Here is a 57,671-nt window from a genome sequence, read left to right as displayed (position 1 = left end):
AGGTGTAAGCAATCAAGCGTTTGATGTCGTACTGGCTGAAGGCCATCCACGCGCCGTAGAAAATACCGATGACGCCCAGCCACATAGCGATAGGAGCAAACTCGGCGGAGGCGTTCGGGAACAGCGGCAGCGCGAAGCGCAGCAGACCGTAGGCCGCGGTTTTCAGCAAGATCCCCGCAAGGTCAACGGAACCCGCGGTCGGCGCCTGCGAGTGCGCATCCGGCAGCCAGCCGTGCAGCGGAACCACCGGCATTTTTACCGCAAAGGCGATAAAGAAGCCCAGCATCAGCATGTATTCCACACCGTGGGACATCGGCGTCTTCAGCAGCTCTTCATAGTTGAAGGTCCACACGCCGGTGGCGTTGAAGTGGACAAACGCCAGCGCCAGGATGGCAATCAACATCACCAGGCCGCTCGCCTGGGTATAAATGAAGAACTTGGTTGCCGCCGTGATGCGTGTTTTCCCGTCGGAAGCCTTATGACCCCAGAGCGCGATCAGGAAGTACATCGGCACCAGCATCATTTCCCAGAAGAAGAAGAACAGGAACAGGTCGATAGCCAGGAACACGCCAATCACGCCGCCCAGGATCCACATCAGGTTAAGATGGAAAAAGCCCTGATACTTCTCGATTTCACGCCAGGAACAGAGCACCGCCAGCACCCCGAGCAGCCCGGTCAGCACCACCATCAGCAGCGACAATCCGTCGATAGCCAAATGGATGCTAATACCGAAACGCGGGATCCACGGCATGACGAACTCCGACTGCCACTGCGGAATACCGGTAGATTGCGTGAGAGAGTAGCCGCCCTGCATCCACAACTGCAGGCCAAGCAGAAACGTCAATCCCATAGTGATCAGCGCGATCCAGCGCGGCATCTTCACGCCAAAGCGTTCAGTCTGCCAGCACAGGAAGCCGCCGATAAAGGGAATTAATATTAGCCAGGGTAATAACATGGCGATTTTTATTCCTTGTTAAAGTCCCGTTCAGGACCGATTTTCAACGAATTCGACTACATTCACGTTTGAGTGCGGTTTGTTGTGTCGGGTGGCGCTTCGCTTACCCGACCTACGGTTTCGTAGGCCCGGTAAGCGTTAGCGCCACCGGGCAAAACCGCGCACTCAAATCAACGCAGCACCATCAGCAGCGCCAGCACTACGACCGCACCGATGCTCATTGAGGCCACATACCAGCGCAGATAGCCATTCTCGCTCACCACCAGGCCTTTGCCTGCGAAGCGGGAAAGGATCGCCGGAATGTTCATCAGCGCATTCAGCGGATCGCTCTTCAGCAGCCACGCTACGCCGAGGAACGGCTTCACGAACACTTTGTCGTACAGCCAGTCAAAGCCCCAGGCGTTATACCACCAGGTCCCGAGCAGACGGCCCGGCGCGCTGTTGGCAATCGATGTGACTAGCGTGCGTTTACCCAGCCACAGCCAGGCGGCAATCAGGATGCCCGCGATGGCAATAACTCCGGAAGCGATTTCCAGCGTCATAACGCGTCCATGTTCAAGCTCGGTAGTCTGCGGCAGCACGCCTTCCAGCGGCGGCACAATCAGCGCGCCAACGAAGGTCGAAAGCACCAGCAGCACAATCAGCGGCAGATGATGGGTAATCCCCTTCCCTGCGTGAGCGTGAATCTGCTCTTTGCCGTGGAATACGATGAAAATCATACGGAAGGTGTACAGCGAGGTCATAAACGCACCGACCAGACCGGCAACCATCAGATTCAGATGACCGTTCGCCATCGCGCCCGCCAGAATCTCATCCTTACTGAAGAAGCCTGCGGTAATCAGCGGCAGCGCGGACAGCGCCGCGCCCCCCACCAGGAAGCAGACGTACACCAGCGGAATAGACTTACGCAGGCCGCCCATCTTAAAGATGTTCTGTTCGTGGTGGCAGGCCAGAATGACCGAGCCGGACGACAGGAACAGCAGCGCTTTAAAGAAAGCGTGGGTCATCAGATGGAAAATCGCCGCATCCCATGCCTGCACACCGAGCGCAAGGAACATGTAGCCAATCTGGCTCATGGTGGAATACGCAAGTACGCGTTTGATATCGGTCTGCACCAGCGCAGCGAAACCGGCCAGCACCAGCGTTACCGCCCCGACAATCCCCACCAGATGCAGCACTTCCGGGGTCATCAGGAACAGGCCATGGGTGCGCGCAATCAGGTAGACACCTGCAGTCACCATGGTCGCGGCGTGGATCAGCGCGGAGACCGGCGTCGGGCCCGCCATCGCGTCCGCAAGCCAGGTCTGCAACGGCAACTGCGCAGATTTACCCACCGCACCACCCAATAGCATCAGGGTTGCCCACATCAGCATATTGTTGCCAGCTTCAAAGTGCTGCGGCGCCAGTTCGACCATTTCGCGGAAGTTCAGGGTGCCCAGCTCGTTGTAGAGAATGAACAGGGCAAACGCGAGGAACACATCGCCGACGCGAGTCACCACAAACGCTTTCATCGCCGCCGCGCCGTTCTTCGGATCGGTATAGTAGAAGCCGATCAGCAGATAGGAGCACAGGCCCACGCCTTCCCAGCCGAGGTACATCAGCAGCAGGTTATCAGCAAGAACCAGAACCACCATGCTGGCGATAAACAGGTTGGTGTAGGCGAAGAAGCGGGAGTAACCCTCTTCACCGCGCATGTACCAGGAGGCGAACATGTGGATCAGGAAGCCCACGCCGGTGACCACCGAAAGCATCGTCAGCGACAGGCCGTCCAGTACCAGGTTGAAGCCAATGTTGAAATCACCCACCGACATCCAGGTCCACAGCGGAACGCTGACCGCCTGTCTGCCGTTAGCAAAGAAGTCGACGCCAACAAACGCCGTCACCAGCGCAGCCAGACCAACCGAGCCCATCCCGATGGTAGCGGACAGATTCTCCGACCAGCGCCCGCGAGAGAAGGCCAGCAAAACAAAGCCAATCAATGGCAAAAGAATGGTTAAGGTAAGCATGTTCATCCGCGCAACTCACTTACTGAATCGATGTTCAGGTTCTGGCGACGACGATGGAGCTGCAACAGCAGCGCCAGGCCGATACTCGCTTCCGCGGCGGCAAGGGTGATGGCGAGGATATACATTATCTGACCATCAGTCTGGCCCCAGTAGCTCCCTGCAACCACGAAAGCCAGCGCCGCGGCATTGATCATTATCTCCAGGCTAATCAGCATAAACAGCAGATTGCGGCGGATAACCAGCCCCGTCAGGCCGAGGACAAACAGGACAGCGGCGAGGATCAGTCCATGTGTTAAGGGGATCATGCGTGCTCCTCCGTTTTTCTTTTATCGCTGTCGTTCTGACGGTTGCTCAGCACTTCCCCGACGCGCTCTTCGCGGCCGATATGGAAGGCAACAACCAGGCCCGCCAGCAGCAGCATGGAGGCCAGCTCCACCGCCAGAACGTACGGGCCAAACAGCGCAATACCGACCTCTTTGGCGTTAATTGCCGCGCCGTCGATCCCCTGATCGTTAAGACCGAGGATGGCGTAAACAATAACCACCAGCAGCACCGCAGAGAGGATGGCCGGACCAATCCAGATCCCCGGTTTCAGCCACTGACGTTCCTGCTCGATTTCGCTACCGCCCAAGTTGAGCATCATCACCACGAACACGAACAGCACCATAATGGCCCCGGCGTAGACGATGATTTCCAGCGCACCGGCGAAGTAGGCCCCCAGCGAGAAGAACACCCCGGCAATGGCCAACAGCGAAATGATCAGGTACAGCAGCGCATGCACCGGATTGGTGTGGGTGATCACCCGCAAGGTTGCGAGGATGGCTATCAGGCCACAGATATAAAAAGCGAATTCCATTGCCCTCTCCTTACGGTAACAGGCTCTTGACGTCGATAGGCTTAGCTTCGTTCTCTGCTTCGCCCTTATCTTTGCCGTCGATTGCCATACCCGCCATCCGGTAGAAGTTATATTCCGGGTATTTGCCCGGACCGGAAATCAGCAGATCCTCTTTTTCGTACACCAGATCCTGACGTTTGTATTCACCCAGTTCAAAATCCGGGGTCAACTGAATCGCCGTGGTCGGGCACGCTTCTTCACACAGGCCGCAGAAAATACAGCGTGAAAAGTTGATGCGGAAAAACTCCGGGTACCAGCGACCGTCTTTGGTCTCCGCTTTTTGCAGAGAGATACAGCCTACTGGACACGCTACCGCACACAGGTTACAGGCAACGCAGCGCTCATCGCCGTCCGGATCGCGCGTCAGCACGATGCGGCCACGGTAGCGCGGCGGCAGATATACCGGCTCTTCCGGGTACATCTGAGTTTCACGTTTGGCAAAGGCGTGCATCCCGATCATGCAGATACTGCGGACCTGGGTGCCAAACCCTACCAATAATTCTTTTAAGGTCATGGTCAATTCACCCCTTATTGCGCCTGCCAGAGAATGACAGCCGCCGTTACCAACAAGTTGACGAGCGTCAGCGGCAGGCACACTTTCCAGCCGAAGGACATTACCTGGTCATAGCGCGGACGCGGTAAAGACGCACGAATCAAAATGAACATCATCATAAAGAACGCGGTTTTCAACGCGAACCAGATGAAAGGAGGTAACCATGGGCCATTCCAGCCGCCGAAGAACAGCGTCACAATCAGCGCCGACACGGTAACAATCCCGATATATTCACCGACGAAGAACAGGCCGAACTTCATGCCGGAATATTCAATGTGGTAACCATCGGCCAGTTCCTGCTCCGCTTCCGGCTGGTCAAACGGGTGGCGGTGACACACCGCTACGCCCGCAATCGCAAAGGTCACGAAGCCAAAGAACTGCGGGATGACGTTCCACAGATGCGCCTGATTGTTGACGATATCGGTCATGTTGAATGAACCGGCCTGCGCCACCACGCCCATCAGGGAAAGTCCGAGGAACACTTCATAGCTCAGGGTCTGGGCGGAAGCACGCATCGCGCCGAGCAGCGAGTATTTGTTGTTGCTCGACCAACCGGCAAACAGCACCGCATAAACCGCCAGGCCTGCCATCATCAGGAAGAACAGGATACCGATGTTCAGGTCGGCGACTACCCACGTCGGGCTGACCGGCACAATGGCGAAAGCCAGCAGCAGCGAGGTAAAGGCAATAACCGGCGCCAGAGTAAAGATCACGCGATCCGAGAAACGCGGGACCCAATCCTCTTTAAAGAACATCTTGATCATGTCGGCGACGAGCTGCAGCGAACCGCCCCAGCCCACGCGGTTAGGTCCGTAACGGTTCTGGAACAGACCCAGCAGACGACGTTCGCCAAAGCTCATAAACGCGCCGCAGGTGACCACAACCAGCAGAATCACTACCGCTTTGAGGATGCCTAACAGAATGTCGATGAGATCGGGAGTTAACCAACTCATGCTTTCGCCTCCTGCAGAGTATCAATACGCGCTCCGGTCAGTACCGGCGCAATCCCAGGCATGCCCATCGGTAAGCCAACCTGCCCTGCTGTCAGACCCGCCGAAATCACCAGCGGCAGGCTGAGAGTCTGGCCATCAACGCTGAAGGAGACCGTTGCGCCGTCATTTACGCCGAGCTTCGCGGCATCCGCCGGGTTCAGCTTAACGTACGGCTGCGGCATGCGGCTCTGGAATACCGGAGAACGCTGTGACATTTCGTCGCTGCCGAACAGATGGTAGTAAGGCGCAATACGCCATTTACCTTCTTCAGCCTGGAAGCTGGCCGGTACCGCAGTAAAGTACCCCAGGCCGCTGGCGGAGGCTTCAATCAGACGCACGCCCGGATCGCCGTGGCGCAGTTTACCGCCCACTTCATCCTGGAACTTGTTCCATGCCTGCGGGGAGTTCCAGCCCGGAGCCCAGGCAAACGGAATTTGCGAGCGCGGCGCGGACGGCTGGTTGTTCCCTTCCATGGAGAAGGCGAACATGGTGTCTTTATCCTGCGGTTGGCGCGGTTCGTGCACGCTGATGTTAGCGCGCATCGCCGTACGGCCGCTGTAACGGTGCGGTTCACGGGCCAGCTTCTGACCGCGAATACGGAAGGTCGCATCCGGCGCGGCGTCTTTGATACCGGCCAGTTGTGGCAGTGCGGCAATAGCGGCGTCGATCACGTGGTCCAGTTGCGTCCAGTCAACCTGACGGTTGTTAACGGTACTGTGCAACGAATGCAGCCAGCGCCAGCTTTCCAGCATGATGGTTTTCGCATCGTAGTAGGCCGGGTCGTAAACCTGGAAGAAGCGCTGAGCGCGACCTTCGTTATTCACCACCGTGCCGTCACTTTCCGCAAAGCTTGCCGCAGAGAGCACCAGGTGCGCTTTTTCCATAATCGCCGTACGCTGATGGTCAACCACCATCACCAGCGGCGCTTTAGAGAGCGCCGCATCAACGCGGGCGGCTGAAGCGTGGCGGTGCAGGTCGTTTTCCAGCACGATAACCGCATCGGCGGCACCGGTTTCCAGTTCGCTCAGCGCCTCTTCAAGAGAGCCGCCGCCTATCATGCCGAGACCCACGCTGTTCACCGCGCGGGCAACCATCGTTACGCCAACGTCAGCACCACGGCCTTTAAGGGCTTTCGCCACGTTGGCCGCAGCCTGAATGACCTCAATGCTGCCAGCATTGGTTCCAGAAACAATCAGCGGTTTTTTCGCTCCGGCTAATGCCTGAACGATCACGTCGATTTTGCCTTTCAACTCGCTGCTCAGACCTTCCACCGCCGGCGCGCTGTCATCCAGCGCGTGGGCGATAGCGAAACCGAGGCGCGCCTGATCTTCTACCGGCGCGCGGTAGGTCCACGCGGCGATATCGTCAAGGCGAGTATCATCAATATTGGTCACAAACAGCGGATGCTTCGCGCGTTGGCCGATGTTAAGGATCGCGGCGATCTGCCAGTCGGCGACTTTCTGCGCCGCCGCCATTTCACGCGCTTTGCCTTTTACCGCCTGACGCACCGCCAGCGCAATACGCGCGCCGGTCTGGGTGATGTCCTCACCGAGGATCAATACCGCATCGTAGGATTCGATTTCGCGCAGCGCCGGAGTATGAATACCGCCTTCGCGCAGCACTTTCAGCATCATCTGCAGGCGTTCTTGTTCGCCCTTCGCGATGCCGGTATAGAAGTTATCGGCGCCGACCAGATCGCGCAGCGCGAAGTTGCTTTCGATGCTGGCGCGCGGGGAGCCGATACCAATGACTTTCTTCGACTGGCGCAAAATATCCGCCGCGCCCTGCATCGCCTGTTCGGCGTTGAGGGTGATGAAGTCGTCGCCACGGCGCTGAACCGGCTGACGCGGACGGTCTTTCAGGTTCACATAGCCATAGCCGAAACGACCGCGGTCGCAGAGGAAGTAGCGGTTAACGGTACCGTTATAACGGTTTTCGATACGGCGCAGTTCACCGTAGCGCTCACCGGGGCTGATGTTGCAGCCAATGGAACACTGCTGGCAGATGCTTGGCGCAAACTGCATGTCCCATTTACGGTTATAGCGCTCAGAGTGCGTTTTATCAGTGAAGACGCCGGTCGGGCAGACTTCAACCAGGTTGCCGGAGAACTCGCTTTCCAGTACGCCGTCTTCCGGGCGACCGAAGTAGACGTTGTCGTGCGCGCCATAAACGCCCAGGTCGGTACCGTCAGCATAATCTTTATAGTAACGAACGCAGCGGTAGCAGGCGATGCAGCGGTTCATTTCATGCGAGATGAACGGCCCCAGATCCTGATTACGGTGGGTACGTTTGGTGAAACGATAGCGACGGAAGCTATGACCGGTCATTACGGTCATATCCTGTAAGTGGCAGTTACCACCTTCTTCGCAGACCGGGCAGTCGTGCGGGTGGTTGGTCATCAACCACTCAACGACGCTCTCGCGGAACTGTTTCGCTTCGGTGTCGTCGATAGAAATAAAAGTGCCGTCGGATGCCGGTGTCATACAGGACATCACCAGGCGGCCACGCGTGTCTTCCGCGTTTTGATATTGCTTCACCGCACACTGGCGGCAAGCACCAACGCTTCCCAGCGCCGGATGCCAGCAAAAGTATGGAATATCAAGACCAAGAGAGAGACAAGCCTCTAGCAGGTTGTCCGCTCCATCGACCTCGTATTCTTTGCCGTCTACATGAATCGTAGCCATTAGCGTGCTTCCAAAATAAATAATTCTTTAGATTACCAGCGCGTCTTAAGCAGGTTCGGCTGAATACCGTTGATTGCATGGGTATTGCTGAACTGCTGCTTGATGCCTGCCTCGAATTCTTCGCGGAAATATTTAATCGCGCTCTGCAGCGGCTCAACCGCGCCCGGCGCGTGCGCGCAGAAGGTTTTCCCCGGCCCGAGGAATCGACACAGTTGCTCAAGTGTTTCGATATCCCCCGGCTGACCTTCGCCGCGCTCCAGAGCGCGCAGAATTTTCACGCTCCACGGCAGCCCGTCGCGGCACGGCGTACACCAGCCGCAGGACTCGCGGGCGAAAAACTCTTCCAGGTTGCGCACCAGCGATACCATGTTGATCTCGTGGTCAACGGCCATCGCCAGCGACGTCCCCAGGCGGCTCCCCGCTTTACCGATGCTTTCGAATTCCATCGGCAGGTCAAGATGCGCTTCGGTCAGGAAGTCGGTTCCCGCACCGCCCGGCTGCCAGGCTTTGAACTTCAGGCCATCACGCATGCCACCAGCGTAGTCTTCGAGGATCTCGCGCGCGGTGGTGCCGAAAGGCAGCTCCCAGACGCCAGGATTTTTCACCCGACCGGAGAAGCCCATCAGCTTGGTGCCAGCATCTTTACTGGTCGAAATGTTCTGATACCACTCAACGCCGTTAGCCAGAATCGCCGGGACGTTGCACAGGGTTTCGACGTTGTTAACGCAGGTCGGTTTACCCCACACGCCAGAACTTGCCGGGAACGGCGGCTTGGAACGCGGGTTCGCGCGGCGGCCTTCGAGGGAGTTAATCAGCGCGGTCTCTTCACCGCAGATGTAGCGCCCTGCCCCGGTGTGCACGAACAGTTCGAAGTCAAAACCGGTGCCGAGGATATTTTTCCCCAACAGGCCCGCCTCGGTGGCTTCGGCAATCGCGCGACGCAAATGCTGCGCTGCTTCGATATATTCTCCGCGCAGGAAGATGTAGCCGCGATACGCTTTCAGCGCAAACGCGGAGATCAGCATGCCTTCCACCAGCAGGTGCGGCAGCTGTTCCATCAACAGACGGTCTTTATAGGTGCCCGGTTCCATTTCATCGGCGTTACACAGTAGATAACGGATGTTCATGGACTCGTCTTTCGGCATCAGGCTCCACTTCAAACCGGTGGAGAAGCCCGCACCGCCGCGCCCTTTCAGGCCGGCGTCTTTTACCGCAGTGACGATTTCATCCGGTGCCATTCCAGAGAGCGCTTTACGTGCCCCGGCGTAGCCGTTTTTACTCTGGTATTCATCCAGCCATACCGGCTGTTTATCGTCGCGCAGACGCCAGGTTAACGGATGGGTTTCGGCAGTACGAATAATGGTTTTCATTTATACCGCTCCAGGAGGTCAGGAATCGCTTCCGGCGTCAGATAACTGTGAGTGTCCTCATCAATCATCATGGTCGGCCCCTTGTCGCAGTTGCCCAGGCAACAGGTCGGCAGCAGAGTGAAGCGGCCATCAAACGTGGTTTGACCTGGTTTGATGTCCAGCTTCTTCTCGATAGCCGACTGAATGCCCTGGAACCCGGTGATATGGCACACCACGCTGTCGCAGTAGCGGATCACGTGACGGCCAACCGGCTGGCGGAAAATCTGGCTATAGAACGTCGCTACGCCTTCTACGTCGCTGGCCGGGATCCCCAGCACATCGGCGATGGCGTAGATTGCGCCGTCCGGCACCCAGCCGCGCTGCTTCTGAACGATCTTCAGCGCTTCAATGGACGCCGCACGCGGGTCTTCGTAGTGGTGCTTCTCGTGCTCAATCGCCTCACGCTCTGCCGCACTCAGCTCAAAAGCCTCGGTTTGTGGTTGTTGATTCTCGTGCATAATTAGCGGTCCACGTCTGACATAACAAAATCGATACTACCCAGATAGACAATCAGGTCCGATACCAGGCTGCCGCGAATCGCCGCCGGGATCTGCTGCAGGTGCGCATAGCTCGGCGTACGGATACGGGTGCGATAGCTCATGGTGCTGCCGTCGCTGGTCAGGTAGTAACTGTTTATACCCTTCGTCGCTTCAACCATCTGGAAGGATTCGTTGGCCGGCATGACCGGGCCCCAGGAAACCTGCAGGAAGTGCGTAATCAGGGTTTCGATATGCTGCAGCGTGCGCTCTTTCGGCGGCGGCGTGGTCAGCGGATGATCCGCCTTGAACGGGCCTTCCGGCATGTTATCGAGGCACTGCTGAAGAATGCGCAGGCTCTGGCGCAGCTCTTCCACTTTCAACATCACACGGGTATAGCAGTCAGAAACGCCACCACCGGTCGGGATTTCGAAGTCGAAGTTTTCATAGCCAGAATAAGGACGCCATTTACGTACGTCGAAACCAATACCGGTCGCGCGCAGGCCCGCGCCAGTGGTACCCCACTCCAGCGCTTCTTTCGCGGTATAGGCGGCAACGCCTTTTGAACGGCCAATCAGGATGGTGTTGCGCAGCGCGGCTTTCTCATACGAGTCCAGACGCTTCGGCATCCACTCAAGGAATTCACGCAGCAGGCGATCCCAGCCGCGCGGCAGGTCGTGGGCGACGCCGCCGATACGGAACCAGGCCGGGTGCATACGGAAGCCGGTAATCGCTTCCACCAGATCGTAGATTTTCTGACGGTCGGTAAAGGCGAAGAAGACCGGCGTCATCGCGCCGACGTCCTGAATAAAGGTCGAGATGTACAGCAGGTGGCTGTTAATACGGAACAGCTCGGAGAGCATCACGCGGATCACGTTGACGCGATCCGGCACGGTGATCCCGGCTAGTTTTTCCACTGCCAGCACGTACGGCATCTCGTTAACGCAGCCGCCGAGGTATTCGATACGGTCAGTGTATGGGATGTAGCTGTGCCAGGACTGGCGCTCGCCCATCTTTTCAGCGCCGCGGTGGTGATAACCGATGTCCGGCACGCAGTCGATGATCTCTTCGCCATCCAGCTGCAGAATAATGCGGAATGCACCGTGGGCGGACGGGTGGTTCGGGCCGAGGTTGAGGAACATGAAGTCCTCGTTTTCAGTGCCGCGCTTCATGCCCCACTCTTCCGGTTTGAAAGTCAACGCTTCCATTTCCAGATCCTGTTTAGCTTTGGTCAGCTCAAACGGGTCGAATTCGGTGGCGCGCGCCGGGTAGTCTTTGCGCAGCGGGTGGCCTTCCCAGGTTGACGGCATCATGATGCGACGCAGATTCGGGTGACCATCAAAGGTCACGCCAAACATCTCCCAGGTTTCACGCTCGTACCAGTTGGCGTTAGGGTACAGTTTGGTAAAGGTCGGCAGATGCAGATCGTTTTCAGACAACGCCACCTTGAGCATAATGTCGCGATTGCGGTCTACTGAGATCAGGTGATAGAAAACGGAGAAATCCGCAGCGGGCAGGCCGTCACGATGCGTGCGCAGACGTTCGTCCATGCCGTGCAGGTCAAACAGCATCACGTAAGGTTTCGGCAATTTCTTCAGGAAATCACCCACCTCAAGCAGCTGTTCACGCTTCACCCAAACCACCGGAACGCCGGTGCGGGTAGGCTGAACGGTAAAGGCATCCGGCCCAAAACGGTTGCGCAGTTCGCCAATCACCGGATCATCAAGATGATCGCGGGTTTGCCAGGCTGGTGCGGCGTCATGCGCGGTTAAATCGGTCATATTGTTCACCATTGCAAAAGGTCCGTGGTGACTGCTGGCGAGGCTTCGCTGCTTTAGTAGATTAATTTGCGAAGTTTCTATCCCACCCGCAGGCGCAAGTTAAATCTCGTCCGGAGTCCGCAGATTGGTCACTGCAATACGTTCGCCGCGTTTACGCTCGCGCTCCGACTGCATATTGGCGCGATAAACGCCCTGATCGCCAACCACCCACGAGAGCGGACGGCGCTCTTTACCAATGGACTCCTGCAGCAGCATTAACGCCTGCATATAGGCTTCCGGGCGCGGCGGGCAGCCCGGGATGTAAACATCAACCGGGATAAACTTGTCCACACCCTGTACGACAGAATAAATATCGTACATACCGCCGGAGTTGGCGCATGCGCCCATCGAGATAACCCACTTCGGCTCCAGCATCTGGTCATAAAGACGCTGAATGACCGGTGCCATCTTGGTAAAACAGGTACCAGCAACCACCATCAGGTCAGCCTGACGCGGGGAAGCACGCAATACTTCGGCACCAAAACGCGCAACGTCATGCACCGCAGTGAATGACGTCACCATTTCCACGTAGCAGCAAGAAAGGCCGAAGTTGTAAGGCCAGATTGAGTTCTTACGGCCCCAGTTCACCATGTCATGCAACGCGTGTTCGAGCTTCCCCATATACACGCTTTTGTTGACTTCTTGCTCCAGGGGGTCGGTTACGATCTCCTGTTTTTGCAGGGGGTAACGGTCGTTCTCACCGTTAGGATCGATGCGGGTGAGCGTATAATCCATCTTATTGCCTCGCTTTTACTGCGTATGACGGTTAGTGGGACTGTCTGTATCCGGGTTAACCAGCGTGCGACGGGAGCGCGTAGGCGTCCAGTCCAGTGCGCCGATACGAACGAGGTAAACCAGACCAGCCAGTAGCACTAAAATGAAAATTGCGGCTTCCACAAAGCCGACCCAACCGCTTTCGCGGATAGAAGTCGACCATGCGTAGAGATACAGGGCTTCCACGTCGAAAATAACGAAGAACATGGCAACCAGATAAAACTTCGCAGAAAGACGTAAGCGAGCCGAACCAACAGAGTCGATCCCGGATTCAAACGGCGTGTTCTTGCTACGCGCGCGCGCGCGACCGCCGAGGTACCAGCCGCCGACAAGCATCAGGCAGCACAGGCCGATAGCGATGATGAGAAATACAGCGAATGCCCAATGATGAGCGATGACTTCAGTGGATGTTGACATACGCATTGCTTAACCAAAAAAGTGTAGCGCTAAAACCCTCTGCTCTTACTGGCAGATGAACGCCACAGCGTTTCACGGGGAGGAATAAAAAAATAGCCGTGCAAAAAAGCGTCCCTGGTAGATGTGGAAGGCCAGTTGCGGTGGCTTTTTACTCCTTTCATTAACCTTTTGTCAACTTTAACAAAAGTTTTTACAACATTAATTTACATTGGATTTTTTTCATTAACATTAAATGCCCTTTTATGCGGAATAACCTTGCATACCATTCGGATTTAGTGCTGTTGAATCGTGTCCGTTTCCGCCGTAAATCAAAATTACCCGTCTATTTTGACAGGATTTAGCCACGATTCCTCCCCCTAAGGAGGGGTATTTTCTTGATCTGTGACACGCTTTTGTTAATTCAATCAAGAAAACAGCAACAAACCATCCGGTTTTTTAACATTAGCAGGAAGTATTGAAAGTGCAGAGAAAAGTAGAGAAGTGAGAGAAAGAGCAGGTCTAACTTACTGATTTAAATAAAAACAACTCAACAAAACATTCAATTCATCAATAAAATTTGAAAAAAAAGAACCACAGCGTCCATTTTTGACCTCTGTGGTTCTTTTTTGCACTTACATTTTGTTACCAGTTTTTGTGATGTTTGTTAGCCTTTTCCCCTCACAAAACGAAGGAATTATCTCCCCCTTCAGGGGTACAAACTTGCTGCTCCGACCACGATTCACGGTCTGCACTAAGTGACTGGAAAATAGCCTGAGCTAATTCGCTGGCTTTCTGGGGATTACAGCTCAACAGGTAGCGTGTATCCGGTAATCCCGGCAAGCCATCGCTTCTGCCAGGCACACGCAGCACCGGACTCATCATTTCGACCGGCTGCGCCGTGACGCCGAGACCAGCCATCACCGCTGCCTTTACGCCCGCCAGAGAGGAAGCCTCATGGGCCAAATGCCAGGACACCTGAGCGGTATTGAGTACTTTGATAATATCTTCACGGAGCGGGCCTGGCGCATCCAGCAGGATAAGCGGAACGGATTCTCCCTGCGGGACAACGTAATCGGCGGCGCAGTACCACAACGTTGGCGAAGTGCGTAATGTCAGCATCTCGACGTTTTTCATCTGCCGCGTAGTCAAAGCAAGATCGATTGCCCCACTCGTCAGCATCGCTTCGACATCAACATGATTGAGAACTTTGATTTCGAGGGAAAGTTTAGGGTAAAAGCTGCCGATCCGGTTCAGCAAGAACGGTAAAATGGTATCCGCAGTCTCATCAGATGCGCCAATAGTCAACGTTCCCTGCAAGCTACCGAACATAAGCGACATGCAGGCTTCATCATTAAAACGCAGAATTTTCCGCGCGTATCCCAGTAGCTGAATACCTTGCTCAGTCAGGAGCTTATTGCGCCCGTGACGGGCAAAAAGTTCTTTTCCGACCAGTTGCTCCAGCCTCTGCATTTGCTGGCTTACCGCTGACTGAGTGCGCTGCACCGCAGCTGCAGCGGCGGCAAACGTGCTGAGATCGGCGACAGCAACGAAGGTTCTCAGGAGATCGAGGTCTAAATTTAGTATCGGACGATTTTCATTTATCATATTTGCTTCACTTAAAAGCGGCTAATGCTTGCCTGCCTTATTGATGCTGTGCTCCAGGCTTCCGGCTATTCCTTAAGCCTCGTGTTCCCCACCCAAAACCGATGGATGAACAACTGGACGAACGTTATTGCATTTGAAAGCGCTCATCCGCAGCAAATGTGCGAAATTTCTGAGTAATATTTTGTTCGTACTTCTAAGCGCTATTAATTACGACCTTCCCGCTTTCTGTGATGCAACGCAAAAAATAACGTTCGATGGACGCAGCCTGCGCTTCACAAGCGACAAAAGCTTGCCACGGCCCTCAACAAGACGAACAAAAACCTGCAATAACAATGTATTAATAAAGAATAGCAACTACCTGGCATAGCCATATGTCAATATTAACGGTGATATTCTAACCGAAAACCACAATATTTATAAGAGTTATTCAGTATTATCTCAGGTAATTTTAAACACTTTTCAGCGCTTTAATTAAATTAACAAATCTAAGAATATTCTCTGAGTAAATTAGAAAACATTAATCAATTAAATGTTTTCATTAAAAGTATCCAGCAAACTTGTTACAAATTTCTGTGCATTGTGAATTAAAAGTTCATCAAAAGAGTTGCTCGTTTCATGCGTGAAAAACAAGCGATCAGTAGCCCTTAGGCAACAAACCAGATAAACGTTCACAAAAAGACCACAACACGCAACATAAAACCATATCACAAACAATAAAAGGCATAATGAATAAATTAAATCGCCAATCACCAGGTATATTGATTAATCCAAAAAAACAAGAATGGCAAAATCTTCTCCTGTTAACCCTTCAAAACAGCGGGGATGCGGAGTACATTATTCCGTGCTGACTTCCACGGCAGGGAGTGGCGATAACAGCTAAAAGGTCAAAGGTTCATGTCCCCCATCGAAAAATCCAGCAAGTTAGATAACGTCTGTTACGACATCCGCGGCCCGGTACTCAAAGAGGCAAAACGCCTTGAAGAGGAAGGCAACAAAGTCCTGAAGCTGAACATCGGCAACCCGGCGCCGTTCGGCTTTGATGCGCCTGACGAAATCCTCGTTGATGTCATCCGCAATCTGCCTACCGCCCAGGGCTACAGTGATTCAAAAGGCCTTTATTCCGCACGTAAAGCCATCATGCAGCACTATCAGGCCCGCGGCATGCGTGATGTGACGGTCGAAGATATTTATATCGGCAACGGCGTTTCCGAGCTTATTGTCCAGGCCATGCAGGCGCTGCTGAATAGCGGCGATGAAATGCTGGTGCCCGCGCCGGATTATCCGCTGTGGACTGCAGCAGTAGCGCTCTCCAGCGGTAAAGCGGTGCACTATCTTTGTGATGAGTCGTCCGACTGGTTCCCGGACCTGGACGATATCCGCGCAAAAATCACCCCGCGTACTCGCGGTATCGTGATTATCAACCCGAATAACCCGACCGGCGCAGTGTATTCGAAGGAATTGCTGATGGAGATCGTTGAGATCGCCCGCCAGAATAACCTGATCATTTTCGCCGATGAGATCTACGATAAGATCCTCTACGATGACGCGCAGCACCACTCGATTGCCCCTCTGGCGCCGGATCTGCTGACCATTACTTTTAACGGGCTGTCGAAGACCTACCGCGTTGCCGGTTTCCGTCAGGGCTGGATGGTGCTTAACGGACCGAAGAAACACGCAAAAGGTTATATCGAAGGCCTGGAGATGCTGGCCTCTATGCGCCTGTGCGCCAACGTCCCGGCCCAGCACGCGATTCAAACGGCGCTCGGCGGCTATCAGAGCATCAGCGAATTTATTATCCCCGGCGGCCGTTTATACGAACAGCGTAACCGCGCCTGGGAGTTAATTAACGAAATACCTGGCGTATCGTGCACCAAGCCGAAAGGCGCGCTGTATATGTTCCCGAAAATCGACGCCAAACGCTTCAATATTCATGATGATCAGAAGATGGTTCTCGATTTTCTACTGCAGGAAAAGGTCCTGCTGGTTCAGGGCACTGCCTTTAACTGGCCGTGGCCGGATCACGTGCGTATCGTGACCCTTCCGCGCGAGGACGATCTGGAAATGGCCATTACCCGCTTTGGGCGCTTCCTTTCCGGTTATCACCAGCTCTGATTTAACGCCTCCTGCCGCCGGAATTTGCATCCGGCGGCAATCCCTGCGCACAATGACACCCGACGTCGTAACTGATTAAGGGTCCCTAATGAGTCAGAGTCACTTCTTTGCCCATCTCTCCCGTTTGAAACTGATCAACCGCTGGCCGCTGATGCGCAATGTCCGCACCGAAAACGTCTCCGAACACAGTTTGCAGGTCGCGATGGTTGCTCATGCCCTGGCAGCGATTAAAAATCGTAAATTTGGCGGCCAGGTTAACGCCGAACGAATCGCGCTACTGGCGATGTACCACGATGCTTCGGAAGTCCTGACCGGCGACCTCCCGACTCCGGTTAAATATTTCAACTCGCAGATTGCGCAAGAATACAAAGCCATCGAAAAAATAGCCCAGCAGAAGCTGGTCGATATGGTTCCTGACGAGCTGCGCGACATTTTTGAGCCGCTCATCGACGAGCACCACTATAGCGAAGAGGAGAAATCCCTCGTCAAGCAGGCCGACGCGCTTTGCGCCTATCTGAAGTGCCTGGAAGAACTATCGGCCGGGAATAACGAATTTCTGCTGGCCAAAGGCCGTCTTGAGAAAACGCTGGAATCACGTCGCAGCGAGGAGATGGACTACTTTATGCAGGTATTTGTGCCGAGCTTCCATCTTTCGCTGGATGAAATCAGCCAGGATTCGCCTTTATAAACGGCTCCCCGGCCAGCATGAACCTGACCGGGGAATTTAACTGCTTACTCAGAACGGGAACAACACCGGGATCAGCAGTACGCACACCACCATAACCAGCACGGTAAACGGTACGCCGATTTTGACAAAATCGCTGAAAGAGTACTTGCCTGGCCCCAGTACCAGCGTGTTCACCGGCGACGATACGGGCGTCATAAACGCTGCCGAAGCCGCCATTGCCACCACCATCGCGAAGGGATAAGGCGATACCCCCATCGACTTCGCCGCAGCCAGCGCAATGGGCGCCATCAGCACCGCAGTGGCGGTATTTGAAATAAACAAGCCGATTGCCGCGCACATCACGAACAGGCAGCCGAGCATCAGATAAGGCCCTTTGCTTCCAGCCACATCCATCAGACCTTTAACAACCAGATCCACGCCGCCGGTTTTCTGCAGCGCCAGGGCAAAAGGCATCATCCCGACAATCAAAATAATGCTCGGCCAATGAATGGCTTTATAGGCGCTTTCGGCGTTGATACAGCGGAATTTCCCCATCAGCAGGCAGGCGATGATAGCCGCTATTGGGTTAGGAATTTCGTCAGTCAGCATCAAAGCGACCATCAGCACCAGGCAGAAAATCGCATGCGGTGCCTGGCTGTGCGCAGGCGAGGCGTCATTAACCTCAATGGGCATATTCAGCACCACAAAGTCGCGGCCCCGCTTGGCCAACAGAGCTATCTGCCGCCAGTTGCCCACCACCAGCATGATATCGCCAAGCTGCAGAGCTTCGTCGGTCACCGCGCCATCAAGGGCTTTACCATCACGCTTTAGCCCCACGATATTTAGATCGAAACGGGTACGGAAAGCAATTTCACGCACCGTCTTGCCAATCAGTTCGGAATCCGGGATCAGGGAGACTTCCGCCATCCCCACATCCAGCGCCTGATCGGAAAAATATTCGCCGCGCAGGACCATCGGCTCCAGCATTTGCTCGCCGCAGAACTGGCGTAAATCAACATCCGAGGCCGACATATCGATCAGCAAAACGTCACGGGCGCGGAATTCGGATACCCCGTTGACGTTAACAATAACCCGCCGAAAGCGCCTCCAGCGCTCAACGCCGATGACGTTGGCTCCGTAGCGCTCGCGAAGTTTTAGATCGTCCAGGCGCTGGCCAATCATCGGCGAACCGGGACGAATTGCCAGGCGGCGCGCCCTGCCCGTCAGGTGATAATCTTTAATTAAATCACGGAAAGTGCTTCTTTTGCGCCCATCGCGCACCAGCTCACCTTCCTCACCCTTAAGCATAAAGCGCATCACCAGCATATAAAAAACGCCCAGCACCAGTACAACGAGACCTATTGGCGTAACGCTAAAAAAGCTGAATCCCTGCAACCCCTCTCGCAAAAGCTCACTATTGACGACCAGGTTGGGCGGCGTGGCCACCAGGGTCATCATCCCGCTGATAAGCCCAGCAAAACTAAGCGGCATCATTAACCGTGAAGGGGACGTGTTCATGCGCATTGAAACGCTGAGCACCACCGGAATAAAAATGGCGACCACGCCCGTCGAGCTCATAAAAGCGCCCAGACCGGCAACGGTCAGCATTAAAAAGACCAGCATTTTGGTTTCGCTGTTACCGGCAACCTTCACCAGCCAGGAGCCCATTTTGGTCGCGACCCCGGTGCGCACCAGCCCATCGCCAATAATGAAAAGAGCGGCGATAAGGATAACGTTGGGATCGCTAAATCCTGAGAAAGCCTCGCTGAGGGTTAAGGTATCGCTCAGAACAAAAGCGACAATCACCAGCAAAGCGATAGCGTCCATGCGCACTTTTCCGGTGGCAAAGAGCACGACGGCTACGGCAAGAAGAGATAACACCCAAATCAATTCACCGTTCACAACTTATCCTTGTCAGAAGATGGAGTTGGAAGTTTGGCATAAAAAAGCCCCGCCAGTGCGGGGCTAAATCATGAGATTAGTCTTTAAGGCTAACATTCACATTGCCGTCGGACAGACGCTCAACCTGCAGGCTCTCAAGCGTCGTTAACACAAAATCTGCTTCATCAAGCCGCGGCGCATCCGCAGGCACATTTACCGCGATAGTGCGGCAGCCAGCAGTCAGCCCGGAGAGCAGCCCAGCTGGGGCATCCTCCACGACAGCGCAATCTTTCGGCTCCAGACCCAACAGTTCAGCCCCCAGCAGATATGCGTCCGGAGCGGGCTTTCCGTGCTTCACGCGCTCGGCGGTGACGAAAATTTTAGCGTCAGGCAAACCCGCCGCACGATGACGCGCGTGGGCGACAGGTATTGAGCCCGACGTCACAATCGCCCAGGGAATTCCGGCGTCGTCGAGAGTGTTGAGTAACGCAACAGCCCCAGGCAGCGCCGTTACGCCATCCGTATCCGTCGCCTCTACCGTTTCCAGCCGGGTGAACTCGGCCTGAATCTCTTCTTCGCTGCGGCCGGGTAGAAAATGACGCAACGAGGTTATCGCCTGTTTGCCATGAATGAAGTTCAATACTTCATCGTGCGGGATACCGAACCGATCCGCCCATTTGCACCACGAACGCTCCACGACCGGCAACGAATCGACTAATGTCCCGTCAAGATCAAACAGGAAACCTTTACACTGCACGGGAACCTCCATCAGGCGTTGATAATTTGATTAATTTCGTTGCTGCTTAAATGATACTGACGTGGGCAAGAGTGCCAGGTGCTCAGCATACGCTGGTATTTTTCCCACATCGGGGTCTGGGAGTTAAAGCCATGGGTTCCGGCATCGAAGTGGCTGTAGCGCCCTTCAATGTTCACCATAAAGCGAACATATCCGAGATAGCGTGCTTCGGTCGCCACGTCAAAACCAAGGAAAGTCACCCGACGCTCGTCGATTCCGCTGGCATCCTTCAGGTTCGTCCAGGAGACATGCAGCGCGTGATACATCTCCATGATATCAATGACGGTACGGCACGTTTCCTCGGTGAGCTGGCCAAATTCACGGTCCAGCTCGCGCATCTGTAGCCCATATCCACGCTCAATGATAGTCTGCAGACGGCGGTAGCGTTCAGCGTTGTCCGGGTCGAGCATCGTCATCATCTTGTACTGATTCGACAGAATCAGACGCTGCGCATTGGTCATTTCCATTTTTGACTCCTGTAGCACTTTACGACGTGAAAAAAGAAGGCGCATGAATCATGCGCCTTCTTTTATATGCGTTTTCCTGATGCAATTACAAATCATCCAGGAAAGTTTTATCCAGTTGTTTGAAGGCGCGCTTAAGCGTGTCAGCTAAAGCTTGATAATCGGGCTTACCGTTAAGCGGCGTCAGCGCCTGTCCAGCCTCCTGCAACTTACCGCGAACTTCATAAAACCAGTTCAGCGTGGACGGCGGCAGCGGGGTCACCGAACGCTTACCCAGCCACCATAAACCTTGCATTGGCAAGCTCAGCGCGAACAGCGCGGTGGCAACCGCGGGCCCTAACTGACCGCCGAGGGCGATTTGCCAGCATAACGTGAAAATCGCGACCGGCGGCATGATGCGAATCGCATAGCGCGTGGCGCGAATAATGCGGTTTTCAATAAACACCGGGGCAAGACGTTTATCCAGAGGCCAGGTCTTTGCATAGTGTTGCCCACGGCGAAACAAGCCAAAAAAACTGAAAGGGCGATTCTCGGGACCAGACATGACTTACCTCAACTTTACATATAAAACTTAAAATATTTGTGCAAAACACCAACTGTGCATGACAACGTTCAAAAGATTTTGGCAATGGGTGCGGCAATCAGGTATTCTGTGCGCACCTGAGGGGCGGTTAGACCCTTTTACCAGGTTAGTCAAATTATCGCACATTCTGCCATTGGCTGAAAATTATGCAAAATGGCATAAAATCAAATGTACTTATCTCATCGTGCCCGAAAACAGTACAAGGCATGATGTTAATCATAAATGTCGATGTCATCCTGCGCTACGCTTTGTGACACACTGACGTTTTTTTAGCCACGTATCATAAAAAGGTACTTCCATGTCGAGTAAGTTAGTACTGGTTCTGAACTGCGGTAGCTCCTCACTGAAATTTGCTATCCTTGATGCCGTCAACGGTGACGAATATCTGTCCGGTTTAGCCGAATGTTTCCATCTTCCTGAAGCACGTATCAAATGGAAAATGGACGGCAGCAAACAAGAAGCCGATTTAGGCGCAGGCGCTGCTCACAGTGAAGCTCTTAACTTTATCGTTAACACTATTCTGGCACAAAAACCAGAACTGTCTGCTCAGTTGACCGCAATCGGCCATCGCATCGTTCACGGTGGTGAAAAATACACCAGCTCCGTAGTGATCGATGACTCTGTCATTCAGGGAATCAAAGACTCCGCGTCTTTCGCTCCGCTGCACAACCCGGCTCACCTGATCGGTATCGCAGAAGCGCTGAAATCCTTCCCGCATCTGAAAGACAAGAACGTTGCCGTGTTCGACACCGCGTTCCATCAGACCATGCCAGAAGAGTCTTACCTCTATGCCCTGCCGTACAGCCTGTACAAAGAACACGGCGTACGTCGCTATGGCGCACACGGCACCAGCCACTTCTATGTGACTCAGGAAGCCGCAAAAGTTCTGAACAAACCGGTTGAAGAACTGAACATCATCACCTGCCATCTGGGCAACGGTGGTTCTGTTTCTGCCATCCGCAACGGTAAATGCGTTGACACCTCCATGGGTCTGACCCCGCTGGAAGGCCTGGTTATGGGTACTCGTTCTGGCGATATCGACCCGGCAATCATTTTCCATCTGCACGATGCCCTGGGCATGAGCGTAGACGCTATCAACAAAATGCTGACCAAAGAGTCCGGTCTGCTCGGCCTGACCGAAGTGACCAGCGACTGCCGCTATGTTGAAGACAACTACAAAGAAAAAGCAGATGCTAAACGTGCAATGGACGTTTACTGCCACCGCCTGGCGAAATACATCGGTTCCTATACCGCGCTGATGGACGGTCGTCTGGACGCAGTGGTGTTCACCGGTGGTATCGGTGAGAACGCTGCAATGGTCCGCGAACTGTCCCTGGGCAAACTGGGCGTACTGGGCTTCGAAGTTGATCACGAACGTAACCTGGCTGCCCGTTTTGGCAAGTCCGGCTTCATCAACAAAGAAGGCACCCGCCCGGCTGTCGTCATTCCGACCAACGAAGAGCTGGTCATCGCGCAAGACGCCAACCGTCTGACCGCCTGATTCCACACCGCCAGCGATAACCCTAAATAATTCGAGTTGCAGGAAGGCGGCGACGCAGCGAATCCCCAGGAGCGTACGAGGAGTACGTGACTGGGGTGAGTAAGTAAAGCCAACGCACATGCAACTTGAAGTATGACGGGAAGCTGGTGGTGCAGTTTTGTATCCCGCCCGATACTGGCGGTAACGAAAGAGGATATATCGTGTCCCGTACAATCATGTTGATCCCTACCGGAACCAGCGTAGGCCTGACCAGCGTCAGCCTCGGCGTTATCCGTGCTATGGAACGTAAAGGCGTTCGTCTGAGCGTTTTTAAACCTATCGCCCAGCCGCGTGCTGGTGGCGATGCGCCAGACCAGACGACCACCATCATTCGTGCGAACTCCGACCTTCCGGCCGCAGAACCGTTGAAAATGAGCCACGTCGAGTCGCTGCTCTCCAGCAACCAGAAAGACGTGCTGATGGAAGAGATCATCGCCAACTACCACGCCAACGCTCAGGATGCTGAAGTCGTGCTGGTTGAAGGTCTGGTTCCGACCCGCAAACACCAGTTTGCCCAATCCCTGAACTATGAAATCGCGAAAACGCTGAACGCGGAAATCGTCTTTGTGATGTCCCAGGGCACAGATACCCCGGAACAGCTGAAAGAGCGTTTTGAGCTGACTCGCAGCAGCTTCGGCGGCGCGAAAAACACCAACATCACCGGTGTTATCGTCAACAAGCTGAACGCTCCGGTTGATGAACAGGGTCGTACTCGCCCTGATCTGTCCGAAATCTTCGATGACTCTTCCAAAGCGAAAGTCGTGAAGATCGACCCGGCTCAGCTGCAGAACGGCAGTTCATTACCGGTTCTGGGCGCGGTACCGTGGAGCTTCGATCTGATTGCTACTCGTGCGATTGATATGGCGCATCACCTGAACGCCACCATCATCAACGAAGGCGACATCAAAACTCGTCGCGTGAAGTCAGTCACCTTCTGTGCCCGTAGCATCCCGCACATGCTGGAACACTTCCGTGCAGGTTCTCTGCTGGTCACTTCCGCAGACCGTCCCGACGTGCTGGTCGCCGCCTGCCTGGCAGCGATGAACGGCGTAGAAATCGGTGCTATTTTGCTGACCGGGGCCTACGAAATGGACCCGCGCGTAAGCAAACTGTGCGAACGCGCGTTTGCGACCGGCCTGCCGGTATTCATGGTTAACACCAACACCTGGCAGACCTCTCTGAGCCTGCAGAGCTTCAACCTGGAAGTTCCGGTTGACGATCACGAGCGCATCGAGAAAGTTCAGGAATACGTTGCTAACTATATCAACGCCGACTGGATTGAATCCCTGACCGCAACTTCCGAGCGCAGCCGCCGTCTCTCTCCGCCAGCCTTCCGCTATCAGCTCACCGAGCTGGCGCGTAAAGCAGGCAAGCGCGTTGTTCTGCCGGAAGGTAACGAACCGCGTACCGTTAAAGCAGCGGCTATCTGCGCCGAACGCGGTATCGCGACCTGCGTACTGCTGGGTAACCCGGATGAAATCACCCGCGTTGCCGCCTCTCAGGGCGTAGAGCTGGGTGCTGGTATCGAAATCGTTGACCCGGAAGTGGTTCGCGAAAGCTACGTTGCTCGCCTGGTTGAGCTGCGTAAGAGCAAGGGCATGACCGAAGCCGTTGCGCGTGAGCAACTGGAAGACAACGTGGTTCTCGGCACGCTGATGCTGGAACAAGACGAAGTCGACGGTCTGGTTTCCGGCGCAGTTCATACCACCGCCAACACCATCCGTCCGCCGCTGCAGCTGATCAAAACTGCGCCGGGTAGCTCCCTGGTCTCCTCCGTCTTCTTCATGCTGCTGCCGGAACAGGTTTATGTTTACGGTGACTGCGCGATCAACCCGGATCCGACCGCTGAACAGCTGGCTGAAATCGCTATCCAGTCTGCAGACTCCGCGATTGCCTTCGGCATTGAGCCGCGCGTAGCGATGCTCTCCTACTCCACCGGCACCTCCGGCGCAGGCAGCGATGTAGAGAAAGTACGCGAAGCGACTCGTCTGGCGCAGGAAAAACGTCCTGACCTGATGATCGATGGCCCGCTGCAGTACGACGCCGCGGTCATGGCTGACGTTGCGAAATCCAAAGCGCCGAACTCTCCGGTTGCCGGTCGTGCTACCGTGTTCATCTTCCCGGATCTGAACACCGGTAACACCACCTACAAAGCCGTACAGCGTTCTGCCGACCTGATCTCCATCGGGCCGATGCTGCAGGGTATGCGTAAGCCGGTGAACGACCTGTCCCGTGGCGCGCTGGTAGACGATATCGTCTACACCATCGCTCTGACCGCGATTCAGTCGTCTCAGCAGCAAGCATAATTTGTTTCCGGCATGAAAAAAGGCGACCGTTTGGTCGCCTTTTTATTTACAGCAGCTCCCGCGCCGCTGAGACAATATCGTGCGCCGTCAGGCCATACTCCTTCTGCAAAAAATCCTGCGTCCCAACCTGACCGTAGCGCTCTTTCACCCCCACGCGGCGCATCGGCACCGGGCAGGTCTCCACCAGCACTTCCGCCACCGCAGAGCCCAACCCGTTGTGGATACTGTGGTTTTCGCAGGTCACAATGCGCCCGGTTTTTTCAGCATAGTTTTTTACCAGCATACGGTCGATAGGTTTCAGGGTAAACATATCAATGACCGCCGCGCTGACGCCTTCTTGTTCAAGCTGACGCGCCGCCTCCAGCGCTTCCGCCACCATAATACCGTTAGCAATCAGCGTAATGTCATCACCCTCGCGCAGGACGTTACCTTTGCCGATGGTAAACGTTGAACCCGGCGCATACACACTTGGTGCCTGCTTGCGAATCGTGCGTACCCAATAGAACCCCTCAAGGTCTATAAGCTGGCGCAGTACATCATCAAACATCACCGCATCGGTCACTTCCAGCACCACCGAGTGCGCCAGACCGCGGACAATCCCCATATCCTCAAACGACATATGGGTACCGCCGTTATGGCAGGCGGTCACGCCCGCATCCGAAGCAATGACTTTGACATTATTGCGCTGATAATCCAGCGACATAAACAGCTGGTCAAAGCAGCGGCGGCTGGCAAAAGCGGTAAAGGTGTGCACGAACGGCTTGCGCCCGGTTAACGATAGTCCGGCGGCAGTGCCAATCACGTTGGCTTCCATAATGCCGCAGTTGATAACGTGTTGAGGGTATTCCCGCGCTACGCCGTCCATCGCCATGGAGCTCATCAGATCCGCTTCCAGCGCGATAATCGGGCTACCGGATTCAATCTGCTGCGTGACGAATCCGGCATAGACTTTGCGCATCTCCATGGCGTCTTTTTGTCCTGCGGGTGCAACCTTAATCATGTTCGGCCTCCAGTTGGCGAATCGTCTCGTTCAGCGCCTCTTTCATCTCATCCGTCAGACGCAGGTGATGGTTATTACTGAGCTTTTCGAGATACGGAACCCCCTGCCCCTTAACGCTATCAAGGATCACCACGCGTGGACGCGCATCGGCGGGCAGAACAGGCTGTACCGCCGCCAGCAGCCCGGGGATATCATCACCTTTGACGGTAACGACATCAAAACCAAAGGCGCGGAATTTATCTTCCAGATTAAAAGCGCGGATAATTTCGTCCAGCTTGCCGTCAAGCTGGAGCTTGTTCCAGTCAACAAACACCGTCAGGTTATTCAGACGGTGGTGGGCAATAAACTGGAATGCTTCCCAGCACTGGCCCTCGTTCAGCTCACCGTCGCCAACAATGCAAAATACGCGATTCGCCCGCCCCGCGAGCTTATGCGACAGCGCCATCCCCCCGGCGATTGAGATTCCCTGCCCCAGTGACCCCGTCGTGGCATCCACACCGCGCGTTTTTAATCGATCGGGATGACTTGGCAGCCGCGTACCGTTCTGGTTGAGCGTGCTGAGTTCTTCCATGGGGAAGTACCCCTTAATCGCTAATGTACTGTAGAGCGCCGGGCCAGCATGACCTTTCGATAACACAAAGTAGTCGCGCTCGGGCCAGTCAGGGTCAGCGGGGTCGATTTTCATCACCGCGCCGTACAACACTGCCAGCGTTTCCACCACCGACATGCTGCCGCCGTAATGGCCAAAACCAAGATCCGTCAGCGATTTAAGGGTTGCCACGCGAATATCACGCGCCAGTTTGGTCACTTCTTGCACATTCATGATTTAGCTCCGCTGTTCTCCTGCGCGCCGCCGCCCGCAGATTTCTTTTTCGCAAACACGTTGTACACCACCAGCAGCGCGAACAACGCCACAACAAGACCGGTGATAGCAAACGGTGACAGATAGCGCGCCAGGTTGCCCAGCACGATACCAACGGCGCCGAAATCAGCATCCGAGAAGGTGGTGTTGGCAAAACCAATCGCCCCCAGCACTGGCAGCAACAGCACCGGCAGGAAGGTAATCAGCAGGCCGTTAGCGAACGCACCAATCATCGCTCCGCGCCGCCCGCCGGTTGCATTGCCGAACACGCCAGCAGTCGCGCCAGTAAAGAAATGCGGCACTACGCCCGGCAGAATCAGCACCCACTTAAACTGGCCACAGAGGAACAGCCCGACCAGGCCACCGAGGAAACTAAACAGAAAGCCGATCAACACGGCATTAGGGGCATAGGGATAAACCACCGGGCAGTCCAGTGCCGGACGGGCGTTTGGCACCAGCTTTTCCGAAAAACCGGTAAACGCCGGGACGATTTCCGCCAAGATCAGGCGTACGCCTTGCAGGATGATGAACACCCCAGCCGCGAAGGTAATCGCCATAATGATGGCGTATACCAGATAGTTCTGCCCGCCGCTGAAGGTGCTTTCTACATATTCACGCCCTGCGCTTACCGCCATAATCAGATAGATAATCATCATGGTCAGCGAAATGGAGATCGAGCTATCGCGGAGGAAGCTCAGGTTCTTCGGCAGGTTCATCTCTTCGGTCGAACGCGAGCCTTTACCGCAGACGCTACCAATCCAGCCCGAAAGTACATAGCCCAGCGTGCCAAAATGGCCGAAAGCGATGTCATCAGTGCCAGTAATACGCTTCATATAGCGCTGCGCCAACGCCGGGAAGAAGGCCATCACCAGGCCGAGGATCAGCGAGCCGGTAAAGACCAACCCAACGCCTTCGAAACCCGCTACGGTGAGAATCACGCCGATCATGCAGGCCATATAGAAGGTGTGATGCCCGGTGAGGAAGATATATTTCAGGCGCGTAAAGCGGGCAACCAGAATATTCGCTACCATACCAAATGCCATAATAAGGGCTGTTGATGCACCATATTTTTCCAGCGCAATAGAAACAATCGCCTCGTTATTGGGAATAATCCCCTGAATATTAAATGCATGTTCAAACATGCCCCCCAACGGGTTCAGCGACCCAACTAATACCGTCGCACCTCCGCCGAGAACAATAAAGCCAAGAATGGTTTTAATGGTTCCCTTGACGACATCGGAGAAAGATTTCTTTTGCGCTACCAGACCAATTAACGCAATTAAACCGACCAACACCGAGGGTACTTTTAGAATATCAACAACAAAATTCAGCGTTTCAAGGATAAACATATCCGCCTCGCTATAAAGAGTTATTGTTTGGCAAACCACGCGCGCAGCTGCGCTTCGAGTTCATTAATATCGATAATATTAGTAATCACCACCAGCTGGCTCTCTGGTACGCTGGCGCTGGCCGCAATGTCTTTTGCCATCACGAATAAATCCGCCGCGCCCGGCGTAGCCGAGGACAGATCGGAGTGCTCCACCTCAGCCTCTATTTCGAGCTTTTTGAGCACTTTTTTAATATTCATCTCAACCATAAAACTACTGCCCAGGCCAGAGCCGCAAATTGCCATAATTTTCATTGTTATCACCTTTTTTGGGTAGAGTACGTCCGCATCACGCTGGCGCGTAATGTGTTATTAGTCGGATAATAAAATTGAATCAGAAACGTGCGATGATTTTTTTAATCTCCTCCAGGCTTGTGGCTTGATGTAATTTATCCAGATCGTCATCGCTGGCAAATAATTCCGCCAGCGCAGAAATCATTTCGATATGACTATGCTTATCCGGCGCCGCAAGCATAATAATAATATCAACCGGGTCGAACTCTTCTGAGCCAAACGATACGCCCTGTTCCAGTTTCAGCAGCGATAGTCCTAAACCTTTGGCCCCCTCTTCCGGCCGCGCATGCGGCATTGCCAGACCCGGAGCCAGCACATAATACGGCCCCAGCTTGTGGTGCTGTTCAACGATGGCCGCTACGTATTCAGGTTCTATCACCCCAGCCTCAAGCAGCGGTTTGGCGCAGATATCCAGCGCCCGTTGCCAGGTTTCTACGCTCTCTAGCTGCGTGATGGTGGCATCAGAGATCCATGTCTGGAGCATTTTGTCCCTCGTCTTTTAGCAAAAGATGGGCAAACTTTATGCAAGCGGGCAATAGTTATCTGCGAGAACGATCACAAAGATAGCGCTACCAATAGATAACATTCAGATTTGTGATAGCGCTATCAATTCGCCATCATCACATGAAAACGCAGCAAAAAAGCCCGTTTAAGGCGTATACTCCCTGACACGTGAAGTAATGGATGATAATAAAAAACGTCTGTTTAGCAGGAATATGTATGTCTCTAACCCGAAAACGGCGCAGTACCGGTAAGGTCACGATCGCTGATGTTGCTCAACTGGCTGGTGTGGGTACGATGACCGTGTCCCGCGCCCTTCGGACGCCGGAACAGGTTTCCGATAAGCTACGTGAAAAAATCGAAGCGGCGGTACAAGAACTAGGGTACATGCCTAATCTCGCCGCCAGCGCGCTGGCATCCGCCTCCTCAAGAACCATTGCTATGGTCGTACCGAATCTTGCTGAGGCGGGCTGCTCGGAGATGTTTGCCGGGCTACAGCAGATATTACAGCCCGCGGGTTATCAAATCATGCTGGCGGAGTCACAGCACCGGTTGGAGCAGGAAGAGAAACTGCTGGAAACCCTGTTGGCTTCCAATATCGCCGCCGCCATCCTGCTTAGCGTTGAGCATAGCGATACCGTACGCCACTGGCTGAAAAACGCGTCGATCCCGGTAGTGGAGATGGGGGCAATGCGCGCCGACCCTATCGACATGAATATCGGCATTGATAACGTAGCGGCGATGTTCGAGCTAACGGAGATGCTTATTCATCGTGGCTATCAGAATATCGGTCTGCTGTGCGCCAACCAGGAGCAGTGGATTTTCCAGCAGCATTTACAGGGATGGTATAAAGCGATGCTGCGCCACCATATGTCACCGAACCGAGTGATTAACGCCGCCCTGCCACCCAATTTTTCCACCGGCGCTTCCCAACTGCCTGAGTTTTTACTGGCCTGGCCGGAGCTGGATGCGCTGGTTTGCGTTTCCGATGAACTGGCGTGCGGGGTGCTGTACGAATGCCAGCGTCGGCGTATCAAAGTACCTGATGATTTAGCTGTTGTCGGTTTTGGTGACAGCGACGTTAGCCGGGTCTGCCAGCCGCCGTTAACCACGATGGCCGTGCCGCATCATAAGATTGGCATAGAAGCCGGGCGGGCCCTTCTGGATCGCCTTAATGAAGGGAACTGGAGCGACAAAAGACCCATCGCGTCCAGTTTATGCATGCGGGATAGCTGCTAGAGGCTACTCCGCTTCTTCCTGTTTTTCGGCTTTTGCTGACTCATTATTGGCATTGCGAGTCATCCACAGCGCCAGCGCTTTTAATGAATCCGGGGTGAACTCATCGCAGCGGGCGGTGATCTCTTCCGGCGTCAGCCAGCACACTTCGCTAACTTCTTCTTCTTGCAGAGCAAACGGCCCGTGCGATACGCAGCTAAACAGGCCGCCCCAGACGCGGCAGTGTTTATCTTCGTAGTAAAACTGGCCGTGGTCGGCAAAAGGTACGCCGGCAATACCGAGCTCCTCTTCCGCCTCACGGCGAGCAGACTCCAGCATTTGCTCATCAGCCTGGACCACGCCACCAGCGGTGGCGTCCAGCATGCCCGGCTGGAAATCTTTTGTTTCGGTACGACGCTGCACCAGGATTTTGCCCATCCCATCATGAACAACAATATAGGTCGCCCGATGACGCAGACATTCCGCACGCATTTGTTCGCGGCTGGATTGCGCTATCACCTCGTTGTTTTCATTAACAATATCGACCCATTCTGTGCTTGCCAAATGATTCTGTTCCGCCATCAGGAAACCTTACTTTTTAAAGCGCTCTCGCGGCGCGTCTATACGGTTGAGGGGTAAATTACGGGTAAATTGCGACCTCTGCAATAACCTGATGATCATCGAGTGCTAAAACCTGCAATTGCCCCTCGTTCAGCAGGCCGTAGCTGGCGGTGAATCCCCCTTTTGGGATGCTGACCGAGCCGGGGTTGAAGAGGAAAATCTCGCCACGTTTCTCTGCAACCGGAATATGAGTATGACCATAAGCCAGCACATCGCCAGCGGCGAGCGGTGGCAAATTATCGGGGCTATACAGATGACCGTGGGTCAAAAACAGGCGAGTTCGCTCGCTTAATACCTGCTGCCAGGGGGCGGTAATGGGGAAATGAAGCAGCATCTGATCGACTTCGCTGTCACAATTACCGCGTACGGCAATCACCCGCTCCGCGACGCTATTCAGCGTCTCCGCAACCCGGGCAGGGGCATAACCGTCAGGAAGGGCATTACGCGGCCCGTGATTGAGCACATCGCCGAGGATAACCAGCCACTGCGCCCCACTTTGCGCGAACAGTTCAAGAACGCGTTCAGTTGCGGGCAGCGAGCCGTGGATATCCGATGCAAACATCAGCTTCATACATTTCATCTCCACGCATTACGATGCCGCTATGATAACGGAACCGCTGAGGCTTATCAGCCCGCTCGTTTGGCTGAGAGTGCGACGTAGCGCTGGACCGACGCTCGCTGCCACTGGAAGGTGGCGTAATCAGCCAGCCGGGCGGGAACCTCATCGCCGTTAAGGACTAATCGATTGAGCATCAGCGCAAGGTCAGTATCGGCTATAGACCATTCGCCAAATAAATTCTGCCCGCCATGGGATAGCAGAACGCCAGCGGTTTCAAACAGCTTGTCGGCGCTTTTTTTCCCGGCTTCGCTGAGCGGCGGTTTCTTTGCTCCGGCAAACACCACGGCCGTCGAGCGTTCTTCACGAATCGGCATTAAATCGCTACGCAGCCAGGCCTGCACCTGACGCGCCCGCGCGCGCTTTTGCAGGTCGTGCGGATACAGTCGCTCCCACTCAGGCGGCGCAAAGCGTTCATCCAGATATTCAGTTATCGCGGAGGATTCACTGAGGGAGAACTCCCCGATCTCCAGCAGCGGTACGCGTCGCGTCGCACTGTAGCCTTTCCAGCTGCTTTGTAGATGCTCGCCGCTGTCGAGGTTAACGGTTTTTAAGGTAAAAGGCAGACTCTTTTCCTGCAGAGCAACATACACTGACATCACATACGGCGAGAAAAAATCGGCATCGGACCACAGGGTCATCGCGGGCTGGCTCATAGCATCCTCAATGGCTAATGTACGGGGTGATAAGCCAACATATCCTGTCTCTCAGAGGATGTCACTGACGCCGCCATGAGGATTTTGCATATACCCTTCATACTTCAAGTTGCTTGTGCATTGGCAATACTCGGCCCATCCCTGGGCCTCGCCCCTCCGGGGCCAGCGCAAGCGCTGTTCAAGGCACAAGTGCCTTGTCCTGCAACTTGAATTATTTTGGGTAGATATCTCAAACAGCGCTCTTACCGCAAACTGAGTCAATCTGCGAATCCCCTGAGTTCACCTATACTCAAGAAATTTGCGACCTATGACGGCGGGAGATTCTCATGATTGATCTTTACTATGCACCCACCCCGAATGGCCACAAAATCACGCTCTTTCTTGAAGAAGTGCAACTGGCTTACCGCCTTATCAAAGTGGATGTGGGCAAAGGAGAACAGTTTCATCCGCAGTTTCTTGCTATATCGCCGAATAATAAGATCCCGGCAATCATTGACCATGCTCCTGTCGACGGCGGAGGTCCATTAAGCCTGTTTGAATCGGGTGAGATCCTGCTGTATCTGGCTGAAAAAAGCGGAAAATTACTGAGCGGGGAACTCCGCGAGCGCCACATGACGCTGCAGTGGCTATTCTGGCAGGTCAGCGGTTTAGGGCCGATGCTCGGGCAAAATCACCACTTCAACCAGTTTGCTCCGCAGGCGGTTCCCTACGCGATTGAACGCTATCAGGTAGAAACGCAGCGTCTGTATGGCGTACTTAACCGACGCCTCATGGAGAGCCCCTGGCTTGGCGGAAACCATTACAGTATCGCCGATATTGCCTGCTGGCCCTGGATTAACGCCCATCAACGCCAACGTATTGAACTCGCGAATTTCCCGGCAGTACACAACTGGTTCGAGCGTATTCGCCAGCGCCCGGCCACCGTTGAAGCGCTCCTGAAAACAGAAGGCCATTAACCCCCCTGCTCGGCCGGGAAGCTTTGATGTATGATTGCGGAAATTACTACACGGAGGAAGCCTGCAATGTCTCAACCAGACGCCATTATTCGAATTAAGAACCTGCGCCTGCGTACTTTTATCGGCATTAAAGAGGAAGAGATCGCCAACCGCCAGGACGTGGTGGTCAACGTCGCAATCCACTACCCGGCGGATAAATCACGCAACAGTGAAGATATTAACGATGCGCTGAACTACCGCACTATCACCAAGCGCATCATTAACCATATCGAGAATAACCGCTTCTCTCTACTGGAAAAATTAACTCAGGATGTGCTCGACATCGCACGCGAACATCACTGGGTCACATATGCTGAAGTAGAGATCGATAAACTGTACGCACTGCGCTACGCCGATTCGGTATCCATGACCATGAGCTGGCGGCGGTAGACGCATCTTAGGGAGGCGCTATGAACGTTCTGCTTACTGGCGGTACCGGCCTGATTGGCCGCCATCTAATCCCTCGGCTACTGGAGCTGGGGCATCAGGTAACGGTTTCAACGCGCAGCCCTGAAAAGGCGAAAAATCGCCTCGACTCTCGCGTCACACTGTGGCGCGATTTCGAGCACCAGGCAAACCTCAACGGCTTTGATGCCGTCATCAACCTGGCTGGCGAGCCTATCGCCGACAAACGCTGGACGGCAGAGCAGAAACAGCGTCTCTGCCACAGCCGCTGGGATATCACCCAAAAGCTGGTCACGCTGATCAACGCCAGCGACACCCCGCCAGCAGTGCTGATTAGCGGTTCCGCAGCGGGTTACTACGGTGATCTCGGCGAAGTCGTGGTCACCGAAGAAGAACCGCCGCATAACGAATTCACCCACAAACTTTGCGCCCGCTGGGAGCAAATCGCCTGCGAAGCGCAAAGCGAGCGCACGCGAGTCTGCCTGCTGCGTACCGGCGTAGTACTGGCTCCGCGAGGCGGTATTCTGGCCAAAATGACGCCCGCATTTAAGCTTGGCCTCGGCGGACCAATCGGCAGCGGCAGACAATATCTGGCCTGGATCCATATTGACGATATGGTCAACGGTATTTTGTGGTTACTGGATAACGACCTGCGGGGCCCGTTTAATATGGTCTCCCCCTACCCTGTGCGTAACGAACAGTTCACCCACGCGTTGGGCCATGCGCTAAATCGCCCTGCTATTTTCCGCGTCCCGGCGGCGGCTATTCGTCTGCTAATGGGGGAATCATCAGTTCTGGTACTCGGCGGCCAGCGCGCGCTGCCTAAACGCCTGGAAGCCGCCGGATTTGGTTTTCGTTGGTATGACCTGGAAGAAGCCCTGGCCGACGTGCTGGGATAGTTCGGGTCCATCAGGGAGAGCATCGCTCTCCCTGATTTATTTATGGAAACCGCCTCGCAACGCGCGCAAATCCTCTGTTCTGTGCCGTCTTAACTGTGAATCTTATTCCAGTGATTTTCTCCTCACTCTGTCATAACCCCTGGTGTGCAATTTAACATCACACCATGTTGACAAACGTCAACAATCTATTCAATATGACAGGACAGATTGATGAAGGAACATCCGGATAAACATATCAGAGCAGCCATTGACTACGCGCTGGCGCGGGGCTGGATTTTTATCACTGGCGGCAAAAGCGCTCACTGTTTTGGCAGGTTGATGTGCGGGACGGCTCATCACCGGGAACATATGATGAGCATCTGGTCAACGCCAGCGGTCCCCATTAACCACGCCAGGCAAATCATAAGAATGGTCGACCGCTGCCAGGGACCTGTATCGGGTCGGATTAACCACAAGAAGGATTAAACGATGGCGCTGTATAATTTTACACTCACCCTCTCCGGGGTCACGGCTCGTACCGTGGGTCTGGAGGATGCGCTACATGCGGCGGGCTGCGCTGACGCTCTGGTCTGTTTTTACGGAACGGCGGTCTATCTGGAGTTCGATCGGGAAGGCGATTCTCTCGAGCAGGCCATTCTCTCAGCCATCGCTGATATCGAAGCCGCCCCAACCCTGAACGCACGAGTCGAATCTGTTGATTCTGCACTGGTAGGATTAAGCGATATTGCCGAGCTCACCGGCCTGACGCGGCAGGCCGTTGCTTTGTTGAAAGATGGTGCACGAGGATCGGGCCAGTTTCCAGGGCCGGTGCAGCGCGTTAAAGGCAATTCGCCGCTATGGCGCTGGAAAACTATCGTTGGTTGGCTGGTCACGGAAGGACGACTTCCTGAGGACTCGCTGCTGGTCGCCCACGCCGAGGTACTGGACAACCTCAACCTGGCGCTGCAACTGCGGGCTTCGCGAGAGAGCAAAACTGTGCTGCACTATCTTCACGGTCTCGAAAATCAGCAGTTGACTTCACCGACGGCTGGCTAACCTTGTCTTCTGAGGCCATACAATCCAGTGCCTTATGGTGTTAAGGTGACTGAACAATCTATCTTGATGGCCTGCTTTATGATAACACTCACCACACTACGCCTGCGCCTTTCTCCATTTAACGCATCAGACTGGCCTTTTTTCCTGCGTTTACGGCAGGATCCGCAAGTAATGCGCTATATGGGGGAGGTTCTTGAAGAGTCGGCGCTGCGGGCGCTATTTGAGTCCCGCTGCGCGGATCCCGGCGTGTTCGTTTTACGCGATGCCAGCGGCGCGGCAATGGGTGACATCGGCCTGCGCATCAGCAGTAAAAACCCGCATGAAGCAGACGTGGGTTATGCCCTTCTTCCCGAAGCGCAGGGACAGGGGTACGCCCGCGAAGCGCTACAAGCCATTTGCGATTACGGATTTAACCAACTCGGCGTTCAGGCGATTAATGCATGGGTGTTAGGCACTAACTCAGGATCTTCCCGCCTGCTGGAAAAACAGGGTTTTATCCGCATTCAGGTGCTCGAAAAAGCTTACCATCTAAATGGAATAGATTACGATGACTGGGTGTATCGGCTCGAGCGCTAGCCGTCCCGGCGGAGAGTATTCCGCCGGGTCAGGGTTGATGTTACTTCAAAGAACCTTTCAGAAACTGCTGCAGGCGCTGGCTTTTCGGATTGCCGAAGACTTCATCAGGGTGCCCTTCTTCTTCAATCTTGCCCTGATGCAGGAAGATCACGTGCGAGGAAACGTGGCGCGCAAAGCCCATTTCATGAGTGACAACGACCATTGTTTTCCCCTCTTCCGCCAGCTGCTGCATAATACGCAGCACTTCGCCCACCAGTTCAGGATCGAGCGCCGAAGTCGGTTCATCAAACAGCAGCACGTCAGGCTCCATCGCCAGCGCGCGGGCGATGGAAACGCGCTGCTGCTGGCCGCCGGAGAGGTGTACTGGATATTTTATCTGCTGGCGTTCATCAATACCCACTTTTGCCAGATATTTCACCGCCCGCTCGCGCGCTTCCTGCTTACTGAGGCCCAGCACCTGAACCGGCGCTTCCATCACGTTTTCCAGCACCGTCATGTGACTCCACAGGTTGAAATGCTGGAATACCATCGTCAGACGAGTGCGCAGCAGGCGTAGCTGGTTCTTATCAGAGACCTTTAGCTGGCCGTCTTTATCGCGAACCAGACCAATGTTTTGCCCGTTAACGACAATCGTTCCTTCGCTGGGCTTTTCAAGAAAGTTAATGCAGCGCAAAAAAGTACTTTTACCGGAACCTGATGAACCGATAATACTGATAACGTCCCCGGCTTTCGCCCGCAGCGAAACACCTTTCAGCACCTCGTGCTCGCCGTAACGTTTATGGAGATCGATTACATTTAATTTATTGTCGGACATGGCGTTCTCAATGCGTCGAAGAGGGTTTGATATGCTGCAACCAGCGCTTTTCCGCCTTGCGGAACAAGCTAATCAGCACATACGAGATAATTAAATAGAGTACTGCGGCAATACCAAATGCGGTAAAAGGCTGATAGGTTGCCGAGTTAATATCACGGGCTATTTTCAATAAGTCCGGCACCGTGGCGGTAAAGGCCAGCGCGGTGGAGTGCAGCATCAGAATCACTTCATTGCTGTAAGCAGGAAGGGCAATGCGCAGCGCGGAAGGCAAAATAATACAACGGTACATTTTAACCGATGAAAAACCGTAGGCTCGCGCCGCTTCTATCTCTCCGGCAGGCACCGAACGAATCGCCCCGGCGAAAATCTCGGTGGTATAAGCGCAGGTATTCAGCGTTAGGGCGAGCACCGTACAATTCAGACCGCTACGGAAAAAGGCGTTCAGCAGTTCAGTCCCCTTCACAACCTCCAGCGTGTACATCCCGGAATAAAACACCAGTAGCTGGACGTACAGCGGCGTGCCGCGAAAAATGTAGGTGAATAACCAGATGGGAAACTGGATGTATTTATTACTCGATACCCGACCGATAGCGAGGAACACCGCCAGAATGCCGCCCATCACCACTGACGAAACGAGCAGCCAGAGCGTAATCGCCACCCCGGTAAAGCGGTAGCCGTCGGTCCACAGCAGGGATTTCCAGTACTCCTGAATAATTTCAATCACAGGTCAGCCCTCTTCACGCCGACAGAATAACGGCGTTCAAGCATCAGCAGCACACCATTGGAAACCGTGGTAAATACGAGATAAATCAGGCCACAAACGATAGCGAAGTAGAAGGGCTCCCAGGTGCTTTTACCCGCAAGCTGGGTTGCCTTGACCACATCTTCCAGCCCGAGCAATGAGACCAGCGCGGTCGCTTTGAGGATCACCTGCCAGTTGTTACCTATGCCGGGAAGCGCATAGCGCATCATTGCCGGAAACAGGATGCGGCGAAAAGTTTGCCCGCCGCTGAAACCAAAAGCGGTCGCCGCTTCAATATGCCCCTTGGGCACCGCCAGGAAGGCGCCACGGAAGGTTTCAGTGAAGTAGGCCCCGTAAATAAAGCCCAGCGTGATAATCCCCGCCACCATCGGGTCGATATCAAACTGCGCCAGACCCAGCGCGTCGGTCACGCTGTTAAGCGCAATCTGCAGCCCGTAAAAAATCAGCAGCATAAGCACCAGATCGGGTACGCCGCGGATTAAGGTGGTATAGCCTTCAAAAATCAGCGCTAACGGGCGATTGTTGGAAAGCTTAGCTCCTGCGCCCGCCAGTCCTATAAGCACCGCCAGAACAACCGAGCTTAACGCCAGCTCAAGGGTGACCAGCGCGCCCTGAAAAATAACCTGAGAAAACCCGTACAGCATGCTGTCTGCCCTGTCTGTCATCAACCATCGCGCGCTAAATTACGCGCGATGGGGTACGCGAGATAGTTAGTCGCCGTACACGTTAAAATCAAAGTATTTCTTCGCCAGCTTGTCGTAGGTGCCGTCTTTACGCATCTCGGCAAAGGCTTTATTCAGCGCTTCACGCAGTTCGTTATCGTCTTTGCGCAGCCCCATGCCGGTGCCGACGCCAAACAGCTTCTCATCTTTAATGGACGGGCCGCCAAACTGATAATCTTTACCGATGGGCTGTTTGAGGAAGCCTTCGCTGGCGGCAACTTCATCCTGGAAAGCCGCATCAATACGCCCTGCGGTCAGATCGGAATAGATATTGTCCTGTCCCTGATAGGAGACGATTTCAATGCCTTTCGGTGCCCAGTGCTCGTTGCCGTAGGTTTCCTGAGTGGTGCCCTGCAGAACACCAACGCGCTTGCCTTTCAGCTTCGTAAGGTCAGGCGTGACATCACTGCCCTTTTTCACCACAAGGCGGGAATCAGCAGCGTAAAGTTTGTCAGTGAAAGCAATTTCCTGTTGGCGTTTTTCGGTAATTGAAAGCGAGGACATAATTGCGTCGATTTTCTTCGCTTTTAAAGAAGGGATCAGCGCGTCCAGCGGGTTCTCAATGAAGGTACATTGCGTATTGATGCGCTTACACAGTTCTTTTGCCAGATCGATGTCAAAACCAACCAATTCACCCTGTGCATTCTTTGATTCGAACGGGGCGTAAGTAGGATCGGTACCGATACGGACTTTTTGCGGAATTGCTGCGAATACAGTGGAAACGCTGGAAAGGGCCAGCGCTAAAGAGAGAGACAACGCCAGTTTTTTCATAACTATCCTCAACAGACTGTCATTCTAACGGATTTATTAGAAGTACTTACGGCAGTTATCGTGCCATTATTCGCCCCGGTAAGGCAAAACATTCTGCGCCGGAAAGCAAATTTTTTCGCATCTGAAACGCTTAACTATGCACTTTTTATCATGCCGCGCTCACTTTTTTGCACCAAATTGATCCACATAAAGTGCAAATGCACCAATAATGGGCAGAAATAGATGCAGCTGGCCCGGAATCCGGGCCAGCTGGCGTCTTAGTCACCGTAAACGTTGAAGTCGAAATATTTCTTCGCCATTTTGTCGTAGGTTCCGTCTTTGCGAATATCAGCCAGCGCTTTATCAAAAGCCGCTTTCAGCTCGCTATCGTCCTTACGCAGGCCGATGCCGGTACCATCACCAAAGAATTTTTTGTCTTTCACGGAAGGACCGGCAAATGCAAAATCTTTACCGGCAGGCTGCTTGAGGAAGCCTTCACTGGCGGCCACTTCATCCTGCAATGCGGCGTCCAGACGGCCTGCAGCAAGATCGGAGTAGATTAAGTCCTGGTTCTGATAAGCCACGACATCCACGCCGTGACTACGCCAGCGTTCATTACCGTAGGCTTCCTGCGTGGAGCCCTGGAGTACGCCAACATGTTTACCCTTCAGGGATTCCAGGGTCGGCTGAATCGGCGAGCCTTTGGCAGCAATCAGGCGGGAGTCAGCCGCGTAGAGCTTGTCAGAAAACGCGATTTCCTGCTGGCGTTTCTCAGTAATCGACAGCGAAGAGATGATGGCGTCGATTTTCTTCGCCTTCAGCGACGGGATCAGGGAGTCAAAATCGCTGCCTACCCAGGTACATTTCACTTTGATACGCGAACAGAGTTCATTACCTAAATCAATGTCAAAACCCACGAAATCCCCTTTTGCATCCTTAGAGGAAAAAGGTGCGTAGGTGGCGTCGGTGCCAATGCGAATACTCTGCGGCAGCGCGGCGAATGCGCTGGATGCGCTGCAAATTCCCATCATTAAAGAGAGAGCCAGGACCGTCTTCTTCATAGGTTACCCTTAAGTGTCGTGATGTTGTTATGCGATGCGTTGTCTTGTTATTTGTGCTGCCGACAAAATCTTGCACGTTTTATGCCATTTTCTCAGTGCGTGCTGGAAACGGCGTTAAATTTGTTAAATAAAGGTTGCAAGTTTGTCTTAAAAGGGAAGATACCAGCAATAGTGGATAAACCGCAGTACCGGAGCGCAAAAAAACAAATTAAATGTTGAGGATTTGATCGAGGCGACAAAATTGCACTGCAGGAGCGCAATTGTGAAGATAGCGCACTATGTTAGTGCGCCCTACACACCCTGCCAGCGGGTAAAGAGGTCTTCCGGAAGTGAGATATCAAACTGATCGATAACGCGATTGACCGTCTGGTTAATCACATCATCGAGCGTTTGCGGACGATGATAGAACGCAGGAACCGGCGGCATAATCACCGCCCCCATTTCCGCAGCCTGAACCAACAGACGCAAATGGCCAAGGTGGAACGGCGTTTCCCGCACGCACAGCACCAGCGGGCGCCGCTCTTTGAGCACCACGTCCGCGGCTCTGGTCAGCAGACCATCGGTATAGCTATGAACAATGCCGGAAAGGGTTTTCATTGAGCACGGCAGTATCACCATTCCGGCGGTTTTAAAAGAGCCGGAAGAGATGCTGGCAGCGATATCGCGAGCATCGTGCACCACATCGGCTAGCGCCTGCACCTCACGCAGTGAATAATCCGTCTCAAGCGCCAGCGTCTGCCGCCCGGCCTGGCTTAAAATAAGGTGAGTTTCAACCTCTGGAACATCGCGCAAAACCTGGAGCAACCGCACGCCATAAACTGCGCCGCTGGCGCCGGAAATACCAATAATGAGTCGCTTCACGATGATTGCCCCCTTCACACAATGGCGCAGACTTTGCCGGATTATGCTTCCGGACGCAACCGCAACGAGCTTTCACGAACCACCAGCCGTACCGGCAAAAGCAGGTTTCTCTCACCCTCATCGCTCAGTAAAAGGCGAAACGCATCGCGACCAAGTTCACGCTTATCAATAGCCACCGTGGTTAACGGCGGGTATGCCCAGGCAGCGGCTTCAATATCATCAAAACCGACAATCGCCATCTCTTCCGGAACCTTGATCCCCTTGCGTGCGCAGACCCGCATGGCCACCAACGCCGCCATATCGTTATAAGCAAAGATAGCATCCGGCGGCTGCGGCAGCGCCAGCAGCTTCTCCATACCTTCCACCAGCGCCTGTTCTATCTCCTTGACCGGCGGAACCTCGACCCGATAATCCGCAGAAAGAGAGATTCCGGCATCAAACAGCGCCTGCTGATAGCCCTCAGTGCGCTGGCGAATACTGTAATGACGCTGCGAATGGCCCAGCAAAGCAATGCGCTTTCTTCCCTGTTCCAGCAGGTGGCGAGTGGCAACAAAACCGCCGTGATAGTTATCAGGATTCACGCACGGGAAATCCGCCGCCCACAGGTCGACCAGGGCGACAGGTAATGCTGTTTTCCTTAGCTCCGCCAGAACCTCAGCTTCCAGATAGCCCGCACAGATCAGCGCATCCGGTTGATGCAAATTAATCAGCTCGCCAACTGAATCTCCTGGACCAATGGGCTGGAAGCTCATGGCAATTTCGTTTTCTCTACAGGCATCAGCCACGCCGAGCATCACGGTCGAATAGAACGGCAACGCGCTAGCGATATTGTGTTCCCGGTGCAGCAGAAAAAGCAGGCGCTTGATACGCCCGCTGCGCAAGCGGGTAAAATCATAACCTTCTGCTTCCGCTATCGACAGGATCCGCTGGCGAGTCTCTTCGCTAAGCCCCGGCTGCCCCTTCAATGCCCTGGAGACCGCGGCAATCGAAACGCCGCAGGCCGTCGCAATATCTTTAATTCTGGTCTTTTTTGCCATTCCGTTCGTTTTCACCTGTTTTACGGGATTTATGCCGATTATCCTTTCAGCGCCTGCTCTCCAGCCCATGCGGCACCGCGTACGCCGCTGCTGTCTCCATGCTTCGCCGCCAGAACTGGCGTTACGCAGCGCCCACCAAATACGTACTGTGCCATCTCAGCCGATAAATCGCTATATAGCTCACTCACGCCCGAAAGCCCTCCACCTATCACAATCACATCAGGATCGATCGCGTTGACAATATTGGCGAAAGCGCGCGCCACTTGATTGCGGAAGCGACGCCACAGAAGGATCGCTTCAGGACCCCCTTCACGCATCCGCCGCACCAGATCTTCGGCGGTTCCGGCCCCCTCGTTTAACAAGCGAAACTGTCGTGCCAGCCCGCTACCGGAAATGAACGACTCCACGCAGTTATGCTGGCCGCAGTAACACAGATGCGAGGGCCCGTCTTTTTCAACCGAATAGTGCGGCAAAGGATTATGTCCCCATTCGCCGCTACAAGCATTCGGCCCCGTTAATAAACGTTGATGAACGACTACGCCACCACCGCAGCCGGTACCGAGTATTGCCCCAAATACGACTTCGTGACCGGTACCGCTGCCATCTATCGCTTCAGAGAGCGCAAAACAGTTGGCATCGTTAACCACCGCAACCGGCTGAGCAAAATAATTGCTCAGGATATCACGCAGCGGGTGGCCATTAACAACCTGTATGTTTGAATTTTTTACTAAACAAGAATCCGCTTCAATCGCCCCCGGTAAACCGATACCCAGGCTGATCTTTTCTCCTGCTTTATCCTGCGCCCGCTGTACTTCGCCAATGACGCCCTGCAAGAACTGTTCAAAGCTCGCTTTCGGCGTCGAAACCCGCTGCTGCCAGACCACGGAACCCGAGCTATCCAGCACAACAGTTTCAATTTTTGTGCCGCCGATATCCATTCCTAAATGCATTTCACCCTGACCTTCTCTCGTAGAAATTAAGGTTAGTTTATCCAAAAAATGAAAATGAAATCGCTTTACACACGGCTAATTGTGATCAAGATCGGCATTAAAAAATTATTTATAGTAAAAATAAAGATCGTAATCACAAGCCTAAAAGCAAGACGTGTACAGCATGACTGGATCAGATCTACGCTTCTCGACGAAACAAGTTTACTAAAAATAGTCAGAGATTCGTCGTAATGACTTTTGAACTCTTACCCCCTGCTAAGAAAATAAGGATTGATTATGGCTACTGCCGATAATCTGGACACTGATGTGCGGATAGTTGATGCGGGCGAAACGCTCTCCACCCGCGAAAAAATAGGCTATGGGCTGGGAGATGCTGGTGGGCACTGCATCTCTGATTTGATCAGCGGCTTTCTGCTTTTTTTCTACACCGATGTATTTGGCCTTAGCCCGGCCATCGTCGGTGTCATGTTTTTTACTCTGAGAATTGTTGATGCGGTGTCTGACCCGGTTATGGGCGTTATCGCTGACAGGACCCGCAGCCGCTGGGGTCGTTTTCGCCCGTGGCAGCTATGGACTGCCGTTCCGCTCGCGGTTATCGGGATCCTGACGTTTACCGTGCCGGACATGAGCCCGAACATGAAAATTGCCTGGGCCTTCGGTACCTACTTCCTGCTCTCAGTAGGCTATACCGCCAACAACGTCCCCTACTGCGCGCTGATTAACGCCATGACCAACCGTCACGATCAGGTCATGTCCTGCCAGTCATGGCGCTTTGTCTTAAGCGGTATCGCCGGATTCCTGGTCTCTGTTGGGCTACCGTGGATGGTCGAATTCTTTGGTCAGGGCAATCTGGCCAAAGGTTACCAGTATGGCGTGACCGTACTGTGCGGGATTGGCGCGGTATTGTTTTTACTGTGCTTTTTCTGGGTCAAAGAGCGCGTGCCTTTGTCGCTGGCCGGGAAGTTCACTTTGCGCCAGCATCTGCAAGGGCTGCGCAAGAACGACCAATTGCTCATGATGCTGGTGATGTCCTTCCTGCTGGTGAATATTCTGTGTATCCGCGGCGGCGGCTATATGTACTTCATCTCCTATGCGCTACAGGGCAGCGCTGGCTTTATGTCGCTGTTTTTTGCCATCGTCACGCTGGCAGCGATTATCGGCGCGGTGATCGTCAACCCGCTTTCCCGTCGCGTCGATATGGTCAAGCTGTACTTCCACACCAATCTGGTGCTGGTTGTTTTCGGCCTGGCGATGTGGTTCCTGCCGACCGGGCCGCAGCACCAGACGCTATGGCTGGTCTGTATCCTGATTAACAATATCGTGCTTGGTTTCACCCTGCCGCTGCACTTCTCGATTATGGCCTTCGCCGATGACTACGGCGAATGGAAGAACGGCGTGCGATCTTCCGGGATGAACTTCGCTTTTAACCTCTTTTTCATCAAGCTCTCCTGGGCCTCCTCCGGCGGCATCATCAGCCTGCTGCTGATTTTGGTCGCCTACCGCCCTGGTCTGGAAAACCAGACCGCCGCCTCGATTCAGGGCATCACTCTGCTACAAAGCGTCGTACCAGCAATTTTCCATCTGGTGCTGGCTCTGTGCCTGCTGAAGTGCCGCCTGAATGGCCCAATGATGAAACGTATCTCTACCGATCTTCACCAAAGACATAGTCAAATCTCCTGAGGTAAACATGATGCAGTCTGAAGTAATTGAAGCCGACCTGAACCGAATTACCGTTACCGACCCTTTCCTGGGGGAGTATCAGCGTCTGATTCGCGATGTCGTCATCCCCTATCAGTGGGAAGCGCTTAACGACAACATTCCTGACGCGGAGCCAAGCCATGCGCTGGCTAACTACCGCATTGCTGCGGGATTAGAGGATGGCCAATTTTACGGTATGGTTTTTCAGGATAGTGATGTCACCAAATGGCTGGAGGCGGTCGCCTGGTCCTTGAGCCAGAAGCCTGACACAGTTCTGGAACAGACCGCCGATGAAGTGATTGAACTGCTGGCGCAGGCGCAGTGTGAAGATGGCTATCTCAATACCTGGTACACCGTCAAAGAGCCGGGCCAACGCTGGACTAACCTTGCGGAATGTCACGAACTTTACTGTGCCGGACATCTTTTTGAAGCGGCGGTCGCTTTTTATAACGCCACGGGAAAACGTCGGCTGCTGGAAATCTCCTGCCGCTTCGCCGATTACATTGATACCGTTTTCGGTCCAAAACCCGGCCAGATTCGCGGCTATCCGGGGCATCCGGAAATCGAGCTGGCGCTAATGCGCCTGTATGAAGTCACCCAGGAGCCCCGCTATCAGGCGCTGGCCTGCTTCTTCGTCGAAGAACGCGGTAAGCAGCCTTACTATTACGATATTGAGTTCGAAAAACGTGGCGGCACCCGACACTGGATCGGCTGGGGCGATGCCTGGCCGGGGATGATAAAAGATAAAACTTACACTCACGCGCACAAGCCGCTCTCCGAACAGAGTGAAGCGGTTGGTCATGCAGTACGGTCGGTTTATCTGATGACCGGCCTGGCGCATATCGCCCGCATGACCAATGACGAGGAGAAACGCCAGACCTGCCTGCGGATCTGGAACAATACGGTCCAGCGCCGGATGTACATTACCGGCGGCATCGGCTCGCAGGGGATCGGCGAAGCCTTTACCAGCGATTACGATCTGCCTAACGATACCGCTTACGGCGAAAGCTGCGCTTCAATTGGCCTGATGATGTTCGCCCGCCGGATGCTGGAAATGGAAGGCGACGCGCATTATGCCGATGTCATGGAGCGCGCTTTCTACAATACGGTACTCGGCGGGATGGCGCTGGACGGTAAGCATTTCTTCTACGTTAACCCGCTGGAAACTCACCCCAAGAGCATCCCGCATAACCATATTTACGACCATATCAAGCCCGTTCGCCAGCGCTGGTTCGGCTGCGCCTGTTGCCCGCCAAACATCGCACGCACGCTGGTCGCTATTGGTCACTACCTTTTTACCCCGCGCCAGGACGCGCTATTTATCAATTTCTACGCCGGAAGCGAAGCCCAGTTCACCATTAACGACCAGCCGCTGGCGCTGAAAATCAGCGGTAACTACCCGTGGGATGAAGAAGTTAATATTACCTTCAGTAACCCGCAGGCCATTCGACATACTCTGGCTCTGCGTCTACCTGAATGGTGTGAAGCCCCAGAGGTGCTCGTTAACGGCGAAAAAGCACAGGGCGACCAACTGAAAGGCTATCTGCATATCACTCGTCAGTGGCAACAAGGAGACGTCATTACGCTGCATCTGCCGATGACCATCCGTCGCGTCTACGCCAACCCGTTGGTGCGCCACAACGCAGGTAAAGTCGCTATTCAGCGCGGGCCGCTGGTTTACTGTCTTGAAGAGGTGGATAACGGCAGCGAACTGCACAATCTGTCGCTGCCAAAAGAGAGCGAGCTGCGAGAAATTCAGGGCACTGGCGTACTGAAGGGTAAAGTCGTGCTACAAGCGGAAGGGCTTCGCGTGCTGACCGCCCAGCAGGATAAACCGCTGTACAGCTTCGACCATCGGCAGACGGCGGTAGAGAAACAGATCTTAACTTTTATTCCGTGGTTTAGCTGGGCCAACCGCGGCGAAGGCGAAATGCGGATTTGGGTCGACGAGGCTTAAAAACCAAAAAGCCCGCGATCTCACAACCGCGGGCTTTTTCTGCCAAAGGAATTACCCTTCGTTATGCATCTCTAAATTTTCGACTTCGTTCTGCAGCTGAACCGCTTTCGCATCGTCGTTACGCAAAGAATCAAGGTAATCCAGATACTGCTGATCAACATCTTTGGTGACGTAGATACCGTTAAACACCGAGCATTCAAACTGCTGAATATCCGGGTTTTCAGCGCGAACCGCATCAATCAGATCGTCCAGATCCTGGAAAATCAGGCCATCTGCGCCGATGATCTGGCGAATCTCATCCACTTCACGGCCGTGAGCAATCAGCTCATTGGCCGTCGGCATGTCGATGCCATACACGTTCGGGAAGCGGATTTCCGGCGCGGCGGAGGCCAGATAGACCTTTTTCGCTCCGGCTTCACGCGCCATCTCGATAATCTGTTCTGACGTGGTGCCACGGACGATGGAATCATCCACCAGCAGTACGTTCTTACCGCGAAACTCAGCGCGGTTCGCATTGAGCTTACGACGCACGGACTTACGGCGCAGCTGCTGGCCGGGCATGATAAAGGTGCGGCCAACATAGCGGTTTTTAACAAAACCCTGGCGATACGGTTTGTCGAGGATACGGGCGATTTCCAGCGCGATATCGCAGGAGGTTTCCGGAATGGGGATCACCACGTCAATATCGAGATCTTCCCACTCACGGGCAATTTTCTCGCCAAGCTTAGTCCCCATGTTCACGCGGGCGCTATAGACGGAAATTTTGTCGATGAAGGAGTCCGGACGCGCAAAGTAGACGTATTCGAACAGGCATGGGTTGCTGACCGGGTTCTCTGCGCACTGGCGAGTGAACAGCTGGCCTTTTTCAGTGATATACACCGCTTCGCCAGGCGCCACGTCGCGCAGGAACTCAAAGCCCAGCGTATCCAGCGCCACGCTTTCCGAAGCAACCATATACTCGGTGCGACCATCGCCGATATCGCGCTTACCCAGCACCAGCGGACGGATGCCGTTCGGGTCGCGGAAGGCCACCATACCGTGACCGATAATCATCGCCACGCAGGCGTAAGCGCCGCGGATCTGGCGGTTGGTAGCGGCAATCGCCGCAAAAATGTTGTCTGCTTCCAGCGGATAGTGGCGGAAGTTATCCAGTTCGCTGGCGAAGATATTCAGCAGGATTTCAGAATCAGAGGTGGTGTTGATATGGCGGCGTTTTTCTTCAAACAGCTTTTTACGCAGCTCGTGAGCGTTAGTCAGGTTACCATTGTGCGCCAACGTAATGCCGTACGGCGAGTTGACGTAGAAAGGCTGAGCCTCGGAGGCGCTGGAGCTGCCCGCCGTCGGGTAACGAACGTGACCAATCCCCATATTGCCCTGCATACGCTGCATATGGCGAGCTTCAAACACGTCGCTCACCAGCCCGTTCGCCTTACGCAAACGAAAACAGTTGTTCGCATCAATAGTGATGATGCCTGCGGCATCCTGGCCACGATGCTGAAGCACCGTTAACGCGTCATAAATCGACTGGTTTACCGGCATAACACCGGCGATACCGACAATACCGCACATACGTCTTTTCCTCGTTAAGCTACATCCCAACGCTTATGCTTTGGGCAAGAAACTTGACGAGCTCTGCAGATAGTCAAAAAACCATCTGATAACGAAACTGAACTGCGGGATAAGCTCAGACTTTTGCCAGTCTTCGCTCTTCGCCATACTGGTAAAGCTATCGAGAAAGAACAGAATCGCTGAGACGATTAGCACACCGCGCAGGGCGCCAAAGCAGATCCCTAACACCCTGTCGGTACCCGACAGGCCGGTCTTTTCCACCAGCTGACCTATCACAAAGTTAACGATAGCGCCGACGATAAGCGTTGCGATAAACAGTATCGCGATAGCAATCCCATTTCGGACCAGTTCGTCTTCAAAGCCCGTGAACCAGACAGCCAGGTAAGTGTAGTAATGACTGGCAACAAAGAAAGCGCATCCCCAGGTTACCAGCGATAAAGCTTCACGAACAAAGCCGCGGATCAGGCTGACCAAAGAGGAAAAACCAATCACCGCAATTATGGCGTAATCAATCCAGACCATATACGTCCCACGATTTTTACGCCCTGTCGTCCGGTTCGGGGCGCATTCTAACAGAAAAAGAAAACGTTTGCGTAGGGATTTCCGTGCCCTACAGAAATAAAAATGGCGCTGAAAAAACATTCAACGCCATACTGCCTTTCGCCTCTTCAGGGCGCGTCAGACAGGGGTTTCAGCACGCTTCTCTTTAAAAAAAGAGAGGGTTAGTTCGGGCTGTAGCCCATCACCACGCCGCTAAGTCCTGAAAGTTGCTGCAGTTCGCCAAGTTGCCCCTTCAGCTTATCTCTTGAGGCATCCGGGCCAACCAAAATACGGGTAATTTTACCCTGCACCGGCGTCGAAGGCGACGTGTAAACTTTAAAGCCAGAAGCGCGCAGTTTACCGACGATCTCGTTGACCTTATCGGCATTCTTCAGCGCGCCTAACTGCACAACATACGCTTTACCGGTCGGTGCCGGAATTTCAGCCTGCTGCTGCGGTTTAGGGGTCGGCGCTTGCGCCGCGACCTGCTGCTGCGGCTGTGGTTTCTCAACCAGCTTCGGCTGAGGTTTAGGCTGAGGCTGCGGTTTTGGCGCGACAACCGGCTCCTGCACCACATCAAAACTGTTATTGTTCACCGGGATCCGCGATGGATCCAACGATGGCGCGGCGGCGTCTCCGGCTCTCACCTCTTCCGCCGCCCCTTCAGGAGGCTGCGAAGGCAGCGCCTGAGTTGCCGCAGGCAGCATATCCGGCTCATCACGATCCCCCGGTTTTGGCACCAGCGGAATTGCGGCAAACTCATCCTGATAATGTTTTTTCTGACCATCGAGCAGCCCTGGCAGGATTATCACCCCCAGCGCCACCAGCACAATCGTCCCGACTAAACGGTTCTGAAACTTACTCGCCACAGATTCTCCCCGCGTCTATCTCTTCCATTACATGCGCCACCGTGTGAAATGAACCACACACCAGCACCGTATCCTCAGGTCTGGCATCCGCCATCGCGGCATGCCAAGCCTGCGCGACGCTAGTATAGACGTTGCCTGTAGGTAAATGTTCCAGCAGCTGCTCTGCCGTGGCTCCGCGCGGCCCTTCCAGCGGTGCGCAGTACCAGTCGTCAACTTCCGTCTGCAGATTTGCCAACGTACCTGCGATATCCTTGTCATGCAGCATACCAATAACCGCCAGCACGCGCCCCGTTTTCAACAAGGTTTTGAGACGCCCGGCGAGATACGCCGCCGCGTGCGGATTGTGCGCGACATCAAGGATCACCCGAGGTGCCTCACTGATTATCTGAAAACGCCCCGGCAGCATCGCGTTTTGAATTCCGTCACGAATCGCCTGCTCGCTAACCTTGAGCCCGCTGGCACGCAGGGCTGCGAGCGCGGTTGCCGCATTCGGCAGCGGTACCAGCGGCAGCGGCAGATTGGCCAGCGTGCCGCTTTCATCGCTGAAAGACCAGTTCTGTGCGCTGGCGTCATATCGCCAGTTAACGCCACGGCGCAGGAGATGCGCGCCTTTTTCACTCGCCACCTCGGTAATAGTGAGCGGCATATCGGGTTCACCGACGACGGCTGGTTTGCCTGCGCGGAAAATGCCTGCCTTTTCGCGGCCGATGCTTTCGCGGTCTGGCCCCAGCCAGTCCGTATGGTCAAGCGCGATACTGGTAACTACCGCCACGTCAGCATCGACGATATTAGTCGCATCCAGGCGACCGCCCAAACCGACCTCAAGAATCACCACATCCAACTGTGCCTGCTGGAAAAGCCATAGCGCGGAAAGGGTACCAAACTCGAAGTAGCTCAGAGAAATCTCGCCGCGCGCCGCTTCGATTTCTGCGAAAGAGGTCGTATGCGCGAGCTCTGATAGCTCCTCACCCTGTACGCGCACCCGTTCGGTATAGCGCACCAGATGCGGGGAGCTGTAAACGCCAACTTTAAAGCCCGCCGCCATCAGTACCGATTCCAGGGTACGGCAGGTCGTCCCTTTACCATTCGTCCCCGCCACCGTAAAAACAAACGGTGCAGGTTTTAATACCGCCATCCGCGCAGCCACCTCGCTGACGCGCGCCAGCCCGAGGTCGATAGTTTTACTGTGCAAATGTTCCAGATAAGAAAGCCACGTAGCCAGGGGCGACGCGGCCTGAGGAATAGGTTGTTTTTCCATGATGTCCGGCAAGCGTTAAGATAACTCTGCGTATAAAAAAGGGCAGCGCCGTCAGGCCTGCCCTCTGCATTATCAGGCCTCTGGTTCCTGATCCGGCACCGGTGGCACCACCTCACCTTCGTGGGCGGGTTCCGGATTTGGCGCCGGAAGGTTCATTAGCTTCGCCAGGATACTGGCCAGCTTCAAACGCATTTCCGGGCGGCGAACGATCATATCGATCGCCCCTTTCTCAATCAGGAACTCGCTGCGCTGGAAACCCGGTGGAAGCTTCTCGCGAACGGTTTGTTCGATAACGCGGGGACCGGCAAAGCCGATCAGCGCTTTTGGCTCAGCGATATTCAGATCGCCCAGCATCGCAAAGCTCGCCGAGACGCCGCCCATAGTTGGATCGGTCAGCACGGAGATATACGGCAACCCGCGCTCCTGCATTTTCGCCAGCGCAGCGGAGGTTTTCGCCATCTGCATCAGCGACATCAGCGCTTCCTGCATACGCGCGCCGCCGGATGCGGAGAAACAAATCAGCGGGCAGTTGTCTTCCAGAGCCTGCTCAACTGCGCGAACGAAGCGCGCGCCGACCACAGAGCCCATTGACCCACCCATAAAGGAGAACTCGAAGGCTGCGGCAACAACCGGCATATCATGCAAGGTGCCTTTCATGACCACCAGCGCGTCTTTTTCGCCAGTCTCTTTCTGGGCTGACGCCAGACGATCTTTATACTTTTTCGAATCGCGGAACTTCAGCACATCTTTCGGCTCGAGCTCGCTTCCCAGCTCCACGAGGGAACCTTCGTCCAGCAGGCTATGCAGGCGATTGCGCGCCGACATACGCATGTGGTGATCGCACTTAGGGCAAACCTCCAGGTTGCGCTCCAGCTCTGCGCGGTACAGTACTTGACCGCAGCTGTCGCACTTGGTCCATACACCCTCAGGAATACTTGCCTTACGGGTGGGGGTTATATTGCTTTTAATTCGTTCAATCCAGCTCATTGATAACCTTTCTACCTGAACCTGGTCGATGCCAGTTTTGTCGCAAGGGGCGCATAATGCCATTTTTGCCCCTTACAGACCATGAATGTTGCACATTAAATCATAACATCCCGTAACATGGGATAAAAAAGTGGTCGAACCGCTCACACTTCACGCTTCGGACGGCGGCATACCGCCCGAAGAGAATCGCCGCGTTATTTCGCCTGTTTCGCCGCCGCCCGCTTGTGGCGGATGACTTCAATCACACCAGGCAACACGGACAGGACGATAATCGCCACAATGAGTAGCTTAAGATTTTCCTGTACGATCGGCAAATCGCCGAACAGATATCCTGCGTAAGTGAACAGCAATACCCACAGCAGCGCACCAACCACGTTATACATCGCAAAATGACGATAGGACATATGCCCCATTCCCGCCACAAACGGCGCAAAAGTTCTGACGATCGGCACAAAACGCGCCAGAATGATGGTTTTACCCCCGTGGCGTTCGTAGAAGCTATGGGTCTTATCCAGGTAGCTGCGGCGGAAAATTTTTGAATTGGGGTTGCTGAATAACTTTTCGCCAAACAGCCGGCCAATGGTGTAGTTCAGCGCGTCGCCAACAATCGCGGCAATGACCATCAACAGTACCATTAAATGCACGTTGAGATCGTTAGTTGGCAGCGCGGAAAGCGCCCCAGCCACAAACAGCAAAGAATCGCCCGGCAGGAACGGTGTGACTACCAGACCGGTTTCGCAGAACAGAATCAAAAACAGAATCGCGTATACCCAGATACCGTACTCCGCGACCAGCTCAGCCAGATGCACATCAATATGCAGGATAAAATCAATTAAAAAATGAATCAGGTCCATAATTTGCGTTAGCCCTTAATGACCAGGTTAGTCCGCCAGAAACAGCGGGCCCATCGGCATAACCGGCAGGTCGTAGCGGGCCGGATAGTCCACCGACACCAGATACAATCCTTCCGCTTTTGCCGTTGCGGCGGCAAGCGTCCTGTCTTTTGCCGCCAGAAGTTCTGCAATCCAGCTCTCTGGCTGGTTACCGGCACCTACTTCCATCAGACTGCCGACAATGTTCCTTACCATATGATGTACAAAGGCATTTGCTTTGATGTCCACCACCACATATGCACCATAACGAGTGACGTTAATGTGCATCACGTTACGCCACGGGGTGCGCGACTGGCACTGTACTGCGCGAAACGAGGTGAAATCATTCTCTCCCAACAGGCACTGAGCGGCACGCTGCATCCGTTCTGCATCCAGCGGGAGGTAATAATGGGTTACGCCACGACTCAATACCGCCGGTCGCAGACGATGATTATAGATAACATAGCGATAGCGGCGCGCCGTGGCGCTGAAGCGGGCATGAAAATCTTCCGGAACCTGCTTCACCCAGCGAACCGCGATATCGCCGGGTAGATTCGCATTAACGCCCAGCGTCCATGCGGCATCCTGACGCTGCGAGCGCGTCTCAAAGTGCACGACCTGGCCGGTGCCATGAACACCGGCATCGGTACGACCCGCGCAAAAAACGTTAACAGGCTCATTCGCCACCTGCGAAAGCGCCTTTTCCAGTTTCTCCTGCACGCTGCGCACTTCATTTTGCCGCTGCCAGCCGTAATACTTGCTGCCATCATATTCGATGCCCAGCGCAATTTTATAGACTGGCGGCTGCTCCATCTCAGACATCAGTACAGATACTCCTGAACCAGCTTCTCAGCGATTTTCACTGCCATCAGCGCACCGCCAAAACGGACGTTATCGGCGACGGACCAGAACTGCACCTGCTCCGGCATCCCGTAATCGTTATGCACGCAGCCGACGGATAGGCGGGCGTTGCCGGAAGCATCGCCGACCTGGGTCGGGAATTCTCCCTCTTCAGACAGCTCGATATCTTCGCCGCGGCTAAAGGCATCACGCGCCTCTTCGGCCGCCAGCGGACGCTGCGCTTCAAAGCTCACCATCTGCGCGTGGCCGTAGAACACCGGCGACTGGACAACGCTTGCGGAGATCATCAGCCCGTCATCCTGCAGAATTTTGCGTGCTTCATCGACAATACGACGCTCTTCGCGCACGCTTCCTTCACGGTCTGGTAGCAACGGCAACATATTGAACGCCAGCTGGCGGCCAAAAAAATCGTCTTCATCGATCGGAATGCCGTTCAGCAGTTTGGCGCTCTGCCCCGCCAGCGCATCAACCGCTTTTTTACCGTGGGCGGAGGCGGACAGCAGGTTGGTCACGCTGATGCGCGAAAGTCCACCCTGATCGATCAGCGGTTTCAACGCTGACAGCAGCTGGCTGGTCAGGCTATTCGCTACCGCGATAACGTTGCGATTGCGGTAATCCGCTAATACGAATGGATTTACGTCCGGAACCACCAGCGGCACGTCCGGCTCCAGGGCAAACAGACCACTTAAATCAATTACCAGACAGCCCGCGTTAGTGGCATCTTCAATATACGCGGCGGTCGCTTCGACACCGGCGGCAAAAAAGGCCAGTTGAGCCTGAGTCCAGTCAAATTCCGCAGCATCCTGAACGATAACCGACTTACCTGAAAAACGCAGATGCTCACCCGCGCTTTCATTTCGCGCCAGCGCGTAAATATCCCCCACCGGGAACTGACGATCGGCAAGAGTTTCAAGCAGGGCTTCGCCGACGGCGCCCGTTGCGCCCAGTACGGCAATATTCCAGCCTTCAGACATGGTGGTGTACTCCAGAAAAAAGCGATCCTGCCGGATTATCCAGCAGGAGCATTAAGATGATATTAACGAACAGGATGATGTACAGCGTTAAAACCCAGCTGACGCAGCAGCGTCGCCGCCTGACTATCGCTGCACTGCACGTACAACGAGGACCATTCACGGCGCTCCTGATAATTTTTGCGCAGCTTGTCGAACTCGCCCGCAACGCCGGCAACTTTTCGCAGCGGCGCATCATCGCGGCGCACATCATACACCAAATGCGCCAGCCGTTTTAGCGTCGCCTGATCGAGCGGTCCATGCAGCGTAATACGACCAAACTCTGGTGCCGGTAGTAAGGTGTCCAGCGCGACCTGCTGCGGATGGCCGATAAACGCGCTATAGGCCTCGAAAACCTGCGTCGTGCCGCGCGCTTTTCCTTCCAGGGTATAACCCGCAATATGCGCAGTACCAATATCAACCCGCTTGAGCAGTTCGGTATTCAGGTCTGGCTCCGGCTCCCAGACATCCAGCACTACGCTTAACGGCTGATTAACCTGCAGGCGTTGCAGCAACGCGGCGTTATCCACCACCGGCCCGCGGCAGGCGTTGATTAAAATCGTCCCCGGCTTAAGACGGCTGATCAGCGCCTTATCCGCCAGATGCAGCGTTTTGTATTGCCCTTCTTTATAGAGCGGCGTATGGAAGGTCAGAACGTCCGCTTCCTGCACCAGCTCGTCGAGGGTACGGAAATCGCCCTCATCGCCACGATCGGCGCGCGGTGGGTCGCAAAGCAGCGTTTTTATTCCCAGCGCCTCAAGACGTTTTTGCAAACGCCCGCCTACGTTGCCGACCCCCACGATCCCGACGGTGCGGTCGGTAAGCGCAAAACCATCTCGCTCGGCCAGCATTAACAGCGCTGAAAAGACATATTCCACCACCGCGATAGCGTTGCAGCCGGGGGCTGCGGAAAAACCGATTCCCGCCTGCTGCAGCCACGCCTGATCGACATGATCGGTGCCTGCCGTCGCGGTACCCACAAATTTGATAGCCTTGCCGGAGAGCAGCGCTTCGTTAACTTTGGTGACGGAGCGAACCATCAGCGCATCAGCATCATTCAACGCTTCGGTCGGGACAGGACGACCAGCAACGGCCTTTACTTCCCCCAGGCGGCTAAAAAGCTCACGCGCATAGGGCATATTTTCATCAACGAGGATTTTCACGGTTCAGTACCTGTCTGAGAGCGAGAGTAAACCGGGGAAGTGTGCCATAATCTCGCCGCCAGGAACATCATCACCCGGCCCTTAGTGCAGCAATTTTAGTACCGCAATACGCAAAGGATTAATCATGACACAACCCGTTTCAGGTATGTCCGATCGCCCTCCGGGGACAGGCGAACCTCCGCTTACCATGCAGCAGCGCACCGTACTTGAGCGCCAGATTACGCGCCTGGTGGCGCTAACATCGCAGCAAAATGCGGAAGTGTGGGCCTGTGTTAAACACGATCTGGGCCTGAAAAACGATGCCCCTCTGCTGGCAAATCATTTTACGTCCGCCGAGAACAGCCTGAATCAGCGCTTAATCCTCGCCCAACAAAACCATCACCGTCGGCAAATCCTGGCGCAGCTGAGCGAACTGTTGAATCAGGGTAACAATCGTCAGGCGGTCAGCGATTATATTCGTCAGCATGACGGTCAAACCGCTCTACATGCATTGACCCAGCCGCAGCTGGAGAATGTTTTGCAATTACTGCAAAGCGGTCAACTCTCGATTCCTCAACCCCAGCAGCGCCCGCCAACGCATCGCCCCCTGCTGCCTGCGGAGCACAACACGCTGAATCAGCAGGTGACCAAACTTGCCGCCGCCACTGGCGAATCCAGCAAGCTTATCTGGCAATCAATGCTGGAGCTAAGCGGCGTAAAAAGTGGGGAACTGATCCCGGCCACCCACTTTACTCCCCTGTCTTACTGGCTACACGCGCGGCAAACGCTCAGCTCGCAGACAGCGCCGACGCTAACCTCACTAAAAGCCGCGTTAAAACAGCCCCTGGAAACCGGTGAGTGGCAAAGAGTGATGGATTTTGCGCAAAGTAGCTGGCATGCATCGGCGCAAACGCCGCTCAGCCCAGCTCAGTTGCTGATGTTGCTTAACAAAATTTTCGTGCTCAGGGTCGCCAGAGCGCAGGAAACGCTGGCGATCCCAGCAGTCCAGGCTCCGCCATCGTCACCATGGTTAGTGTTTAAAAAACCGTGGGTTATCGTGCTGACGTTAATCGTAGTGCTTGGCCTGTTGTGGCTGGCGATTTAGAAACCTAATCGGCCCGATGTAGGGCCGAATGATGATTCTATTTACGCAATGACAGTAGCGTCACCATGATCCCCAACACTGCGCATATCGCGGCGGCCAGGAAGACGGAAGAATAGCCTAAAGAGGTTGCAAGCAGCCCGGTTAGCGGCCCGGTGATGCCGTAAGAGATATCCTGAAACGCCGCATAGCCGCCAAGCGCCGTTCCTCGTACCTGCGGCGGTACACGCTTCACGACTTCTACGCCCAGCGCCGGGAAGATAAGTGAGCAACCGCAGCCAGTCAACGCGGCGCCCGCCAGCGCCACCCAGGCATTGGGTGCCTGCCAAAGCAGAGCCAGACCAATCGCCTCAATCAGCAGCGAAACGATGGCGACTTTCACCCCGCCAAAACGATCTGGCATCCAGCCAAACAGTACGCGCATCAGCACAAAGGCCCCGCCAAACGCGGTCAACGTGAAACCAGCCATCGCCCAGCCGTTGCTGGCGAAATACAAAGAAACGAACGTGCCAATGACCGCGAAGCCGACGCCCTGCAGACCAAGACCTATACCGGGTCGCCAGATCATACCCACGACGCTCCACAGTGACGGCCGCTCCCCGCCGTGAGCGGGCGTTTTACGCACCGTGCCATTAATTGCCCATGCGACTAACGGCAGCACCATGGTGACGCAGGCCAGCACCGCAACGCCGTAATGGCTGTAGATCAGCAGCCCCAGCGGCGCACCGGCTGCTAACGAGCCATATATCGCCATGCCGTTCCACGACATCACCTTGCCAGAACGTGAGGGACCAACCAGCCCCATCCCCCAGCTTAAATTGCCGGTAAGCAGCTGACTTTCACCAAAACCAAGAATCAAACGACCCAGTACC

The 57,671-nt window shown here is 54.5% G+C and carries 57 protein-coding genes and 1 pseudogene (2 of these 58 running past the window's edge); 15 read left to right on the top strand and 43 right to left on the bottom strand.

Features of this window, described 5'->3' with window-relative positions; translation table 11 throughout:
* The 13 genes from nuoM to FN082_RS16390 form a co-directional block, all read right to left on the bottom strand.
* On the bottom strand, positions 1–955 hold the 5' portion of the coding sequence (nuoM, locus tag FN082_RS16450) for an NADH-quinone oxidoreductase subunit M (RefSeq protein ID WP_139539154.1). 575 nt of this gene lie to the left of the window's left edge; 955 of the gene's 1,530 nt are visible here — the first part of the coding sequence; the start codon lies at positions 953–955; its stop codon lies beyond the left edge, outside the window.
* A gap of 170 nt (positions 956–1,125) precedes the next feature.
* A complete protein-coding gene (gene nuoL / locus FN082_RS16445; RefSeq protein WP_139539155.1) occupies positions 1,126–2,967 on the bottom strand; it encodes an NADH-quinone oxidoreductase subunit L in 1,842 nt (613 codons plus the stop codon).
* The gene (gene nuoK / locus FN082_RS16440; protein ID WP_139539156.1) at positions 2,964–3,266 is read right to left on the bottom strand and encodes an NADH-quinone oxidoreductase subunit NuoK; all 303 of its coding nucleotides are present in this window, start codon (positions 3,264–3,266) and stop codon (positions 2,964–2,966) included. The genes nuoL and nuoK overlap by 4 nt, the downstream gene beginning before the upstream one ends.
* A complete protein-coding gene (gene nuoJ, locus FN082_RS16435) occupies positions 3,263–3,817 on the bottom strand; it encodes an NADH-quinone oxidoreductase subunit J (RefSeq protein ID WP_112212991.1) in 555 nt (184 codons plus the stop codon). The genes nuoK and nuoJ overlap by 4 nt, the downstream gene beginning before the upstream one ends.
* A 10-nt stretch (positions 3,818–3,827) precedes the next feature.
* A complete protein-coding gene (gene nuoI, locus FN082_RS16430) occupies positions 3,828–4,370 on the bottom strand; it encodes an NADH-quinone oxidoreductase subunit NuoI (protein WP_110272282.1) in 543 nt (180 codons plus the stop codon).
* 14 nt (positions 4,371–4,384) lie between these two features.
* Entirely contained in the window at positions 4,385–5,362 is a 978-nt protein-coding gene (gene nuoH, locus FN082_RS16425) for an NADH-quinone oxidoreductase subunit NuoH (RefSeq protein ID WP_139539157.1), read from the bottom strand.
* Positions 5,359–8,085, bottom strand: coding sequence for an NADH-quinone oxidoreductase subunit NuoG (nuoG, locus tag FN082_RS16420; RefSeq protein WP_142981931.1), 2,727 nt, complete (start codon positions 8,083–8,085; stop codon positions 5,359–5,361). The genes nuoH and nuoG overlap by 4 nt, the downstream gene beginning before the upstream one ends.
* A 32-nt stretch (positions 8,086–8,117) precedes the next feature.
* Entirely contained in the window at positions 8,118–9,455 is a 1,338-nt protein-coding gene (gene nuoF, locus FN082_RS16415; protein WP_139539159.1) for an NADH-quinone oxidoreductase subunit NuoF, read from the bottom strand.
* Entirely contained in the window at positions 9,452–9,952 is a 501-nt protein-coding gene (nuoE, locus tag FN082_RS16410) for an NADH-quinone oxidoreductase subunit NuoE (protein WP_004104075.1), read from the bottom strand. Before nuoE ends, nuoF begins: the two co-directional genes overlap by 4 nt.
* A gap of 2 nt (positions 9,953–9,954) precedes the next feature.
* Positions 9,955–11,763 carry an NADH-quinone oxidoreductase subunit C/D gene (gene nuoC / locus FN082_RS16405; protein ID WP_139539160.1) on the bottom strand — a complete coding sequence of 603 codons (1,809 nt, stop codon included), beginning with the start codon at positions 11,761–11,763 and terminating at the stop codon, positions 9,955–9,957.
* 87 nt (positions 11,764–11,850) lie between these two features.
* Entirely contained in the window at positions 11,851–12,525 is a 675-nt protein-coding gene (nuoB, locus tag FN082_RS16400; protein WP_002913178.1) for an NADH-quinone oxidoreductase subunit NuoB, read from the bottom strand.
* A 15-nt stretch (positions 12,526–12,540) separates the two neighbouring features.
* Positions 12,541–12,987, bottom strand: a complete 447-nt coding sequence (gene nuoA, locus FN082_RS16395; protein ID WP_139539161.1) for an NADH-quinone oxidoreductase subunit NuoA — start codon at positions 12,985–12,987, stop codon at positions 12,541–12,543.
* A 651-nt stretch (positions 12,988–13,638) separates the two neighbouring features.
* Positions 13,639–14,565 carry a LysR family transcriptional regulator gene (locus tag FN082_RS16390; protein WP_142981930.1) on the bottom strand — a complete coding sequence of 309 codons (927 nt, stop codon included), beginning with the start codon at positions 14,563–14,565 and terminating at the stop codon, positions 13,639–13,641.
* 894 nt (positions 14,566–15,459) lie between these two features.
* On the opposite strand from FN082_RS16390, the gene alaA reads away from it, so the two are divergent.
* Both alaA and yfbR read left to right on the top strand, forming a co-directional pair.
* Entirely contained in the window at positions 15,460–16,677 is a 1,218-nt protein-coding gene (gene alaA, locus FN082_RS16385; protein WP_139539163.1) for an alanine transaminase AlaA, read from the top strand.
* Positions 16,678–16,765: 88 nt separating this feature from the next.
* Entirely contained in the window at positions 16,766–17,365 is a 600-nt protein-coding gene (gene yfbR, locus FN082_RS16380; RefSeq protein ID WP_139539164.1) for a 5'-deoxynucleotidase, read from the top strand.
* Positions 17,366–17,413: 48 nt separating this feature from the next.
* On the opposite strand, the gene FN082_RS16375 is transcribed toward yfbR, so the two are convergent.
* The 4 genes from FN082_RS16375 to yfbV all read right to left on the bottom strand — a co-directional run bounded on the left by FN082_RS16375 (position 17,414) and on the right by yfbV (position 21,029).
* Entirely contained in the window at positions 17,414–19,246 is a 1,833-nt protein-coding gene (locus FN082_RS16375; RefSeq protein WP_139539165.1) for an SLC13 family permease, read from the bottom strand.
* Between the two features lie 76 nt (positions 19,247–19,322).
* Entirely contained in the window at positions 19,323–19,982 is a 660-nt protein-coding gene (locus FN082_RS16370) for a sugar phosphatase (RefSeq protein WP_139539166.1), read from the bottom strand.
* Between the two features lie 11 nt (positions 19,983–19,993).
* Positions 19,994–20,488, bottom strand: coding sequence for a YfbU family protein (locus FN082_RS16365; RefSeq protein ID WP_139539167.1), 495 nt, complete (start codon positions 20,486–20,488; stop codon positions 19,994–19,996).
* Positions 20,489–20,573: 85 nt separating this feature from the next.
* Positions 20,574–21,029, bottom strand: coding sequence for a terminus macrodomain insulation protein YfbV (yfbV, locus tag FN082_RS16360; protein ID WP_142981929.1), 456 nt, complete (start codon positions 21,027–21,029; stop codon positions 20,574–20,576).
* 337 nt (positions 21,030–21,366) lie between these two features.
* Here yfbV and ackA point away from each other — a divergent pair, with 337 nt between their 5' ends.
* Both ackA and pta read left to right on the top strand, forming a co-directional pair.
* Entirely contained in the window at positions 21,367–22,569 is a 1,203-nt protein-coding gene (ackA, locus tag FN082_RS16355) for an acetate kinase (RefSeq protein ID WP_112212981.1), read from the top strand.
* A gap of 200 nt (positions 22,570–22,769) precedes the next feature.
* Positions 22,770–24,914: a phosphate acetyltransferase gene (gene pta / locus FN082_RS16350; RefSeq protein ID WP_112212980.1), complete on the top strand. Its 2,145-nt coding sequence runs from the start codon at positions 22,770–22,772 to the stop codon at positions 24,912–24,914.
* Positions 24,915–24,960: 46 nt separating this feature from the next.
* Here the strand turns inward: pta and FN082_RS16345 are convergent, their stop codons facing one another.
* The 5 genes from FN082_RS16345 to FN082_RS16325 all read right to left on the bottom strand — a co-directional run bounded on the left by FN082_RS16345 (position 24,961) and on the right by FN082_RS16325 (position 28,941).
* On the bottom strand, positions 24,961–25,914 hold the full coding sequence (locus FN082_RS16345) for a transketolase family protein (RefSeq protein WP_142981928.1): 954 nt from the start codon (positions 25,912–25,914) through the stop codon (positions 24,961–24,963).
* Positions 25,907–26,737, bottom strand: a complete 831-nt coding sequence (locus FN082_RS16340) for a transketolase (RefSeq protein WP_139539170.1) — start codon at positions 26,735–26,737, stop codon at positions 25,907–25,909. Before FN082_RS16340 ends, FN082_RS16345 begins: the two co-directional genes overlap by 8 nt.
* Positions 26,734–28,125, bottom strand: a complete 1,392-nt coding sequence (locus FN082_RS16335) for a PTS ascorbate transporter subunit IIC (protein WP_139539171.1) — start codon at positions 28,123–28,125, stop codon at positions 26,734–26,736. Before FN082_RS16335 ends, FN082_RS16340 begins: the two co-directional genes overlap by 4 nt.
* 20 nt (positions 28,126–28,145) lie before the next feature.
* The gene (locus FN082_RS16330; protein WP_041146575.1) at positions 28,146–28,418 is read right to left on the bottom strand and encodes a PTS sugar transporter subunit IIB; all 273 of its coding nucleotides are present in this window, start codon (positions 28,416–28,418) and stop codon (positions 28,146–28,148) included.
* A 79-nt stretch (positions 28,419–28,497) separates the two neighbouring features.
* Positions 28,498–28,941, bottom strand: coding sequence for a PTS sugar transporter subunit IIA (locus FN082_RS16325; RefSeq protein ID WP_139539172.1), 444 nt, complete (start codon positions 28,939–28,941; stop codon positions 28,498–28,500).
* A 236-nt stretch (positions 28,942–29,177) separates the two neighbouring features.
* Here FN082_RS16325 and FN082_RS16320 point away from each other — a divergent pair, with 236 nt between their 5' ends.
* Positions 29,178–30,197 (top strand): LacI family DNA-binding transcriptional regulator, encoded by a 1,020-nt coding sequence (locus FN082_RS16320; RefSeq protein ID WP_139539173.1) that lies wholly within the window; start codon positions 29,178–29,180, stop codon positions 30,195–30,197.
* A 3-nt stretch (positions 30,198–30,200) separates the two neighbouring features.
* Here FN082_RS16320 and yfcD read toward each other — a convergent pair whose 3' ends face one another.
* The 3 genes from yfcD to yfcF are packed head-to-tail and all read right to left on the bottom strand — an operon-like array spanning position 30,201 to position 32,066.
* Complete coding sequence (gene yfcD / locus FN082_RS16315; RefSeq protein ID WP_004123172.1) at positions 30,201–30,755, bottom strand: NUDIX hydrolase YfcD; 555 nt, start codon at positions 30,753–30,755, stop codon at positions 30,201–30,203.
* A gap of 58 nt (positions 30,756–30,813) precedes the next feature.
* On the bottom strand, positions 30,814–31,365 hold the full coding sequence (yfcE, locus tag FN082_RS16310; RefSeq protein WP_142462015.1) for a phosphodiesterase: 552 nt from the start codon (positions 31,363–31,365) through the stop codon (positions 30,814–30,816).
* 56 nt (positions 31,366–31,421) lie between these two features.
* Positions 31,422–32,066, bottom strand: coding sequence for a glutathione transferase (gene yfcF, locus FN082_RS16305; protein ID WP_139539175.1), 645 nt, complete (start codon positions 32,064–32,066; stop codon positions 31,422–31,424).
* A gap of 326 nt (positions 32,067–32,392) precedes the next feature.
* Here yfcF and yfcG point away from each other — a divergent pair, with 326 nt between their 5' ends.
* From yfcG to FN082_RS16275, 6 genes are all read left to right on the top strand, one after another.
* A complete protein-coding gene (yfcG, locus tag FN082_RS16300; RefSeq protein WP_142981927.1) occupies positions 32,393–33,022 on the top strand; it encodes a GSH-dependent disulfide bond oxidoreductase in 630 nt (209 codons plus the stop codon).
* Between the two features lie 66 nt (positions 33,023–33,088).
* Positions 33,089–33,451, top strand: coding sequence for a dihydroneopterin triphosphate 2'-epimerase (gene folX / locus FN082_RS16295; RefSeq protein ID WP_139539177.1), 363 nt, complete (start codon positions 33,089–33,091; stop codon positions 33,449–33,451).
* Positions 33,452–33,471: 20 nt separating this feature from the next.
* Entirely contained in the window at positions 33,472–34,365 is an 894-nt protein-coding gene (locus FN082_RS16290; RefSeq protein WP_139539178.1) for a TIGR01777 family oxidoreductase, read from the top strand.
* A 210-nt stretch (positions 34,366–34,575) separates the two neighbouring features.
* The gene (locus tag FN082_RS16285) at positions 34,576–34,830 is read left to right on the top strand and encodes a hypothetical protein (protein ID WP_139539179.1); all 255 of its coding nucleotides are present in this window, start codon (positions 34,576–34,578) and stop codon (positions 34,828–34,830) included.
* 3 nt (positions 34,831–34,833) lie between these two features.
* Positions 34,834–35,400 (top strand): DNA-binding protein, encoded by a 567-nt coding sequence (locus FN082_RS16280; protein ID WP_139539180.1) that lies wholly within the window; start codon positions 34,834–34,836, stop codon positions 35,398–35,400.
* A gap of 78 nt (positions 35,401–35,478) precedes the next feature.
* A complete protein-coding gene (locus FN082_RS16275; protein ID WP_139539224.1) occupies positions 35,479–35,976 on the top strand; it encodes a GNAT family N-acetyltransferase in 498 nt (165 codons plus the stop codon).
* 40 nt (positions 35,977–36,016) lie between these two features.
* Here FN082_RS16275 and hisP read toward each other — a convergent pair whose 3' ends face one another.
* The 5 genes from hisP to argT form a co-directional block, all read right to left on the bottom strand.
* Positions 36,017–36,790, bottom strand: a complete 774-nt coding sequence (hisP, locus tag FN082_RS16270; protein ID WP_139539181.1) for a histidine ABC transporter ATP-binding protein HisP — start codon at positions 36,788–36,790, stop codon at positions 36,017–36,019.
* Between the two features lie 7 nt (positions 36,791–36,797).
* Positions 36,798–37,514 carry an ABC transporter permease gene (locus FN082_RS16265; protein ID WP_139539182.1) on the bottom strand — a complete coding sequence of 239 codons (717 nt, stop codon included), beginning with the start codon at positions 37,512–37,514 and terminating at the stop codon, positions 36,798–36,800.
* Positions 37,511–38,197 (bottom strand): histidine ABC transporter permease HisQ, encoded by a 687-nt coding sequence (locus FN082_RS16260; protein WP_004852884.1) that lies wholly within the window; start codon positions 38,195–38,197, stop codon positions 37,511–37,513. Before FN082_RS16260 ends, FN082_RS16265 begins: the two co-directional genes overlap by 4 nt.
* 66 nt (positions 38,198–38,263) lie before the next feature.
* Positions 38,264–39,046, bottom strand: coding sequence for a histidine ABC transporter substrate-binding protein HisJ (gene hisJ, locus FN082_RS16255; RefSeq protein WP_139539183.1), 783 nt, complete (start codon positions 39,044–39,046; stop codon positions 38,264–38,266).
* Positions 39,047–39,303: 257 nt separating this feature from the next.
* Positions 39,304–40,086, bottom strand: a complete 783-nt coding sequence (gene argT / locus FN082_RS16250; protein ID WP_139539184.1) for a lysine/arginine/ornithine ABC transporter substrate-binding protein ArgT — start codon at positions 40,084–40,086, stop codon at positions 39,304–39,306.
* A 29-nt stretch (positions 40,087–40,115) separates the two neighbouring features.
* Here argT and FN082_RS30490 point away from each other — a divergent pair.
* Positions 40,116–40,265 (top strand): annotated as a pseudogene (locus FN082_RS30490) (hypothetical protein).
* 112 nt (positions 40,266–40,377) lie between these two features.
* Here the strand turns inward: FN082_RS30490 and FN082_RS16245 are convergent.
* The 3 genes from FN082_RS16245 to FN082_RS16235 are packed head-to-tail and all read right to left on the bottom strand — an operon-like array spanning position 40,378 to position 42,934.
* Complete coding sequence (locus FN082_RS16245) at positions 40,378–40,947, bottom strand: UbiX family flavin prenyltransferase (RefSeq protein WP_139539185.1); 570 nt, start codon at positions 40,945–40,947, stop codon at positions 40,378–40,380.
* 41 nt (positions 40,948–40,988) lie between these two features.
* The gene (locus tag FN082_RS16240; RefSeq protein WP_139539186.1) at positions 40,989–41,984 is read right to left on the bottom strand and encodes a LacI family DNA-binding transcriptional regulator; all 996 of its coding nucleotides are present in this window, start codon (positions 41,982–41,984) and stop codon (positions 40,989–40,991) included.
* A 38-nt stretch (positions 41,985–42,022) separates the two neighbouring features.
* The gene (locus FN082_RS16235) at positions 42,023–42,934 is read right to left on the bottom strand and encodes an ROK family protein (protein WP_142466843.1); all 912 of its coding nucleotides are present in this window, start codon (positions 42,932–42,934) and stop codon (positions 42,023–42,025) included.
* Positions 42,935–43,210: 276 nt separating this feature from the next.
* Between FN082_RS16235 and FN082_RS16230 the strand changes: the two genes are divergently transcribed.
* Both FN082_RS16230 and FN082_RS16225 read left to right on the top strand, forming a co-directional pair.
* Complete coding sequence (locus tag FN082_RS16230) at positions 43,211–44,614, top strand: MFS transporter (RefSeq protein WP_142981926.1); 1,404 nt, start codon at positions 43,211–43,213, stop codon at positions 44,612–44,614.
* A gap of 7 nt (positions 44,615–44,621) precedes the next feature.
* The gene (locus tag FN082_RS16225; protein WP_142981925.1) at positions 44,622–46,589 is read left to right on the top strand and encodes a glycoside hydrolase family 127 protein; all 1,968 of its coding nucleotides are present in this window, start codon (positions 44,622–44,624) and stop codon (positions 46,587–46,589) included.
* A gap of 51 nt (positions 46,590–46,640) precedes the next feature.
* On the opposite strand, the gene purF is transcribed toward FN082_RS16225, so the two are convergent.
* From purF to pdxB, 9 genes are all read right to left on the bottom strand, one after another.
* Entirely contained in the window at positions 46,641–48,158 is a 1,518-nt protein-coding gene (gene purF / locus FN082_RS16220; RefSeq protein ID WP_142462018.1) for an amidophosphoribosyltransferase, read from the bottom strand.
* Between the two features lie 33 nt (positions 48,159–48,191).
* On the bottom strand, positions 48,192–48,680 hold the full coding sequence (cvpA, locus tag FN082_RS16215) for a colicin V production protein (protein ID WP_139539191.1): 489 nt from the start codon (positions 48,678–48,680) through the stop codon (positions 48,192–48,194).
* A gap of 200 nt (positions 48,681–48,880) precedes the next feature.
* Positions 48,881–49,567, bottom strand: coding sequence for a cell division protein DedD (gene dedD / locus FN082_RS16210; protein ID WP_142981924.1), 687 nt, complete (start codon positions 49,565–49,567; stop codon positions 48,881–48,883).
* Positions 49,557–50,825 carry a bifunctional tetrahydrofolate synthase/dihydrofolate synthase gene (folC, locus tag FN082_RS16205; protein WP_142981923.1) on the bottom strand — a complete coding sequence of 423 codons (1,269 nt, stop codon included), beginning with the start codon at positions 50,823–50,825 and terminating at the stop codon, positions 49,557–49,559. Before folC ends, dedD begins: the two co-directional genes overlap by 11 nt.
* A gap of 72 nt (positions 50,826–50,897) precedes the next feature.
* Positions 50,898–51,812, bottom strand: a complete 915-nt coding sequence (gene accD / locus FN082_RS16200; protein WP_004870882.1) for an acetyl-CoA carboxylase, carboxyltransferase subunit beta — start codon at positions 51,810–51,812, stop codon at positions 50,898–50,900.
* A gap of 194 nt (positions 51,813–52,006) precedes the next feature.
* Positions 52,007–52,666: a DedA family protein gene (locus FN082_RS16195; protein ID WP_004123217.1), complete on the bottom strand. Its 660-nt coding sequence runs from the start codon at positions 52,664–52,666 to the stop codon at positions 52,007–52,009.
* A 27-nt stretch (positions 52,667–52,693) separates the two neighbouring features.
* Positions 52,694–53,506 (bottom strand): tRNA pseudouridine(38-40) synthase TruA, encoded by an 813-nt coding sequence (gene truA, locus FN082_RS16190; RefSeq protein WP_139539195.1) that lies wholly within the window; start codon positions 53,504–53,506, stop codon positions 52,694–52,696.
* Positions 53,506–54,519 carry an aspartate-semialdehyde dehydrogenase gene (locus FN082_RS16185; RefSeq protein WP_139539196.1) on the bottom strand — a complete coding sequence of 338 codons (1,014 nt, stop codon included), beginning with the start codon at positions 54,517–54,519 and terminating at the stop codon, positions 53,506–53,508. Before FN082_RS16185 ends, truA begins: the two co-directional genes overlap by 1 nt.
* A 62-nt stretch (positions 54,520–54,581) precedes the next feature.
* The gene (pdxB, locus tag FN082_RS16180) at positions 54,582–55,718 is read right to left on the bottom strand and encodes a 4-phosphoerythronate dehydrogenase PdxB (protein WP_139539197.1); all 1,137 of its coding nucleotides are present in this window, start codon (positions 55,716–55,718) and stop codon (positions 54,582–54,584) included.
* A gap of 124 nt (positions 55,719–55,842) precedes the next feature.
* Here pdxB and flk point away from each other — a divergent pair, with 124 nt between their 5' ends.
* The gene (gene flk / locus FN082_RS16175; RefSeq protein ID WP_142981922.1) at positions 55,843–56,802 is read left to right on the top strand and encodes a flagella biosynthesis regulator Flk; all 960 of its coding nucleotides are present in this window, start codon (positions 55,843–55,845) and stop codon (positions 56,800–56,802) included.
* Positions 56,803–56,839: 37 nt separating this feature from the next.
* On the opposite strand, the gene FN082_RS16170 is transcribed toward flk, so the two are convergent.
* Positions 56,840–57,671: the 3' portion of an MFS transporter gene (locus FN082_RS16170; protein WP_139539199.1), read on the bottom strand. It continues 344 nt past the right edge of the window; the window shows 832 of its 1,176 coding nt (coding positions 345–1,176); its start codon lies off the right edge, out of view — the gene reads right to left on this strand; the stop codon is at positions 56,840–56,842.

Source organism: Klebsiella spallanzanii (genome assembly GCF_902158555.1).
Classification (GTDB): Bacteria; Pseudomonadota; Gammaproteobacteria; order Enterobacterales; family Enterobacteriaceae; genus Klebsiella; species Klebsiella spallanzanii.
The sequence above is the reverse complement of the archived record's forward strand: the minus strand, read 5'-3'. Positions and strand labels throughout refer to the sequence as shown.

Bases quoted from the DNA above. Each gene is read 5' to 3' on its own strand.
- FN082_RS16335 (WP_139539171.1), bottom strand. From the start codon at position 28,125: ATGTTTATCCTTGAAACGCTGAATTTTGTTGTTGATATTCTAAAAGTA.
- nuoK (WP_139539156.1), bottom strand. From the start codon at position 3,266: ATGATCCCCTTAACACATGGACTGATCCTCGCCGCTGTCCTGTTTGTC.
- cvpA (WP_139539191.1), bottom strand. From the start codon at position 48,680: ATGGTCTGGATTGATTACGCCATAATTGCGGTGATTGGTTTTTCCTCT.
- FN082_RS16275 (WP_139539224.1), top strand. From the start codon at position 35,479: ATGATAACACTCACCACACTACGCCTGCGCCTTTCTCCATTTAACGCA.
- hisJ (WP_139539183.1), bottom strand. From the start codon at position 39,046: ATGAAAAAACTGGCGTTGTCTCTCTCTTTAGCGCTGGCCCTTTCCAGC.
- FN082_RS16280 (WP_139539180.1), top strand. From the start codon at position 34,834: ATGGCGCTGTATAATTTTACACTCACCCTCTCCGGGGTCACGGCTCGT.
- yfcE (WP_142462015.1), bottom strand. From the start codon at position 31,365: ATGAAGCTGATGTTTGCATCGGATATCCACGGCTCGCTGCCCGCAACT.
- nuoA (WP_139539161.1), bottom strand. From the start codon at position 12,987: ATGCGTATGTCAACATCCACTGAAGTCATCGCTCATCATTGGGCATTC.
- yfcF (WP_139539175.1), bottom strand. From the start codon at position 32,066: ATGAGCCAGCCCGCGATGACCCTGTGGTCCGATGCCGATTTTTTCTCG.
- nuoG (WP_142981931.1), bottom strand. From the start codon at position 8,085: ATGGCTACGATTCATGTAGACGGCAAAGAATACGAGGTCGATGGAGCG.
- FN082_RS16225 (WP_142981925.1), top strand. From the start codon at position 44,622: ATGATGCAGTCTGAAGTAATTGAAGCCGACCTGAACCGAATTACCGTT.
- FN082_RS16240 (WP_139539186.1), bottom strand. From the start codon at position 41,984: ATGGCAAAAAAGACCAGAATTAAAGATATTGCGACGGCCTGCGGCGTT.
- FN082_RS16345 (WP_142981928.1), bottom strand. From the start codon at position 25,914: ATGATTAAGGTTGCACCCGCAGGACAAAAAGACGCCATGGAGATGCGC.
- nuoF (WP_139539159.1), bottom strand. From the start codon at position 9,455: ATGAAAACCATTATTCGTACTGCCGAAACCCATCCGTTAACCTGGCGT.
- folX (WP_139539177.1), top strand. From the start codon at position 33,089: ATGTCTCAACCAGACGCCATTATTCGAATTAAGAACCTGCGCCTGCGT.
- nuoH (WP_139539157.1), bottom strand. From the start codon at position 5,362: ATGAGTTGGTTAACTCCCGATCTCATCGACATTCTGTTAGGCATCCTC.
- FN082_RS16340 (WP_139539170.1), bottom strand. From the start codon at position 26,737: ATGAATGTGCAAGAAGTGACCAAACTGGCGCGTGATATTCGCGTGGCA.
- FN082_RS16285 (WP_139539179.1), top strand. From the start codon at position 34,576: ATGAAGGAACATCCGGATAAACATATCAGAGCAGCCATTGACTACGCG.
- nuoC (WP_139539160.1), bottom strand. From the start codon at position 11,763: ATGGTGAACAATATGACCGATTTAACCGCGCATGACGCCGCACCAGCC.
- alaA (WP_139539163.1), top strand. From the start codon at position 15,460: ATGTCCCCCATCGAAAAATCCAGCAAGTTAGATAACGTCTGTTACGAC.
- yfbV (WP_142981929.1), bottom strand. From the start codon at position 21,029: ATGTCTGGTCCCGAGAATCGCCCTTTCAGTTTTTTTGGCTTGTTTCGC.
- FN082_RS16195 (WP_004123217.1), bottom strand. From the start codon at position 52,666: ATGGACCTGATTCATTTTTTAATTGATTTTATCCTGCATATTGATGTG.
- yfcG (WP_142981927.1), top strand. From the start codon at position 32,393: ATGATTGATCTTTACTATGCACCCACCCCGAATGGCCACAAAATCACG.
- flk (WP_142981922.1), top strand. From the start codon at position 55,843: ATGACACAACCCGTTTCAGGTATGTCCGATCGCCCTCCGGGGACAGGC.
- hisP (WP_139539181.1), bottom strand. From the start codon at position 36,790: ATGTCCGACAATAAATTAAATGTAATCGATCTCCATAAACGTTACGGC.
- purF (WP_142462018.1), bottom strand. From the start codon at position 48,158: ATGTGCGGTATTGTCGGTATCGCCGGTGTTATGCCGGTAAACCAGTCG.
- yfbR (WP_139539164.1), top strand. From the start codon at position 16,766: ATGAGTCAGAGTCACTTCTTTGCCCATCTCTCCCGTTTGAAACTGATC.
- FN082_RS16290 (WP_139539178.1), top strand. From the start codon at position 33,472: ATGAACGTTCTGCTTACTGGCGGTACCGGCCTGATTGGCCGCCATCTA.
- FN082_RS16390 (WP_142981930.1), bottom strand. From the start codon at position 14,565: ATGATAAATGAAAATCGTCCGATACTAAATTTAGACCTCGATCTCCTG.
- FN082_RS16235 (WP_142466843.1), bottom strand. From the start codon at position 42,934: ATGCATTTAGGAATGGATATCGGCGGCACAAAAATTGAAACTGTTGTG.
- FN082_RS16365 (WP_139539167.1), bottom strand. From the start codon at position 20,488: ATGGAAATGACCAATGCGCAGCGTCTGATTCTGTCGAATCAGTACAAG.
- FN082_RS16320 (WP_139539173.1), top strand. From the start codon at position 29,178: ATGTCTCTAACCCGAAAACGGCGCAGTACCGGTAAGGTCACGATCGCT.
- nuoE (WP_004104075.1), bottom strand. From the start codon at position 9,952: ATGCACGAGAATCAACAACCACAAACCGAGGCTTTTGAGCTGAGTGCG.
- FN082_RS16330 (WP_041146575.1), bottom strand. From the start codon at position 28,418: ATGAAAATTATGGCAATTTGCGGCTCTGGCCTGGGCAGTAGTTTTATG.
- nuoJ (WP_112212991.1), bottom strand. From the start codon at position 3,817: ATGGAATTCGCTTTTTATATCTGTGGCCTGATAGCCATCCTCGCAACC.
- yfcD (WP_004123172.1), bottom strand. From the start codon at position 30,755: ATGGCGGAACAGAATCATTTGGCAAGCACAGAATGGGTCGATATTGTT.
- nuoB (WP_002913178.1), bottom strand. From the start codon at position 12,525: ATGGATTATACGCTCACCCGCATCGATCCTAACGGTGAGAACGACCGT.
- folC (WP_142981923.1), bottom strand. From the start codon at position 50,825: ATGGAAAAACAACCTATTCCTCAGGCCGCGTCGCCCCTGGCTACGTGG.
- FN082_RS16260 (WP_004852884.1), bottom strand. From the start codon at position 38,197: ATGCTGTACGGGTTTTCTCAGGTTATTTTTCAGGGCGCGCTGGTCACC.
- accD (WP_004870882.1), bottom strand. From the start codon at position 51,812: ATGAGCTGGATTGAACGAATTAAAAGCAATATAACCCCCACCCGTAAG.
- FN082_RS16230 (WP_142981926.1), top strand. From the start codon at position 43,211: ATGGCTACTGCCGATAATCTGGACACTGATGTGCGGATAGTTGATGCG.
- FN082_RS16185 (WP_139539196.1), bottom strand. From the start codon at position 54,519: ATGTCTGAAGGCTGGAATATTGCCGTACTGGGCGCAACGGGCGCCGTC.
- ackA (WP_112212981.1), top strand. From the start codon at position 21,367: ATGTCGAGTAAGTTAGTACTGGTTCTGAACTGCGGTAGCTCCTCACTG.
- truA (WP_139539195.1), bottom strand. From the start codon at position 53,506: ATGTCTGAGATGGAGCAGCCGCCAGTCTATAAAATTGCGCTGGGCATC.
- argT (WP_139539184.1), bottom strand. From the start codon at position 40,086: ATGAAGAAGACGGTCCTGGCTCTCTCTTTAATGATGGGAATTTGCAGC.
- nuoI (WP_110272282.1), bottom strand. From the start codon at position 4,370: ATGACCTTAAAAGAATTATTGGTAGGGTTTGGCACCCAGGTCCGCAGT.
- nuoL (WP_139539155.1), bottom strand. From the start codon at position 2,967: ATGAACATGCTTACCTTAACCATTCTTTTGCCATTGATTGGCTTTGTT.
- FN082_RS16325 (WP_139539172.1), bottom strand. From the start codon at position 28,941: ATGCTCCAGACATGGATCTCTGATGCCACCATCACGCAGCTAGAGAGC.